Origin of the sequence: Enterococcus infantis (genome assembly GCF_049166715.1) — a bacterium.
Lineage (GTDB): Bacteria > Bacillota > Bacilli > Lactobacillales > Enterococcaceae > Enterococcus_C > Enterococcus_C leclercqii.
On sequence record NZ_JBMHFB010000003.1, the window covers coordinates 57,672 to 115,342 of the forward strand.

At 45.6% G+C, this 57,671-nt stretch carries 54 protein-coding genes (1 of these 54 only partly in view); 37 read left to right on the top strand and 17 right to left on the bottom strand.

Annotated elements, in window-relative coordinates:
• The 5 genes from ACOMA8_RS04325 to ACOMA8_RS04345 all read left to right on the top strand — a co-directional run.
• On the top strand, positions 1 to 479 hold the end of the coding sequence (locus ACOMA8_RS04325) for a DUF3810 domain-containing protein (protein ID WP_421368811.1). 658 nt of this gene lie to the left of the window's left edge; the window shows 479 of its 1,137 coding nt (coding positions 659-1,137); the start codon falls outside the window, past its left edge; it ends in the stop codon at positions 477 to 479.
• 173 nt (positions 480 to 652) lie between these two features.
• The gene (locus ACOMA8_RS04330; RefSeq protein WP_421368813.1) at positions 653 to 1,945 is read left to right on the top strand and encodes an adenylosuccinate synthase; all 1,293 of its coding nucleotides are present in this window, start codon (positions 653 to 655) and stop codon (positions 1,943 to 1,945) included.
• Between the two features lie 303 nt (positions 1,946 to 2,248).
• Complete coding sequence (locus ACOMA8_RS04335) at positions 2,249 to 3,934, top strand: PTS transporter subunit EIIC (RefSeq protein WP_161900377.1); 1,686 nt, start codon at positions 2,249 to 2,251, stop codon at positions 3,932 to 3,934.
• A gap of 5 nt (positions 3,935 to 3,939) precedes the next feature.
• A complete protein-coding gene (locus ACOMA8_RS04340) occupies positions 3,940 to 4,695 on the top strand; it encodes a Cof-type HAD-IIB family hydrolase (RefSeq protein WP_421368815.1) in 756 nt (251 codons plus the stop codon).
• Between the two features lie 13 nt (positions 4,696 to 4,708).
• Positions 4,709 to 5,167: a PTS sugar transporter subunit IIA gene (locus ACOMA8_RS04345; RefSeq protein WP_421368817.1), complete on the top strand. Its 459-nt coding sequence runs from the start codon at positions 4,709 to 4,711 to the stop codon at positions 5,165 to 5,167.
• Positions 5,168 to 5,240: 73 nt separating this feature from the next.
• On the opposite strand, the gene ACOMA8_RS04350 is transcribed toward ACOMA8_RS04345, so the two are convergent.
• Positions 5,241 to 6,014, bottom strand: coding sequence for a MurR/RpiR family transcriptional regulator (locus ACOMA8_RS04350; protein WP_161900374.1), 774 nt, complete (start codon positions 6,012 to 6,014; stop codon positions 5,241 to 5,243).
• A gap of 292 nt (positions 6,015 to 6,306) precedes the next feature.
• Here ACOMA8_RS04350 and queG point away from each other — a divergent pair, with 292 nt between their 5' ends.
• Positions 6,307 to 7,482 (top strand): tRNA epoxyqueuosine(34) reductase QueG, encoded by a 1,176-nt coding sequence (gene queG / locus ACOMA8_RS04355; protein WP_161900373.1) that lies wholly within the window; start codon positions 6,307 to 6,309, stop codon positions 7,480 to 7,482.
• Between the two features lie 54 nt (positions 7,483 to 7,536).
• Complete coding sequence (locus tag ACOMA8_RS04360; protein ID WP_421368820.1) at positions 7,537 to 8,406, top strand: DegV family protein; 870 nt, start codon at positions 7,537 to 7,539, stop codon at positions 8,404 to 8,406.
• 147 nt (positions 8,407 to 8,553) lie between these two features.
• Here the strand turns inward: ACOMA8_RS04360 and ACOMA8_RS04365 are convergent, their stop codons facing one another.
• Positions 8,554 to 9,717 (bottom strand): DUF2264 domain-containing protein, encoded by a 1,164-nt coding sequence (locus ACOMA8_RS04365; protein WP_421368822.1) that lies wholly within the window; start codon positions 9,715 to 9,717, stop codon positions 8,554 to 8,556.
• A 163-nt stretch (positions 9,718 to 9,880) separates the two neighbouring features.
• Entirely contained in the window at positions 9,881 to 11,503 is a 1,623-nt protein-coding gene (locus ACOMA8_RS04370) for an ABC-F family ATP-binding cassette domain-containing protein (RefSeq protein ID WP_161900370.1), read from the bottom strand.
• 548 nt (positions 11,504 to 12,051) lie between these two features.
• Between ACOMA8_RS04370 and ACOMA8_RS04375 the strand changes: the two genes are divergently transcribed.
• Positions 12,052 to 12,576, top strand: coding sequence for an HdeD family acid-resistance protein (locus tag ACOMA8_RS04375; protein WP_161900369.1), 525 nt, complete (start codon positions 12,052 to 12,054; stop codon positions 12,574 to 12,576).
• A gap of 382 nt (positions 12,577 to 12,958) precedes the next feature.
• A complete protein-coding gene (locus ACOMA8_RS04380; protein ID WP_161900367.1) occupies positions 12,959 to 13,774 on the top strand; it encodes a ZIP family metal transporter in 816 nt (271 codons plus the stop codon).
• A 71-nt stretch (positions 13,775 to 13,845) separates the two neighbouring features.
• Here ACOMA8_RS04380 and ACOMA8_RS04385 read toward each other — a convergent pair whose 3' ends face one another.
• Positions 13,846 to 14,031 (bottom strand): hypothetical protein, encoded by a 186-nt coding sequence (locus ACOMA8_RS04385; RefSeq protein WP_161900366.1) that lies wholly within the window; start codon positions 14,029 to 14,031, stop codon positions 13,846 to 13,848.
• A 300-nt stretch (positions 14,032 to 14,331) separates the two neighbouring features.
• On the opposite strand from ACOMA8_RS04385, the gene ACOMA8_RS04390 reads away from it, so the two are divergent.
• Positions 14,332 to 15,561 (top strand): MFS transporter, encoded by a 1,230-nt coding sequence (locus ACOMA8_RS04390; protein WP_421368825.1) that lies wholly within the window; start codon positions 14,332 to 14,334, stop codon positions 15,559 to 15,561.
• Between the two features lie 83 nt (positions 15,562 to 15,644).
• Entirely contained in the window at positions 15,645 to 16,190 is a 546-nt protein-coding gene (lepB, locus tag ACOMA8_RS04395; RefSeq protein WP_421368827.1) for a signal peptidase I, read from the top strand.
• Positions 16,191 to 16,467: 277 nt separating this feature from the next.
• Here the strand turns inward: lepB and ACOMA8_RS04400 are convergent, their stop codons facing one another.
• Positions 16,468 to 17,712, bottom strand: a complete 1,245-nt coding sequence (locus ACOMA8_RS04400; RefSeq protein ID WP_421368829.1) for a glutamate-5-semialdehyde dehydrogenase — start codon at positions 17,710 to 17,712, stop codon at positions 16,468 to 16,470.
• A 25-nt stretch (positions 17,713 to 17,737) separates the two neighbouring features.
• Complete coding sequence (gene proB / locus ACOMA8_RS04405; RefSeq protein WP_161900363.1) at positions 17,738 to 18,550, bottom strand: glutamate 5-kinase; 813 nt, start codon at positions 18,548 to 18,550, stop codon at positions 17,738 to 17,740.
• Between the two features lie 493 nt (positions 18,551 to 19,043).
• On the opposite strand from proB, the gene ACOMA8_RS04410 reads away from it, so the two are divergent.
• The 12 genes from ACOMA8_RS04410 (at position 19,044) to ACOMA8_RS04465 (ending at position 29,977) form a co-directional block, all read left to right on the top strand.
• Complete coding sequence (locus tag ACOMA8_RS04410) at positions 19,044 to 19,568, top strand: dCTP deaminase/dUTPase family protein (RefSeq protein WP_421368832.1); 525 nt, start codon at positions 19,044 to 19,046, stop codon at positions 19,566 to 19,568.
• A 61-nt stretch (positions 19,569 to 19,629) separates the two neighbouring features.
• Positions 19,630 to 21,000: a DNA repair protein RadA gene (gene radA / locus ACOMA8_RS04415; protein ID WP_421368834.1), complete on the top strand. Its 1,371-nt coding sequence runs from the start codon at positions 19,630 to 19,632 to the stop codon at positions 20,998 to 21,000.
• Between the two features lie 75 nt (positions 21,001 to 21,075).
• On the top strand, positions 21,076 to 22,254 hold the full coding sequence (locus ACOMA8_RS04420; RefSeq protein WP_161900360.1) for a PIN/TRAM domain-containing protein: 1,179 nt from the start codon (positions 21,076 to 21,078) through the stop codon (positions 22,252 to 22,254).
• Between the two features lie 285 nt (positions 22,255 to 22,539).
• On the top strand, positions 22,540 to 24,000 hold the full coding sequence (gene gltX, locus ACOMA8_RS04425) for a glutamate--tRNA ligase (RefSeq protein WP_421368837.1): 1,461 nt from the start codon (positions 22,540 to 22,542) through the stop codon (positions 23,998 to 24,000).
• 513 nt (positions 24,001 to 24,513) lie between these two features.
• Positions 24,514 to 25,047, top strand: a complete 534-nt coding sequence (gene epsC / locus ACOMA8_RS04430; protein WP_161900358.1) for a serine O-acetyltransferase EpsC — start codon at positions 24,514 to 24,516, stop codon at positions 25,045 to 25,047.
• Positions 25,040 to 26,452 carry a cysteine--tRNA ligase gene (cysS, locus tag ACOMA8_RS04435; RefSeq protein WP_421368840.1) on the top strand — a complete coding sequence of 471 codons (1,413 nt, stop codon included), beginning with the start codon at positions 25,040 to 25,042 and terminating at the stop codon, positions 26,450 to 26,452. Before epsC ends, cysS begins: the two co-directional genes overlap by 8 nt.
• Positions 26,449 to 26,850 carry a Mini-ribonuclease 3 gene (locus ACOMA8_RS04440; RefSeq protein WP_161900356.1) on the top strand — a complete coding sequence of 134 codons (402 nt, stop codon included), beginning with the start codon at positions 26,449 to 26,451 and terminating at the stop codon, positions 26,848 to 26,850. Before cysS ends, ACOMA8_RS04440 begins: the two co-directional genes overlap by 4 nt.
• Positions 26,837 to 27,778 carry a 23S rRNA (guanosine(2251)-2'-O)-methyltransferase RlmB gene (rlmB, locus tag ACOMA8_RS04445; RefSeq protein WP_421368842.1) on the top strand — a complete coding sequence of 314 codons (942 nt, stop codon included), beginning with the start codon at positions 26,837 to 26,839 and terminating at the stop codon, positions 27,776 to 27,778. The genes ACOMA8_RS04440 and rlmB overlap by 14 nt, the downstream gene beginning before the upstream one ends.
• Entirely contained in the window at positions 27,775 to 28,308 is a 534-nt protein-coding gene (locus ACOMA8_RS04450; protein WP_161900355.1) for an NYN domain-containing protein, read from the top strand. Before rlmB ends, ACOMA8_RS04450 begins: the two co-directional genes overlap by 4 nt.
• A gap of 74 nt (positions 28,309 to 28,382) precedes the next feature.
• A complete protein-coding gene (locus ACOMA8_RS04455; RefSeq protein ID WP_421368845.1) occupies positions 28,383 to 28,952 on the top strand; it encodes a sigma-70 family RNA polymerase sigma factor in 570 nt (189 codons plus the stop codon).
• 260 nt (positions 28,953 to 29,212) lie between these two features.
• Positions 29,213 to 29,452, top strand: a complete 240-nt coding sequence (locus ACOMA8_RS04460; protein WP_161900431.1) for a Veg family protein — start codon at positions 29,213 to 29,215, stop codon at positions 29,450 to 29,452.
• Between the two features lie 78 nt (positions 29,453 to 29,530).
• Positions 29,531 to 29,977 carry a GNAT family N-acetyltransferase gene (locus tag ACOMA8_RS04465; protein ID WP_161900353.1) on the top strand — a complete coding sequence of 149 codons (447 nt, stop codon included), beginning with the start codon at positions 29,531 to 29,533 and terminating at the stop codon, positions 29,975 to 29,977.
• Positions 29,978 to 30,119: 142 nt separating this feature from the next.
• On the opposite strand, the gene mscL is transcribed toward ACOMA8_RS04465, so the two are convergent.
• On the bottom strand, positions 30,120 to 30,593 hold the full coding sequence (gene mscL / locus ACOMA8_RS04470) for a large conductance mechanosensitive channel protein MscL (RefSeq protein ID WP_421368848.1): 474 nt from the start codon (positions 30,591 to 30,593) through the stop codon (positions 30,120 to 30,122).
• 360 nt (positions 30,594 to 30,953) lie between these two features.
• Between mscL and yfmF the strand changes: the two genes are divergently transcribed.
• The 9 genes from yfmF to ACOMA8_RS04515 all read left to right on the top strand — a co-directional run bounded on the left by yfmF (position 30,954) and on the right by ACOMA8_RS04515 (position 41,776).
• Positions 30,954 to 32,222, top strand: a complete 1,269-nt coding sequence (gene yfmF / locus ACOMA8_RS04475) for an EF-P 5-aminopentanol modification-associated protein YfmF (protein WP_161900351.1) — start codon at positions 30,954 to 30,956, stop codon at positions 32,220 to 32,222.
• Positions 32,215 to 33,528 carry an EF-P 5-aminopentanol modification-associated protein YfmH gene (gene yfmH / locus ACOMA8_RS04480; protein WP_161900350.1) on the top strand — a complete coding sequence of 438 codons (1,314 nt, stop codon included), beginning with the start codon at positions 32,215 to 32,217 and terminating at the stop codon, positions 33,526 to 33,528. The genes yfmF and yfmH overlap by 8 nt, the downstream gene beginning before the upstream one ends.
• Complete coding sequence (gene ymfI / locus ACOMA8_RS04485; RefSeq protein ID WP_161900349.1) at positions 33,525 to 34,250, top strand: elongation factor P 5-aminopentanone reductase; 726 nt, start codon at positions 33,525 to 33,527, stop codon at positions 34,248 to 34,250. The genes yfmH and ymfI overlap by 4 nt, the downstream gene beginning before the upstream one ends.
• Positions 34,251 to 34,272: 22 nt before the next feature.
• Positions 34,273 to 35,208 carry a helix-turn-helix domain-containing protein gene (locus ACOMA8_RS04490; protein WP_161900348.1) on the top strand — a complete coding sequence of 312 codons (936 nt, stop codon included), beginning with the start codon at positions 34,273 to 34,275 and terminating at the stop codon, positions 35,206 to 35,208.
• A gap of 73 nt (positions 35,209 to 35,281) precedes the next feature.
• A complete protein-coding gene (pgsA, locus tag ACOMA8_RS04495; RefSeq protein WP_161900347.1) occupies positions 35,282 to 35,860 on the top strand; it encodes a CDP-diacylglycerol--glycerol-3-phosphate 3-phosphatidyltransferase in 579 nt (192 codons plus the stop codon).
• Between the two features lie 209 nt (positions 35,861 to 36,069).
• Positions 36,070 to 37,317 carry a competence/damage-inducible protein A gene (locus ACOMA8_RS04500; RefSeq protein WP_421368852.1) on the top strand — a complete coding sequence of 416 codons (1,248 nt, stop codon included), beginning with the start codon at positions 36,070 to 36,072 and terminating at the stop codon, positions 37,315 to 37,317.
• A 186-nt stretch (positions 37,318 to 37,503) separates the two neighbouring features.
• On the top strand, positions 37,504 to 38,553 hold the full coding sequence (gene recA / locus ACOMA8_RS04505; RefSeq protein WP_161900345.1) for a recombinase RecA: 1,050 nt from the start codon (positions 37,504 to 37,506) through the stop codon (positions 38,551 to 38,553).
• 477 nt (positions 38,554 to 39,030) lie between these two features.
• Positions 39,031 to 40,599, top strand: coding sequence for a ribonuclease Y (rny, locus tag ACOMA8_RS04510; RefSeq protein ID WP_161900344.1), 1,569 nt, complete (start codon positions 39,031 to 39,033; stop codon positions 40,597 to 40,599).
• Between the two features lie 268 nt (positions 40,600 to 40,867).
• Entirely contained in the window at positions 40,868 to 41,776 is a 909-nt protein-coding gene (locus ACOMA8_RS04515) for a phosphotransferase (RefSeq protein ID WP_421368854.1), read from the top strand.
• Positions 41,777 to 41,973: 197 nt separating this feature from the next.
• On the opposite strand, the gene ACOMA8_RS04520 is transcribed toward ACOMA8_RS04515, so the two are convergent.
• Entirely contained in the window at positions 41,974 to 42,270 is a 297-nt protein-coding gene (locus tag ACOMA8_RS04520) for a DUF2316 family protein (RefSeq protein ID WP_421368856.1), read from the bottom strand.
• Positions 42,271 to 42,427: 157 nt separating this feature from the next.
• On the opposite strand from ACOMA8_RS04520, the gene ACOMA8_RS04525 reads away from it, so the two are divergent.
• Positions 42,428 to 42,613, top strand: coding sequence for a hypothetical protein (locus ACOMA8_RS04525; protein ID WP_421368858.1), 186 nt, complete (start codon positions 42,428 to 42,430; stop codon positions 42,611 to 42,613).
• A gap of 38 nt (positions 42,614 to 42,651) precedes the next feature.
• A complete protein-coding gene (gene mprF / locus ACOMA8_RS04530) occupies positions 42,652 to 45,231 on the top strand; it encodes a bifunctional lysylphosphatidylglycerol flippase/synthetase MprF (protein WP_421368860.1) in 2,580 nt (859 codons plus the stop codon).
• Between the two features lie 145 nt (positions 45,232 to 45,376).
• On the opposite strand, the gene ACOMA8_RS04535 is transcribed toward mprF, so the two are convergent.
• From ACOMA8_RS04535 to ACOMA8_RS04575, 9 genes are all read right to left on the bottom strand, one after another.
• Entirely contained in the window at positions 45,377 to 45,790 is a 414-nt protein-coding gene (locus tag ACOMA8_RS04535; RefSeq protein ID WP_161900339.1) for a pyridoxamine 5'-phosphate oxidase family protein, read from the bottom strand.
• Positions 45,791 to 46,093: 303 nt separating this feature from the next.
• On the bottom strand, positions 46,094 to 46,480 hold the full coding sequence (locus ACOMA8_RS04540) for a hypothetical protein (protein WP_421368862.1): 387 nt from the start codon (positions 46,478 to 46,480) through the stop codon (positions 46,094 to 46,096).
• Between the two features lie 83 nt (positions 46,481 to 46,563).
• Complete coding sequence (gene rpmF / locus ACOMA8_RS04545; RefSeq protein WP_161900337.1) at positions 46,564 to 46,734, bottom strand: 50S ribosomal protein L32; 171 nt, start codon at positions 46,732 to 46,734, stop codon at positions 46,564 to 46,566.
• A 116-nt stretch (positions 46,735 to 46,850) separates the two neighbouring features.
• The gene (locus ACOMA8_RS04550) at positions 46,851 to 46,994 is read right to left on the bottom strand and encodes a putative metal homeostasis protein (RefSeq protein ID WP_161900336.1); all 144 of its coding nucleotides are present in this window, start codon (positions 46,992 to 46,994) and stop codon (positions 46,851 to 46,853) included.
• Between the two features lie 53 nt (positions 46,995 to 47,047).
• Positions 47,048 to 47,317: a 30S ribosomal protein S14 gene (gene rpsN, locus ACOMA8_RS04555; RefSeq protein WP_421368865.1), complete on the bottom strand. Its 270-nt coding sequence runs from the start codon at positions 47,315 to 47,317 to the stop codon at positions 47,048 to 47,050.
• Positions 47,318 to 47,467: a 50S ribosomal protein L33 gene (gene rpmG, locus ACOMA8_RS04560; protein WP_161900334.1), complete on the bottom strand. Its 150-nt coding sequence runs from the start codon at positions 47,465 to 47,467 to the stop codon at positions 47,318 to 47,320.
• A gap of 225 nt (positions 47,468 to 47,692) precedes the next feature.
• On the bottom strand, positions 47,693 to 48,409 hold the full coding sequence (treR, locus tag ACOMA8_RS04565; RefSeq protein WP_161900333.1) for a trehalose operon repressor: 717 nt from the start codon (positions 48,407 to 48,409) through the stop codon (positions 47,693 to 47,695).
• Positions 48,410 to 49,001: 592 nt separating this feature from the next.
• The gene (gene pgmB / locus ACOMA8_RS04570) at positions 49,002 to 49,652 is read right to left on the bottom strand and encodes a beta-phosphoglucomutase (RefSeq protein WP_161900332.1); all 651 of its coding nucleotides are present in this window, start codon (positions 49,650 to 49,652) and stop codon (positions 49,002 to 49,004) included.
• 54 nt (positions 49,653 to 49,706) lie between these two features.
• Positions 49,707 to 52,358: a glycoside hydrolase family 65 protein gene (locus tag ACOMA8_RS04575; protein WP_421368868.1), complete on the bottom strand. Its 2,652-nt coding sequence runs from the start codon at positions 52,356 to 52,358 to the stop codon at positions 49,707 to 49,709.
• Between the two features lie 391 nt (positions 52,359 to 52,749).
• Between ACOMA8_RS04575 and treP the strand changes: the two genes are divergently transcribed.
• The 3 genes from treP (at position 52,750) to ACOMA8_RS04590 (ending at position 57,477) form a co-directional block, all read left to right on the top strand.
• Positions 52,750 to 54,762 carry a PTS system trehalose-specific EIIBC component gene (gene treP, locus ACOMA8_RS04580; protein ID WP_161900330.1) on the top strand — a complete coding sequence of 671 codons (2,013 nt, stop codon included), beginning with the start codon at positions 52,750 to 52,752 and terminating at the stop codon, positions 54,760 to 54,762.
• 235 nt (positions 54,763 to 54,997) lie between these two features.
• On the top strand, positions 54,998 to 55,720 hold the full coding sequence (locus ACOMA8_RS04585; RefSeq protein WP_421368870.1) for a metal ABC transporter ATP-binding protein: 723 nt from the start codon (positions 54,998 to 55,000) through the stop codon (positions 55,718 to 55,720).
• Positions 55,717 to 57,477, top strand: coding sequence for a metal ABC transporter permease subunit (locus ACOMA8_RS04590; RefSeq protein ID WP_421368873.1), 1,761 nt, complete (start codon positions 55,717 to 55,719; stop codon positions 57,475 to 57,477). The genes ACOMA8_RS04585 and ACOMA8_RS04590 overlap by 4 nt, the downstream gene beginning before the upstream one ends.
• The last annotated feature ends 194 nt before the right edge of the window (positions 57,478 to 57,671 follow it).

The following is a 57,671-nucleotide window of genomic DNA, read 5'->3' on the forward strand; positions in this document are numbered from 1 at the left end:
TGTCCTATCAACAGTTATCAGGAATTTATGTTCCTTTCACTGCTGAGGCCAATATCAACAGCGGTATGCCCACGTATGACCAGCCGTTTACAGCTTGTCATGAGCTGGCTCATTTTCAGGGATTTATGTCAGAAGATGAAGCCAATTTTATTGCTTTTCTGGCTTGTCGTGCGTCACCGTATGAGGAATTTGCTTACAGCGGAAATCTGACTGCGTGGCAATACGTCACAAATCGCCTGCGACGAGCAGATCCTGCGGCGTATCAAGCAGAGCAGGCCCGATTGAACAGACAGGCGAAGGTGGATATCAAAGCCGGGGTTGCATTTTGGCAACAGTATGAAGGCGTCATTTCCGATTGGAATCAAAAGGTCAATGATAGCTATCTAAAAGCTCAAGGACAAACTGCCGGAGTGGCTACTTATGGCGGGATAGTGGATCTGGTAGTGAACCATTATCTGCAGACAATCAAAGGCAAGTGAGGGGGCTAATTAGTAGCTGACTGACAGCAGTATTTGAGTCGAAAACAAATTAATGTTCGTGTTTTACTGATTTAAGCTTTCTTCAAATTTGAATTATTCGATAATTCGTTGAATAAATGGGGCTTGGCTGTTACAATAGTTCTGGATTTAATAAAATTAAATGAGGTGCTGATATGTCATCGGTAGTAGTTGTTGGAACACAATGGGGCGATGAAGGAAAAGGTAAAATCACGGATTTCTTGAGTGAAAATGCTGAAGTAATTGCCCGTTACCAAGGCGGAGACAATGCCGGCCACACCATCAAATTCGACGGCGTGACCTACAAACTGCATTTGATTCCATCCGGTATCTTTTATAAAGAAAAAATTAGCGTGATCGGAAACGGCGTGGTAGTCAATCCGAAATCACTGGTACAAGAATTGGCTTATTTGAAAGAGCACAACGTCAATACTGACAATTTACGGATTTCAGATCGGGCGCACGTCATTTTGCCGTATCATATCAAGTTGGACCAACTGCAAGAAGATGCAAAAGGCGACAACAAAATTGGGACGACCATCAAAGGTATCGGCCCTGCCTATATGGATAAAGCTGCTCGTGTGGGTATCCGGATTGCCGATTTATTGGATAAAGAGATCTTTGAAGAACGCTTGAAGATCAATTTGGAAGAAAAGAACCGTCAATTCGTGAAGATGTTCGATTCTGAAGCTATCGATTTTGATGATATTTTTGAAGAATACTACGCATACGGCCAACAGATTAAACAATATGTAACGGATACTTCTGTTATCTTGAATGACGCATTGGATGCCGGCAAACGGGTCTTATTTGAAGGGGCGCAAGGGGTCATGTTGGATATCGATCAAGGAACTTATCCATTTGTAACCTCTTCGAACCCTGTAGCTGGTGGTGTGACCATCGGATCTGGTGTCGGACCTTCCAAGATTAATAAAGTTGTGGGTGTCTGCAAAGCCTATACTTCTCGTGTAGGGGATGGTCCTTTTCCGACAGAATTGTTTGATGAAGTGGGCAATCAGATTCGTGAAGTCGGTCGGGAATACGGTACAACTACGGGCCGTCCTCGTCGTGTCGGTTGGTTTGATACGGTAGTAATGCGTCATTCCAAACGCGTTTCCGGGATCACCAATCTGTGTCTGAACTCCATCGACGTTTTGAGCGGATTGGAAACAGTCAAAATCTGTACCGCTTACGAATTGGACGGCGAATTGATTTATCATTACCCGGCTAGCTTGAAGGAATTAAACCGCTGCAAACCGGTGTATGAAGAGCTTCCAGGCTGGTCAGAAGATATCACCCAGTGCAAAACTTTGGCAGAATTGCCGGAAAATGCCCGTAACTATGTCCGTCGTGTCTCTGAATTGGTTGGCGTGCGCATTTCGACGTTTTCAGTAGGACCTGACCGTAACCAAACCAATATTTTGGAAAGTGTTTGGGCACAAATCTAAGAACCAATCACTAGGCAAATGAACGAACCGCTGGCAAGCTGCCAGCGGTTTTTTTTGACAATCGAAGAGCAAGCTATCGTTACATCAAGATTGAATTTAAGAAGTAAGCACGACTTAGACTTATTTTTTACTCTAAATAAAATAGGGAAAACAAGAGATTAGTGATTAATCAACATTTTAATCTAGTAGTTTTTTACTCAAAAGCTACTTTTTTTCGTTGTTCTTCATTTTAGCAACCTTTTTCTTTTTTCTTGTCAAAAGAAGCTATGATAAGAACGTAAACAAAAAGAGAGGATGATAAAAATGGAAAATGCGGTGAACAAAACCAGCCGAAAAGATAAATTCATTCGTGCCTTTGAAATGTTCGGTCGGTCTTTTTTGTTACCGGTTTCAGTGTTGCCGGCTGCCGGTATCTTAAAAGGAATCGGGTCAGCCTTTACTAACGCTAGCACGGTGGAGATGCATCCCTGGATGGGCAATGCAACATTGCAAATCGTGATGGGATTTTTGGAGATGCTGGGAAACGTTGCGTTTAACAACTTACCAGTAATCTTTGCTGTCGGAGTAGCCGTTGGTTTAGCCAAGCAAGAAAAAGGTTCTGCGGCGTTATCTGGTTTGTTGGGTTTTCTGGTGTTGCACAATACATTGAACTTTTTATTGAAAGTCAGTGGAACATTGGTTGATACCAGTGCTGAAAATGCCAGTGAAATGATGGCTCGTCATATGCAGACAACTGTATTAGGGATCCAAACGATGGACTTGAATGTCTTTGGGGGAATTATCACCGGTGTTATTGTCTATCTGGTGCATAAAAAAGCTATCAAGATTCAAGTACCGCAAGTTTTTGGCTTCTTTAGTGGGCCACGATTGGTACCTATTTTGATTATTCCTGTTATGGCGGTAGTTGGGATGGGCTTCTTTTTTATCTGGCCATTTGTCCAAGCTGCTATCACAGCATTATCTGTGGTCATTTTGAAATCTGGTTATGTAGGAACATTTGGTTATGGTGTTATTGAACGCCTGCTGTTACCTTTCGGATTGCATCACGGACTGAACTGGCCCGTTCGAACGACTGAGTTGGGCGGAATTTTCATGATCGACGGAAAAGAATATGCTGGAACAATTAATGCTTATATGGCAGCACTGTCTAGTAAGAGCCCAATTGATCCGATGATTACTCGTTTTTCATCAGGAAAATTTATCTACAATATGTTTGGACTGCCAGGAGCAGCGTTGGCAATGTATGTCACTGCTAAACCAAAAAACAAAAAAACAGTTGGGTCTTTGTTGCTAGCTGCGGCACTGACTTCATTTTTGACAGGGATTACTGAGCCTTTGGAATTTACCTTCCTATTTGTTGCACCCGCATTGTATGGGATTCATGCTGTTTTGGCAGGAACAACGATGTTGATTGCAAACGTCGCTGGGGCAGCTTTTCTGACTCCTACCGGTCATGGCTTGATCAATTTCTTGATTTACGGAGTCTTGCAAGGGGCTCGTACAAAATGGTGGTTGTTGCCGATTATTGGTGTCTTCTGTTTTGCAATGTATTTCCTAGTCTTCACGTATGTTATTAAAAAATTTGACTTCAAGACTCCTGGACGAGAAGATGATCCTTCTACTATCGCTCTGCACGGCAAGGATGAGACTCGTAAAAAAATGGGTGTTAAAACCCTCAAAGACCGAGACAAAGAAGGTCAAGGTGCGGCGGCTCCAGCTCCAAGTGGTGCGGCTATGACATTGCATGATCAAGCAGAAGCATTGATCAGTGCTCACGGTGGTCCGGAAAATATTGAAAATGTTGATGCATGTATTACGCGCCTACGAATTAACGTTAAAGATGATTCAATTGTTGACAGCAGTCATATTACCAGAGACTTGAATGCAATGGGCTTCAACAAGTCAGGTATGCAGATGCAATCTATTTATGGTGGTCGTGCAAATCAGCTAAAGGTAGAGATCAGAGAGATCTTGGGATTGGCGGATTGATGGATATGGAAAAGAATACGATATTCGTAACGGATTTGGATGGAACTTTTGTCAAAGATTCACGGAAAGTGACCCCGCAAGATCGCAAATCATTGTTAAAGTTGAAAGCAGAAATGCCGATTGCCATTGCTACTGGCCGCTCAGTTAAAGAAATTCGCTTTATTGAAAATCAGATTCAGCTGGCTTGTGACATCCGAATCGGCTTCAATGGTGGAATTATCGAAGTAAAAGGGGAAAGAATTTTTGAACAACCCATCGATAGTCAGACATTGCGTGCTGTGTTAGAGTGGATTCAACAACACCAGATTGTGTTCGATGCTTTGGATGGTGAACAGCGAATTGGTACCCATAAGAGCGATGATGCTGCCAAACTATGGAACATGGAGTTAGTTGAACCTCCACATTTATTTGATCTGTTGACAGAAAAAAAGATATTCAAGATTAATATTCGTCCAGACAGTGGCCAAGCAGATGAGCTACTGACTGAGTTACAAGGGCGCTTTCCACAATTAGCTATTTGTAAGAGTGGCGAAAAGCGGATTGAGATTACGCCTTTAAACATCACGAAAGGACACGCTTTGGAATTGTTGAAAAAAAAGTATGACCTTGAGTTTATTTCGGCTGGTGATTCAGAAAATGATGTCAGTATGTTTAAAGAGTCCAGCCAATCTTTTTGTATGGCTCACGCTGCCCAACCGGTAAAAGAAGAAGCTACAACGATCATCGAAAATTTTTACGAGGTTGCTGATTTGATTGCATGAGGAGCTGATTAAGATGTTTTTTGGAAAGAAAAAAGGAATTTTTGCACCTGTTACGGGAGAATTTGTACCGCTGGAGGAAGTTAGTGATCCGGTTTTTGCTCAAAAGATGATGGGAGACGGGGTAGCGATAATTCCCGAAGCAGATGAGATCTCAAGCCCTGTGACTGGTATTGTAACGACAGTTATCGAACAAAAACATGCGCTAGGGCTGAAGATGGCAGGCGGGCAGGAGATTCTAGTGCACATGGGAATTGATACCGTGGAACTGCAGGGAGAACCTTTTGAGATACTGGTGAACCAAGGAGACAGCGTAGAGGTCGGGACACCCTTAGCTCGGATGAACCGCCAAGAGATTGCAGTGAAAGGAAAAGACACTGTAATTCTGGTAATTGTTACCGGTCAAGAGTTGGCTTCTCACAAGTTCACTGTTCGAACCCATGTCCAAAAAGGAACCGAATTGGGTAAAGTCTAATTTTTGGAAATACTAAAAAGGTTGTGTAGGTCGAAATTTCGAAAGCCTACACAACCTTTTTTGCTTTTCTATTTTACCAACTAGGTTCATTCGATGCTTTTTTATTCAGCAGTAAGATGGTCTCAAAGATCACTTCAGAAGCAACAGTCAGCATTAGCCGCGATCGGAGTTTTTTACGGTTTTGAACGGATTGGTGCGTCATCAGTGAAATATCACTCAGAGAAACGATAGGGTTACTCGAAAAGCCGGTGACAGAGATAATCTGACACCCTTTCACTTTACATTCTGAAATGACTTGGACAATTTGGGATTCAGCACCACTCAGAGAAAAGACGATGACGCTGTCTTGGGATCTGGCAATATCTGGAATATCACGGATTGGAAAAACTTCGGTGTAATCATTGGACCAGAGACCGAGATTCTTTAATTTATGGTTGAAAGCATTAGCGACAGTTGCAGAAGAGCCAATGCCGACACAGAAAATCCTTCTGGCAGAAAGAATGGCAGCAGCAATCTCTTTGACCGTCGCTTCATTCATCATGGCAATGGTTTTATCAAAGTCTTCTCGCATCACAGTCAGGATGGATTGATAGTCGGCTTCTGCAGTCAATTGGGCCTGGCGCTGATTTTCATTCAATAGTGCATATTTGAACTCTGTAAATGATTTAAAATCTAGCTTTTTGACGGCTCGAATAATCGTGGGAGCAGAAATGTGCAACGCTTCTTGGATAACTTTCAATTTCAAGTCGTCTAGCTGTTTATATTTTAAAATAAAGTCGATCGCCAATTGCTCCGTACTAGAAAGTTGGTCATAGTTATTTTGAATATGTGCATAAACGGATTCCATAGGCGCCTCCTTATTTAGTCAATCATCTAATTATAACACAGATGTATTTTGATAACTCACTTAGAAAGCGGTTCACTACGAGTGTGAAAATAAGCTGACATATCATCTAGGCAACCGTCAGTTGATATTCAATTTTATCAATAGGAAAAATGAGCATTAAGGTATAATCGAAGATGAGAAAGAAAAAGAACTGGTTCTGTTATTAATTAACTGATAAAATGAGGCAGAAAAATCACCATTGCCAGATTTAGTGCAATGGATGGCAGGGGATAAAAACGCGGAGGATCTGGAAATGCCAAAGAAGTCATTAAAACAAAAAATCATTGCTGAGAGCCGTCGTTTAGGCATCGATAAGATCGGTTTTGCCTCAGCTGAACCCTTTTATGAGTTGGAAAAACCTTTGCAAAAACAGCGGGAAAAGGGGTACAATTCCGGATTTGAACATCAGAACATTCCAGAACGAATCTATCCGGAGCTGACTTTCGAGGGACCAAAGTCGATTATTGCCATTGCTTTGGCTTACCCTACCAAGATTCATGAAGGAGTTCCGAAAGATGAGAAGCGGGGGATGTTTGCCCGAGCATCCTGGGGAACAGATTATCACTTTATTTTGGAAGATCGAATGAATAAACTGATTGAATTTATCAAGAGTGAAGCAGCTCAGCTGGAGGAGGCTTCTGGTTGGCGTTTTGCACCGCAAGTAGATACCGGGGAACTGGTGGACGTAGCGGTTGCACAGCGAGCCGGACTGGGATTCATCGGGCGCAATGGTCTGTTGATTACCGAGGAATATGGTTCTTTTGTTTATTTAGGAGAAATTGTCACCAACATTGATTTTGAGGCGGATCAATCAGTTCCTTTTGGCTGTGGTGAGTGCACTCGTTGTATCAAGGCTTGCCCAACGACGGCACTTTTGGGAGACGGCAGCATGAATGCCAAACGCTGTCTTTCCTATCAGACGCAGACAAAAGGAATGATGCCGGAAGAATACCGCAAAAAAATTCGGAATGTGATCTATGGCTGTGATATCTGTCAGATGGTGTGTCCATACAATAAAGATAAGGATTTTCACTTTCATCCAGAAATGGAGCCAACAGTTGACGAGGTCTATCCAAAACTACAACCGCTGTTGACGATTACTAATAAAGAGTTTAAGGAAAGTTTCGGCCATTTAGCGGGATCTTGGCGTGGTAAAAAACCACTTCAACGTAATGGAATCATTGCGTTGGCTAATGGTGGTGCTAGAGAGGCCTTGCCCTTGTTGTGGCAGTTGGTGCAACAAGATCCTCGGCCAGAGATTCGAGGAACTGCTGTCTGGAGTATCAGCCGTCTAGGAAGCAAGCAACCGGATCTTTGGGTGACGCGCCTCAGAGAACACCAATCCCATGAAAGTGCGCCAGAAGTTTTGGAAGAACTGACGAAAGCCATTATAAAATTACAAGAAAAGGTAGATAAAAATCAGTTTTAATCGTTTGTCCGGGTGCTTTATGGTACACTTGAACCAGAAAAAGGAGGTTATGGGATGTTTCAGATCGTGACCGATTCGTGTTGTGATATACCTTATCAGCTTTTGGAGGCACACAAGATTGCTTTTATTCCCATGATCGTGGAGATTGACGGTCAGGAATACTATGATGATTTGGGTAAAACCTTCGACTATGAAAAGTTTTTGCAAAACCTCAGAGACAAGCAGCAGCCCAGTACGTCTCAGATTAACGTAGGGCGCTATATCGAATTTTTCAAACCATATTGTGAAAAAAAAGAACCAATCCTGTACTTGTGCTTCACTTCAGGGATGAGCGGCTCTTATAACAGTGCGTTACAGGCAGTCAGCATCTTGAAAGAAGATTATCCTGAAGCTGAAATAACAGTAGTGGATACCTTGAACGCTAGTATTGGCGAAGGTGTTTTAGTATTGGGAGCTGCTAAACAACAGGCGGCAGGCAGTGACTTAGCGCAGGTTCAGCAATGGGTGGAGGACCATAAGTTAAAGGTCCAATCTTGGGTAACTGTGGATGATCTCAGTCATTTGTATCGAGGGGGGCGCCTGTCCCGTTCTCAGGCAGCAATGGGGGGGCTTTTAAATATCAAACCCATCATCCATGTGGATCATAAAGGCACGTTGCAAAATGTTGGTAAAGTTCGTGGGCGTAACAAAGCGCTGCAAAAAATCGTTGATGAGTCATTAGCTAATTTGACATCTACGCAAGAACAACTGGTCTATGTGGCTTACTCAGAAGACCGGGAAGCTGCTGAAAAAGTTCTGGCGATGATGAAAGAAAAGATTGATGTGACAGAAAGTGCCATCTATCCATTAGGCCCTACAATCGCCAGCCATACAGGCTTGGGTTGTGTAGCTATCTTTACTTTTGGCAAAGAGCGCACCGACTGATTATTGCTTGGAAAAATCGAAACAGTCCCATCAGAGCGCCGAAAACAGGCATTCTGACAGGACTGTTTTTTTGATTGTTATTTTTACTAGATTCCTAATCTGTCTAATGAGGGGCGATACAGCTAAAACCGGTATCAATAAAAAGGATCAATTGGCGGCTTCGTGGTAAGAGGCATCTCGTTTTGTCGGTTGACCGCTCCAGATTTTTTTGGCACTCCAATCTGCGTCCGGATCAGACCAGAAGGCAGTGGTTTCAGACAAGCCCAGCGGCAGCATCACTTCCAGGCATAAATAACAACTGCCGACATTGATATAAGGCTCCCCCATCTCAGGCTGAGAACCGTAGACGCCAACTGTCAAAAAGCCATGTTGGTCAAAGGTATTTTCGGCACGCAGCACTCGTTTCATGACTGCCGTCAGCCCACAGCGAACCTGTGCAGGTGTGATATTTTGTGGTAAAAAGCCCTGCAAAGCAGCCTGTGCCAGATGTTGAAAACAACCGAAACGATAGCACATGGAACGGCCATAAACCGGATAAGTCCCGTCTGTATTAATCAATAGCTCTTGAAATTGAGCGAAGCGTTCTGCTCGAGCCATCACTAGATCCAAAAAGGCCAGGTCCTTTGGCTTGGCATTGGTAGCAATCACCGGATAACGTTTCGCCAGATCTACCAGCATCGGTTGAATCACAAAACTGTTGTAGTAGTCGTTGGCAAATTCTCTGCCGTCGCTGTACATCCCATCCCCCACATACCAACTGTTCATCAGTGTGTAGGCATAATCAATGCGCATCAAATCGAAGCTGGGATCACCCAATTGGTGCAAAGCGGCTTCTACCATAGCAGAAAATAAAATCCAATTGTTGTCATGATGAATGATATCTCGAGACTGAGAAAAGGCGGCGATCAGATTATTTTTGACTGACTCATCCAGTGGACGAAGCAGCTGCTTGGGCGCGCGAAGCAGAGCATGGGCGAGAAAAGCTGCGTCTACCAAGGGCTGATCACCAACGCCATTGATATTGCTGAAATAGAATCTTTGTGGATTTTGCGGATCTACGGCGTGCCGCAAGCCAGCCAAAGCCAATTCGCGAAATTCTTTTTGCAGGCGGCGTTCCTCGTCATTAAAAACTGCCTCCAATTCCAACCAGGGAGCAATTCCCGCCAGACTGCGACCAAAGGCTTCCAAAGCAGCGGCCGGTTTCGGCGAGTAGCGAAGCATTTCATCACGCAGGCGATTGTCGGCCGCGGCTTCTAAGATCGGTCGGGCGATTTTTTCCATATTTTGCAGCCAATAAGTACGGGTATTCATTCAGAGAATCTCCTTTGTTTAGTAAGCAACAATTCATAAGGACGTGAAAAGGCTTTCTTTCTTTGCTCTTTTTATAACATAGTTTTAGGAAAAATTCTATCTTATTTTTAGTAAAAAAACACCGCCGGTTTCTCAATAGAAACACGACGATGTTGTCGATCGCTTAAGCAAAAATTTCATTGACTCGTTTTTGAATGTCTTTGTTCTCCAAAAATTCGTCATAGGTGGTTTCAGCCCGATCCACGACGCCTTTGTCGGAAACGGCGATGATCCGGTTAGCCAGTGTTTGGATAAACTGATGGTCATGGCTGGCAAACAACAATGACCCGGTAAATGACATCAAACCATCGTTTAATGCGGTGATGGATTCCAAATCCAAGTGATTGGTAGGATCGTCGAGAACCAGAACATTGGCTTTTGACAGCATCATTTTTGAGAGCATGCAGCGAACTTTTTCGCCACCAGACAAGACGCGGACTGGCTTGAGAACTTCGTCACCAGAAAACAGCATCCGTCCTAAGAAGCTGCGCAAGAAGGTGTTGTCGTCTTCTTCTTTAGAAGCAAATTGCCGCAGCCAATCCAAAATTGTTAAGTCACTGTCGAAATCTTTGGTGGTATCTTTTGGCATGTACGATTGACTGGTAGTGACACCCCAACGAACAGTTCCGCTATCAGGTGTGATTTCACCCATGATGACTTTGAACAAAGTCGTGGTCACGATATCGTTGTTGGCGATAAAAGCGACTTTGTCATCTTTATTCAATGTGAAGCTGATCTTATCCAAGATTTTTTTGCCGTCGATAGTCACGCTAACATCCTCAACTTGCAGAAGGTCGTTACCGATTTCTCGTTCTGGTTTGAAACCGACAAAAGGATAGCGGCGGGAAGAAGGTTGGATATCATCCAATGTGATTTTGTCCAACATTTTTTTACGAGAAGTTGCTTGTTTGGACTTGGAAGCATTGGCTGAAAAGCGAGCGATAAAGTCTTGGAGTTCCTTGATCTGTTCTTCTTTTTTGGCATTTTGTTGAGATTGAAGTTTTTGGGCCAGTTGGGAAGATTCCAACCAGAAATCGTAGTTGCCGACATAGAGCTTGATTTTGCCGAAGTCCAAGTCGGCCATGTGCGTGCAGACTTTGTTTAGGAAATGTCGGTCATGGGATACGACGATAACTGTATTTTCAAACTCAATCAAAAATTCTTCCAACCAGTTAATCGACTGAATATCCAGTCCATTGGTTGGTTCATCCAAAAGAAGTACATCTGGTTTACCAAACAGAGCTTGCGCCAAGAGTACTTTGACTTTTTGACCAGCTGTTAATTCTTTCATAGGCAAAAAGTGAAGGTCTTCGGAAATATTTAGGCCTTGCAACATGACTGCGGCTTCTGGTTCAGCTTCCCAGCCATTCAGTTCGGCAAATTCCCCTTCCAATTCGGCGGCTTTGATCCCGTCTTCATCGGAGAAATCTTCTTTCATATAGATGGCGTCTTTTTCTTTCATGACATCATAAAGACGCTTGTGACCCATGATAACTGTTTCAATCACAGGGACCTCTTCGTAATCGAAGTGGTTCTGTTTCAAGACAGCCATCCGTTCGTCTGGCCCCAATGAAATGACGCCGGTGGAAGGTTGAATCTCTCCGGAAAGGACTTTAAGAAAAGTTGATTTGCCGGCACCGTTTGCCCCAATCAAGCCGTAACAGTTCCCTGGTGTGAATTTGATATTGACATCGTCAAAAAGCTTACGGTCGGAAAAATGCAAGCTGACATCGCTGACTGTGATCAATTGTTTTCCCTCGTTTCTGTGTATTTTCTAGGTGGGCAGCCAAGTTTTATCGAATGGTCTGGCGAAAAGCGCCGGAAAAAGCGATAAGACTGTCGCTGATAATGAGCTTTGCAACTAGGCCAAGACATATTTGTGTCCGCAACTAGTGAGAAGCCTAAAATCGTGGCAAGCAGCTGCCGCAGGTAAGATGCATTTTCTAAAAAAGGCCCCTCCGGTTTCCCGCCGGAAGAACCAATATTTGCAGTTTGCTCAACTCTTTGCATTATAGCCAGTTTGGCGGGGACTTGCAAGACAGTCCGGCGCTTTTAGTGAAATCTAAAAACTTTCACTTACTGTTTTCCGACTAATTCCGGTCAGAAATAGTGAACAATTTGTGAATCTGTGACTTATCTTTTGACGCTTTTTAGAGGGAGGCGTAAGGTTGATATATAAGGCATATAGCTTGTAACAAGTATCAAGCAGCTGTCAAAGGACGATGAATACAGCCGTTTTAGACAGAAGTCTTCGTTCATTTGCAGTAGCGGATGCCAAAAGAAAGGAGCATTTTTATGGAAACAAGAAGAGGTTTTGATTGGGGATCGTTGATTTTAGGTATTTTATTTGTGATCACAGCACTTTTTTCATTCAACGATCCAGTAGGTAATTTAGTCGCAATCGTTGTCGTTTTTGCGGTGTTCTCTATTTTAAAGGGGATTTACGAGCTGTTTTTACGGAATCGTCTGAAAGATCTTACCGGCTACAAAGCAACGATGCCAATTATTTTAGGGATCATCGATATTTTAATCGGGGTATTCTTGTTCTTCAATATGAATGCCGGCGTTTTGGCCTTGCCATACATCTTTGCCATTTGGTTCATCATTGACTCGATTTTTGGCTTGTTTGCTTTGGACCTGGCTCGGGCTCACAGTACCGGCTATTACTGGTTCTCATTGATCATTGATCTTCTGGGAATCATCGTAGGGATCGTTCTTTTGTTCAACCCAGTGTCTTCAGCATTGACACTGAGCTTTTTGGTAGGGTTCTATTTTATGATGTTTGGAATTAGCGCCATCGTCTACGCTTTTCGTAACTAAGGTGTGTCTGAAAACTCTGGGGGAATTTAGAGTTTTGCGGACTTTTTGCTGAAATTAAGGAGTAAAGCGCAGCTTACGTGGTGCATAAGTGAGCGTTTAAGAGGAAGCTTGTGGTGAAAAGAACCAATATATCTGCCACCAGGGGTTCTCAGATACGCCTTAATCAAACAAAACTGGCAGCTGGTTAAAATTAGTCTCTTCTTCATCAATGAGATGATGGAAGAGACTTTTTATTTTGGCAAGATTACTGTCTGAAATGGGGTTGGTAGGAGATTCTCTGGTGCCCCGAATTTTTTGATATGGTATAATCAAAACGATTACATGCCTTTAATAATGAGAGCTAAAATGAGTTAAAATAAGTAATGCAGAAGGAGAATGTGTGATGGGTTGGTTCACGGCATTAGCACCTTGGCAGCAGGCTTTGGTAGGGTGTGCATTTACGTATGGAATGACAGCGTTGGGGGCAGGGCTGGTCTTTTTCTTCAAAGAAATCAAAAAAGAAGTTCTGAATCTGATGTTAGGCTTTGCTTCGGGGGTCATGATTGCTGCGAGTTTCTGGTCACTTTTGGATCCGGCTATCGCTTGGGCGGAGCAAAACGGCGATATTCCTTGGCTAGTGGTAAGTATTGGTTTTGGTGCTGGCGGTTTGTTCCTATATATTGCGGATAAGACGATTCCTCATATGCACTTTGGACCGAACCACGAGCAAGAAGGAATGCCCAGCCACTTGAAGCGGACGATTTTGTTGGTTTTTTCGATTACACTGCACAATATTCCCGAGGGTTTGGCAGTTGGTGTGGCTTTTGGTGCTGCAGCTGAAGCCAGCGATCCCGTCACAGCCTCGATTGCTGCAATTTCCGTAGCACTGGGTATCGGCATCCAAAACTTTCCTGAAGGGGCCGCGGTTTCAATTCCGTTGCGCCAAGAAGGCTTGAGCCGAAGCAAAGCATTCTTATATGGCCAAGCTTCTGGAATTGTGGAGCCTATCGCGGGTGTCTTGGGAGCGCTGCTAGTCACAAAGGTTACCTCCTTGTTGCCCTATGCATTGGCTTTTGCCGCAGGTGCGATGATCTATGTGGTGGTGGAAGAACTGATTCCCGAAGCACAGCAGACAACCTCCAGCAAACGTCATTTTGCAGTATTCGGTACGATGCTGGGTTTCATGATTATGATGATTTTAGATGTAGCGTTGGGTTAAAAAAATACCGCCGGCTGCTGTCGTATCAAAACGGCGAGCAACCGGCGGTATTTTTCCTGTTTATTGAAAAATTAATAACGACGTCGAGGCTGGGAACGATTGGTCAACCAACGGACCAAAAATACGGCAATGAGGATCGGGATTCCAAAACGGAAGATTAGTCCGATCAAACCACCGACCATATTCAAAATAAACCCTGCTACGACTAAAAATCCTACAAAGGCCAGCACTTTGACCAAAGTCGATTGTTTTTCCATAAGCTTTTCCTCCTCGAATAACTGTCAGCTTCATTACAAATCCTACCGGCAGCTGCTGTGTCGGTTATTTGTTTTCTACGTAATCATCATATCAAGGACCCTTCGTGGAAACATCGGTCTTTGGGCGGATTTCCTGATAGGACTTGTTGAATGCGTAGAAAAAATAAGGGAAAAACCTTGTTTTTCTCACGATGATGGGGCAATTCTTAATAAAGAGCGAAAAAGGCGACTTCTGCGTGTCAAGCGTGGGTATATTTGCTAAAATTAAAACAGAAAAATGGAAAGAAAAAGGAAACCTCTGTGAATAAAGTGAACAATAATTACCAAGCGACGATTTATGCGTGCTTTACTGGTTATATCGTCCAAGCGGTCATCGTCAACTTTGCACCGCTGCTGTTTTTGACTTTTCAAGAGCAATATCAGATTCCGTTGAGTCAGATTACGCTTTTGGTCACCTTCAATTTTTTACTGCAGCTGTTAGTAGATTTTGCCGCAATCTTTTTTGTAGATAAAATTGGCTATCGAGTCAGTATTATCGCCGCTCACTTATTTTCCGCGGTGGGATTAGCAGGTTTAGCCTTGTTTCCGGGATTGTTTGGGGATCCTTTTTATGGGTTATTGCTGGCAGTATTGATCTATGCCATTGGCGGTGGGCTGTTGGAGGTTTTGGTAAGTCCAATCGTGGAAGCCTGCCCTACAGATAACAAAGAAAAAGCCATGAGTCTGCTCCACTCCTTTTATTGCTGGGGATATGTGGGGGTTGTTTTGGTTTCGACTCTGTTTTTTGCAGTCTTTGGGATTGGAAATTGGCCGATTTTGGCGCTGTTGTGGGCGGTGATTCCATTAGTGAATGCCTTCGTCTTTACCAAAGTTCCCATCAATTCATTGATTGCTGACGGAGAAGAGGGCCTGCCGATTCGCAAGCTTTTGTCATTGAAAAGTTTTTGGCTGTTTTTGGCTATGATGGTCTGTGCCGGCGCCAGTGAACAAAGCGTGGGACAATGGGCATCAACCTTTGCTGAAGAAGGTCTCGGCGTCGCCAAAGCGGTGGGGGATTTGACTGGTCCGATGTTTTTTGCTTTGATGATGGGCTTGGCTCGAGTCTTTTATGGAAAATATGGCGATCGCATCGATCTTCGACGCTTTATGATGGTGTCAGCCATACTGGCAGTGGGCTCTTATCTGTTGATTGGCTTAACGGGTGTGCCGGTATTGGGTTTACTCGGTTGTGGCTTGAGTGGTTTGGCGGTAGGCATCATGTGGCCCGGCACTTTCAGCTTGGCTACTGGTGTTATCAAAAATGGCGGTACGGCGATGTTTGCCTATATGGCTTTGGCAGGAGACTTAGGTTGTTCTCTAGGGCCGACGGTGGTAGGCTTTATGTCCGCTTGTTTTGACGACCAGCTGCGTCTGGGAATTTTGGGAGCAATCGGCTTTCCGCTGGGATTGGTACTGGGCATCAGATTGTTGAAGACGATGTTTTTACGTCGGCAGCAGGCACCTATTGTTAAGACTTCTGAAGAGCTTTGAAACTGACAGTCAGGTAAAATTGGAAGAGAGCCTGTCAAACAGGAAAAGAAATCGCTGGTGACAGCGTGAAACGAGGAATTTCTATGAAAAAAGATAAACATACCCAAGAGAAATCTGCTTGGTTCACTTGGAAAGACTTGATTTGGATTGCCGCCTTGATCTTGTTGGTTGTCGGCTTGCGCCAGTTTATTTTCACCCCTGTGGAAGTCCATGGTGCTTCAATGGATCCCAATTTGCAGGATTCTGAGCGCTTGATTGGCTTGAAGGTGGGAGAAACCAAACGCTTTGATGTGGTAAGTTTCCATGCACCCGATGCAGACAAAGAATACATCAAGCGAGTGATTGCATTCGGTGGTGAAACCGTAGAATACAAGAGCGACAAACTGTATATCGATGGCAAAGAATACCAAGAAGCTTACCTCGACCAGTACAAAGAACAACTGACAGAAGGAGAACTCTTCACTGCAGATTTCAGCTTCACTGTCCCTAAAGATCGGCTCTTTGTTCTGGGAGACAATCGCCCTGTTTCAAAAGATAGCCGTGTGTTTGGTGCAATCGAAAAAAGCAGCATCACCTCCAACGCTAAATTTATTTTCTGGCCGTTGAACAAATTTGGCACCGTCAATTGATAAAAATACAAGATTAGGAGATTGCTATAGGCGATCTTCTTTTTGTTTGGTTGGGGAGTTTATAATGTGTTGAAAAAGACGGTGGTCATTTTGGTGGCTGGGTGGGTAAGTCCTATTTTGTGAAGTGAACTTCATAGTTGATAAAAAAATGGCGAAATGTGAAGTGAACTTCACATTCCGTAAAATGCTAACAAAAACACAAAACAAACTTCATATTTCTTGTAATACACAAAAGCGCCCCTCAATTATTTGAGGAGGCGCTTTTTAGTTAGTGTAGTTATTCTCGAATCTGTCCGTCTCCGTAAATGATGTATTTCGAGGAGGTCAATTCTTCTAAGCCCATTGGTCCGCGGGCATGTAATTTTTGGGTAGAAATACCGATCTCTGCGCCAAAGCCAAAGACGAAGCCGTCGGTAAAACGGGTGGAGGCATTGACATAGACGGCAGCTGCATCGACTTCTGCCAAGAATTTCTGGGAGGCAAAGTAATTGTCGGTGATGATGGCTTCTGAGTGTTTGGTGTTGTAGCGGTTAATGTGGGCGATGGCTTCATCGATATCTGCGACCACTTTGACAGCCATGATGTAATCTAGAAACTCGGTAGACCAGTCTTCTTCGACAGCTGGAAGCGCTTCTTCTAAATAAGGCAGTGATTTTTCGTCTGCCCGTAATTGAACGTTGTGTTCAGCTAATTTTGCGGCAATTTTTGGTAAGAAGTCCGCGGCCACATCTTGGTGAATTAGCAGTGTTTCCGCCGCATTGCAGACGGAAGGACGCTGGGTTTTGGCATTGTCTACGATATTGACTGCCATCTCTAGTTGCGCCGCTTGATCGACATAAATATGATTATTGCCGGTTCCAGTTTCAATGACCGGGACAGTGGCAGTTTCTTTGACTCTGCGAATCAGGCCGGCGCCACCCCGGGGAATCAAGACATCCAGATACTCAGTGAGACGCATCATTTGATTGGCGACTTCGTGACTGGTATCTTCTACAAATTGGACGGCATGGGGTGTGAAGTCATTATCGGTCAATGCTTTTTGAAGGACCTCTACCAAAATTTTATTGGAATGGAAGGCTTCTTTTCCCCCTCGTAAAATCACAGCATTGCCGGTCTTGAAACAAAGACTAGCCGCATCGGTGGTGACATTGGGGCGAGACTCATAAATGATACCGATGACGCCCAGGGGTACTTTTTGACGGCCAATCATCAGGCCATCTGTGTTTTTCCACATTTTTTCAACTTCACCGATAGGATCTGGCAGCTGGACGACTTCCCGGATGCCATTGGCCATTTCGCTAATTCGCGGGCCAGTCAGCCGCAAACGGTCTTGCATGGTTTCAGAAATGCCGTTGTCTTGCGCTTTAGCCAAGTCTTTCTGATTGGCAGCCAAGATTGTTGCGGTAGCAGCTTCTAGTGCAGCCGCCATCTGTAGCAGCAGGTGGTTTTTTTTCTGAGTATCCGCCAATGCCAGTTGACGGGCGGCGGTTTGGGCTTGTTGCCCCAGTATGTTCAAATCCATTTATTTCACGCCTTTCTTAGGGATGTCAGTTACAAAACAGAGTACCAATTTCAGCACCAGCGAGGATGTCAAAAATTACTTGTGGCTTTTGCCCATTAGCTAAAACCATCGCGCTGTCGGCCTCCAGGATTCGCTGAGCAGCTTTCAATTTGCTGACCATGCCGCCGGTACCAAAGCGACTGCCTTTATCGCCAGCGCGCTCCATGGTTTCTTCAGAAATTTCGTGGATTGTTGAGTAGAGGATTGCTTCTTGATCGACAGCGGGATTGGCGGAATAAAATCCGTCGATATCCGAAAGCATAATCAACAAGTCAGCTTCTGTGATTTGGGCAACGATAGCCGACAACTGATCATTGTCGCCGAACTTGGTTTGATGGTCCAGTTCTTCCACTGCCACGGCATCATTTTCATTGATAATCGGAATAATCTTCATCGCTAGCAGCTGATTCAAAGTATTGATTACGTTTTTTCGACTTTCTGGAAATTCTACGATGTCCCGGGTTAAGAGGACTTGAGCTGTCTGTTGGCTGTAGGTGAGAAATCGTTGGTTGTAGATATTCATCAATTCTGCTTGACCGACAGCGGCCACGGCCTGTTGCTGCGGGATTGCGGTCGGGCGGGCGGCTAGCCCCAGTTTATTCATTCCCACTCCGATGGCACCGGATGAAACTAGGATGATTTCTTTGCCTTGATTGGCCAGATCAGTCAGTACGAAAGCCAGCTGATCGATTCCCGACAAATTGATATTGCCGTTGGGATAGATGAGTGAGCTGGTTCCGATTTTGATAACGATCCGTTTGGCATTTTGCAATGATTCCCGCACAACGATCTCCTCCATTTGTTTATTTCCTACCATTGTACAAGGTTTCGACAGGGATTTCATCCGTAAAATAATAATTGTCAGATAATTTTAAGCAGATTTTCCTGAAAATGACGGATGTTTCATGTGAAACATCGAGAAACATTCATTGTGCAGTGCAAGATTTCCTGAAGCAAAAAGGAAATCCGCCAGTTCAAGAGGTGGAAAAAGGTGTGCGGTGCTATAATCGCAAAAAATGAATTTTTTTAATGACTGCAACCTTTTAAACAGCTACTGACTCTAATAGATGTGTGATACTAGTGAGGACGAAAAACTAAGAGTGAAGATGGTGAACTTTTCAGAGAGAGTCATTTTACATATCAAAAAGCACTGTTCAAAAACAAGGGGAGTGAAGGAACAGCGGAACAGACTAAGTTGTGAATTTTTCCTGATTTCTTCATGAAATGCGCCGTTTGTCCTGTGACAATATGCTAAAATAGGCTGATAATGCACGAAAGAAGGGAACAAATTCATGAAAAAGCGCGGATTTGAAGTCGTTTCGGCTTATCAAGGAAGCAATATCAACTTACCAGTACGGGCAACACAGCAAGCAGCAGGCTACGATTTCGAGGCGGCGGTGGATGTAGTCGTACCGAGTATTTGGAAATCGGGCATTTTAGATGCGGTTAAAGCATTGATGAGTGAAGATGCTGTAGCGAAGGTCCAAAAGAAGATGAAACCGGTCTTGGTTCCGACTGGCGTCAAAGCCTACATGGGCGAGGATGAATTTTTGCAGCTGGCCAATCGTTCCAGCAATTCTCATAAGCGCTTCCTGATTTTGGCAAATGGCGTGGGGGTCATCGACAGCGATTATTACGGTAATCCTGACAATGAAGGCCACATCATGTTTCAATTCATCAATTTCGGCCCTTTTGACGTATCTATCAAAAAAGGGGAACGAATCGGGCAAGGTATCTTCCTGCCGTTTTTGAAGGCAGACCAAGATGTCGCATCAGGGGAACGTACTGGCGGCTTCGGATCTACCGGGCAGCAGTGAGGTTATTAAAAAAGGCCCCTTCTATGGTAAAATGAAGCATAACGGAGGTGCCTGAAGAATCATGGCAAAAAAAGCCAAAGTACAATTTGAATGTCAGCATTGCGGTTATATCGCACCGAAATATTTTGGGAAATGTCCGAACTGTGGCAGCTGGAATTCGATGGTGGAAGTGACGATCCAAGATACAAATGATCGCCGCGTTCGTGCATCGCTGACCGGAGAAAAGACCCGGCCAACGAAGATTGCTGAAGTTGTGCCCAAAAAAGAACCTCGTGTGGCAACAAAACTTGCCGAGCTGAATCGAGTTTTGGGAGGCGGAGTTGTTCCGGGCTCATTAGTGCTAATTGGTGGGGACCCTGGTATCGGGAAGTCCACGCTGCTTTTGCAGGTGTCGCAACAACTGGCAGACGTCGGCGGCAAGGTGCTTTATGTCTCCGGAGAAGAAAGCGCCGAGCAAATCAAGATGCGGGCGGAACGTCTAGGCAGCATCGAGACGGAATTTTATCTCTACGCTGAGACGGACATGCATGAAGTGGCACGAGCAATCGAGGACCTGGAACCTGATTATGTCATCATTGATTCCATCCAAACCATGACTCAGCCGGATGTAACCAGTGTGGCAGGCTCTGTCAGTCAAGTGCGGGAAACGACCGCTGAACTGCTGAAAATCGCTAAAACCAACGGCATTGCTATTTTTATTGTTGGTCATGTGACGAAAGAAGGGGCAATCGCCGGTCCCCGAATGTTGGAGCATATGGTAGACACGGTGTTGTATTTCGAAGGGGAAAAGCATCACAGCTTCCGCATTCTGCGAGCTGTAAAAAATCGCTTTGGTTCCACTAATGAAATTGGAATCTTCGAAATGCAGGCAGATGGTCTTCATGAAGTGGCGAATCCTTCGCAAGTTTTCTTGGAGGAACGCTTAGCTGGTGCTACCGGTTCAGCAATCGTGGTGGCGATGGAGGGCAGTCGGCCGATTCTCGTGGAGATTCAAGCGTTGGTAACACCCACGATGTTCGGCAATGCCAAGCGGACCACCACCGGTTTAGACTTCAATCGCGTGTCATTGATCATGGCGGTTTTGGAAAAACGGGCGGGCCTGCTGTTGCAAAATCAAGATGCCTACTTGAAGGCTGCCGGCGGGGTCAAGCTGAACGAGCCGGCCATCGACTTAGCAGTGGCGGTGGCGATTGCTTCCAGTTATAAGGAAAAAGGCACGGAACCTACCGAATGCTTCATTGGTGAAATCGGTCTAACGGGCGAGATTCGCCGGGTCAGCAGCATCGAGCAACGCGTCAAAGAGGTCCAAAAATTAGGCTTTACCAAGGTGTATCTGCCGAAAAATAATCTCGGCGGTTGGGAGCCACCTGAAGGAATTGCCATCGTACCTGTCTCTACTATTGCTGAGACGCTGAAAAAAGTTTTCGGCTAATTAACAAAGGCGGGCTACTTTTTAATACGAAGGGCTCGCCGCCAAATAAACGATACACAAATGGGAGGAAAACACATGCAAAAACGCGTCATCACCATCTTACTTGTGGTGGCGGGGGCAAGCCTGGGGGTATCCTTTATGCCGGTCGCTTGGGATGCGATCCAACAAGGGAACAACCAATGGCTCAATAATATGTTCACCAATTTAATCATCGGAGCACTTATTTTCTATTTATTGTCATTATTCCTGGTGAAATATATTTCTGCTGCCCTCAACTACATTGAGAAAAAACTCAGTGAGCTCAGCCTCACCTACTTGCTATTTGGAGCAATCGGCACCATCATCGGTCTTTTGATCGGGGTCATCATTTCACTGCCTTTTTACAATTGGGATATTCCTTTTGCAAAAGGCGTCGCACCTTTTTTGATCATGATCTTGCTGGGGTATCTGGGTTTTCAGATTTCTACTACACGGATTGATGAATGGAAGAAAATCTTTACCTCCAACAAGAAAAAAGCAGAAGAAGCAGCGGAATCTCAGCAGGAAATGTTGGATCGCAAAGCAGACGATCATTTCCGCAAATACAAGATTCTAGATACCAGCGTCATCATTGATGGCCGCATTTACGACATTGCTAAGACTGGCTTTATCGAAGGCACAATCCTGATTCCTAACTTTGTTCTTTATGAGTTGCAGTATATCGCTGATTCCGGTGACAGTTTGAAACGAGTGCGGGGACGGCGAGGACTGGATATTCTGAATGCTTTGCAAAAAGAGGATGGGATTTCAGTTGAGATGTATGATGGTGATTTCGAGGACATCCAAGAAGTTGACAGCAAACTGCTGAAACTGGCAAAACTGTTGGACGGCACGGTAGTCACCAATGATTACAATCTGAATAAAGTAGCCGAATTTCAAAATGTTCCCGTGCTGAACATCAATCAGTTGGCCAACGCGGTCAAACCGGTAGTGATTCCTGGAGAAGACATGGATGTGCTGGTGGTGAAAGCCGGTACCGAGCGTCAACAAGGGGTAGCTTACTTGGATGATGGTACGATGGTAGTCGTAGAAGACGGGCAGCACTACATGAACGAGCGCATCACTGTTGTCGTCACCAGCGCACTGCAAACCGCTGCTGGACGGATGATCTTTGCCAAGCCAGCTCATTCTGGGCGTGGCATCGACAATAAATCCGACAGCACTTCCGGCAATCACAACAAAGGTGGCAATAAGACCAATCGTAACAGTCGTTGAGGCGATTGCTTTAAAAAAATACCGCAATACCTGTTGGTTTCAGGTGTTGCGGTATTTTTACGGCTGTTTTTTTGTGAGTTAAAAATTAGGCCTCACAAAGCTTATCCACGGGTGTCAGTTTTGCTGCAAGAAAAATTTTCTCATAAATTAAAAATGAACCTTCACGGAATTCAGAATACTGCCAGCAGGGATTAATTGGCTGTCACACTTTACTAATGAGGACTTTGATTGTAGAATTACAAGGAATAGGCTTACCAAAATTCCAACCAAAAGGGAAGAGATAAAATGAGTAAAATCCGTGTACGTTACGCACCGAGCCCTACCGGCCATTTGCACATCGGCAATGCCCGGACGGCGTTGTTCAACTATTTATTTGCCCGCCACAATGATGGCGAGTTTATCATCCGCATCGAAGACACCGACCAAAAGCGCAACATCGCTGACGGTGAAAAATCACAATTGGAAAATCTGGCTTGGCTGGGAATTGATTGGGACGAATCCCCGGAAAAACCTGGTGCATACGGTCCTTATCGTCAATCAGAACGCGGCGAAATCTACCAACCTTTGATTGACCAACTGCTGGTTTCCAATCGGGCGTACAAGTGTTACTGTACCGAAGAAGAATTGGAAGCTGAGCGAGAAGCCCAACGTGCCCGTGGGGAAATGCCTCATTACGGCGGCAAATGTGCCCATCTGACACCAAAAGAGCAAGCTGAAAAAGAAGCACAGGGCTTGGAACCGGTGATTCGTTTCCGGGTACCAAAAAATACCGAATATGCGTTTAAAGATATGGTTAAAGGTGACATTCACTTTGAATCAGACAATGTCGGCGGCGACTTTGTTATCCAAAAACGTGACGGCATGCCGACTTATAACTTTGCAGTAGTTGTGGATGACCACATGATGAAAATCACCCACGTACTGCGGGGGGACGATCACATTGCCAATACACCGAAACAAATGATGATCTATGAAGCATTTGGTTGGACCCCACCACAATTTGGGCACATGACGTTGATCATCAACACTGAAACCGGCAAAAAATTGTCTAAACGGGATGAATCCATTCTGCAGTTTATCGAGCAGTACCGTGAATTGGGTTATCTGCCAGAAGCGATGTTCAACTTTATCGCGCTGTTGGGCTGGTCACCAGTGGGAGAAGACGAGCTCTTCTCACAATCCGAATTGGTAGAAATGTTCGATCCAAAACGTTTGAGCAAATCTCCGGCAGCCTTTGATGCTAAGAAATTGGCGTGGGTCAACAACCACTACATCAAAGAAATGAACCTGGATGAATTGACCGACATGTGTCTGCCTTTTCTAGTGAAAGCCGGTCGTGTTGAAGAAAATCCAGCTGCTGACAAGAAAGCCTGGGTTAAAAAAGTTGTGGCTCTTTATCAACCACAAATGAGTTTTGCAGCTGAAATCGTGGAACTTTCTGGTCTGTTTTTCGGTGAACATCCGGAATTAGAAGAAGAAGGCAAAACAATTATGGCACAAGAAACGACACCAGTAGTCTTGCAAGCTTTCAAAGGACAATTGGAAAGTTTGACTGATTTCACACCGGAAAACATCTTGGCTTCTATCAAAGCAGTCCAAAAAGAAACCGGCATTAAAGGCAAAAATTTGTTTATGCCAATCCGAATCGCTACTTCTGGTCAAATGCACGGCCCAGATCTGCCGAATACTATCGAAATCATGGGTCAAGAAGCAACTATTGCTAACTTAGACAAAGCATTAGCATAAACGTAGCTGACAAAGTTGCAATCGCTAGTTTTTGCTGCGGAAAATCATCATTTATCAACAAACACGAAGAACAGACGAAGTACCGTCAGCGCCTTTTTACAGAGAGACTGCTATGTTGCTGAAAGGCAGTCAAAAAGCCGGCGGGAAATGCATCTGGGAGTGGAGCTGGCCAAGACCGGCTACGTAGGATGGACGTTACCCATTTTGAGGCAGAAAGGTGCAAGGCAGCTTCTCTAATCAGTGAGCCGAGAAGAGGATTGTTGCAATCGTTTCTGTAAACAAAAGTGGGACCACGCGGGGGCGTCTTTTGACGTAAGGAAACTTACGGCAAATACGCCTCCGTGTGTTTTTTTTCAGCTTACAATGAGAGAAAAGCCAGACTTCAATTCTGATTGGACACATGACGGATGCTGGCTAAGGCAGGTGCTTTCAGGACAGCTTTTGATGACTATTTGTTAAGGGGAAGTCGCAGGTTTTGCGGCTAAAGGAAGTTGCAGTAAAGGGGGAAATAGTATGGGGTGGTTCAAACGAGCAATCGCAACCACAAAAGCCAATGATCCAGCGGCCCGTAGTACGCTAGAAGTCGTTTTGACTTATCCGGGGTTTCACGCGCTGTTTTGGCATCGCTGGTCGCATTTTTTATACCGGCATCGCTTGTTTTTATTGGCAAAAATAAATGCCCAATTTTGGCGCTTTTTAACGGGAATCGAGATTCATCCAGGTGCGCAGATTGCAGCTGGCGTTTTCATTGATCACGGCATGGGGGTCGTGATCGGCGAGACGGCAGTGGTGGAGGAAAATGTGGTGTTGTTCCACGGCGTAACGCTGGGTGGCACCGGCAAAGACAAAGGCAAACGCCATCCGACGGTTTTAACCGGTGCAATGATTGCAGCCCATTCCCAGATTTTAGGGCCCATTACTATCGGAAAAAACGCCAAAATCGGTGCTGGCTCTGTTGTTTTACATGATATACCCGATAATGCGACGGCGGTGGGAGCTCCTGCCCGTGTCGTTAGACTGAATGGAGTGAGAGTTAAAAATGATTAAAATTCATAACACGTTGACCCGTGAAAAAGAAGAATTCAAACCATTGGAAGCAGGCCGTGTCAAAATGTACGTCTGCGGACCAACTGTTTATAATTACATCCATATCGGTAATGCCAGAAGCGCGATCGCCTTTGATACGATTCGCCGCTATTTTGAATACCGCGGCTATCAGGTGGACTATGTTTCCAATTTTACCGATGTAGACGATAAAATCATTCGGGCGGCCCAAGAACTTCAAGTAACTGCACCGGAAGTCGCTGATCGCTTTATTGCTGCTTTCAAAGAAGATGCCGGCGCACTGAATATCGAAGCGGCAACGTTGAATCCCCGCGTGATGGATCATATCCCAGATATCATTGAATTTATCCAAGTGCTGATTGATAAAGGCTATGCCTATGCTGTCAATGGCGATGTCTATTACCGGACGCGTAAATTCGCTGATTACGGCAAACTTTCGGATCAATCCATTGATGAACTGGAAGTAGGGGCTAGTCAGCGGACTGGCGGTGAACAAGACATCAAGGAAGACCCATTGGATTTTGCTTTGTGGAAGTCTGCCAAGCCGGGAGAGATTTTTTGGAGTGCTCCTTGGGGTCAAGGACGCCCAGGCTGGCACATCGAATGCTCGGTGATGGCTACCAAACATTTAGGAGAAACCATCGATATTCATGGCGGTGGCCAAGACTTGGAATTTCCTCATCACGAAAATGAAATTGCCCAAAGTGAAGCCAAAACTGGGAAGAAGTTTGCTAATTACTGGATGCACAACGGCTATGTCACCATCGGGGATGACGATGAGAAGATGAGCAAGTCCTTGGGAAATTTTGTGACCGTTCATGACATTGTAAAAGTCGTGGACCCGCAAGTGCTGCGCTTTTTCATGGCAACAACACAATACCGCCGGCCGATTCGTTACAGCGAGAAAACACTGCAAGACGCAGCGAACAACTTGCAGCGACTAAAAACCGCCAAAGAAAATGCCGAATTCCGGTTGGCTCAAGCGGCAGCCGGTTTATCTGATGATGAAAAGCGGCAGGAACAGCTGCAAGAATTAGAAGCGCGATTTGTAGCTGAGATGGATGACGATTTTAACGCAGCTAACGGCATCACAGTGGTTTATGAATTAGCCAAATGGCTGAATAATTACAGCGAACAGCCGGCAGTTTCGGCGGCTGTTTTGGAGTCAGCACTGGTGCAATTTGCCAGTTGGCTCCAAGTCTTCGGGATAAAATTTGCTCAAGAAGACCTGTTGGATGAACAGATTGACGGTTTGATTGCTGAACGCAACCAGGCCCGCAAAGACAAAAATTTTGCCCGCAGTGACGAAATCCGAGACGCATTGAAGGCGCAAGGGATCATCTTGGAGGACACACCTCAAGGAACCCGGTGGAGAAGAGACGCATGAGAGATCACAAACAATTGAACGGCTTGGCATTGGCTTATGTCGGAGACGCCGTCTATGAAGTGTATATCCGAGATTTTCTGGTGGAAAGTGGCCAGACCCGACCAAACACACTGCATAAAATGGCGACGCATTATGTTTCAGCCAAAGCCCAAGCCATGCTGATGGAAAAAATGCTGGCAGAAGGCATTCTAAATGAAGAAGAGGAATTGTTTTATCGGCGCGGGCGTAATTCTAAGAGCCACACCAGCGCTAAAAATGCCGATATCACCACGTATCGGGTCGCTACAGGCTTTGAATCACTGATGGGCTATCTCCACCTCACGGACCAAAAAGAACGTCTAGATGAGCTGGTAGCATGGTGTATCGAGAAGGTAGGTGAAGAAAATGAAGGAAAATAAGCGACGTCCAGTAAAAGCCGGGGAACGCTCCCGCCAAAATGAGCGGAGCAACGGCAACGGCGGCAATAAGAGAAATAATCAGAAGGGTCGCCGTTTTGATGACAAGCGAAAAGTTGACGGCAACAAAGGACCAAAACGAGAGCAGCGACCGGCAGCGACAGAGGGCAATGGAACTTTTGATCAGACTTCTCCGGAAAATGAGAATTTCGTGTTTGGTCATCACGCGGTGGCTGAAGCTTTGAAACAAGGGCGAGGCAACAAGCTTTTCATGCTGGAAGATGCCCGCGGGGGAAAAGTTGAGGAATTGAAGCAGCTGGCCCAAGAACACAGTGTTCCAGTCAAGTGGGTACCGAAACAAAAACTAGATACCATGAGTGACGATGGTGTCCATCAGGGCATGGTCTTGGCAATCACCCCTTATGAATACTTGTCATTGCCAGAACTATTGGAGAAAACGGAAAAGCCCGAGCCTTTCTTTTTGATCTTGGATAATTTGGAAGATCCCCACAATTTTGGCTCAATTCTGCGGACAGCAGATGCTGCCGGCGTGGACGGGATTATTATTCCAAAACATCGGGCGGTGGGAATCACACCAGTCGTGGTTAAAACCTCTACCGGCGCTGTTGAACACGTACCAGTGGCGCGGGTTACCAATTTGAGTCAGGGCATCAAGCAACTGAAAGAAGCCGGCTTTTGGGTATTTGGCACGGCGATGTCCGGCACCGCTTATACCGACTGGAATGCTTCTGGTAAGATTGCCTTAATCATCGGCAATGAAGGTCGGGGAATGAGTGCCGGTTTAGCGAAAGAAGTCGATGAACTGTTGACGATTCCGATGGTGGGTCACGTCCAAAGTCTAAATGCCAGTGTGGCGGCAGGTCTGCTGATCTATGAAGCATTTCGGAAGCGTAGTGGTGGCGGCTCATGAAAAAGCAGCTTTTGATCGTGGATGGCTACAACATGATCGGGGCTTGGCCGGAGTTGGTGTTACTGAAAAAGCAAGACAAGATGGAAGATGCCCGTGATGCACTTTTGAACCGCTTGTCCAATTACGCCAAATTTGAAGGAATCGAGATTATCGTCGTTTTTGATGCCCAATTTGTACCTGGGATCACGACTCGTTTCACAAAATATCTGTTAGAAGTCGTTTTTACCGAAGAGGGGGAGACCGCCGACAGCTATATCGAGCGGGTTGCTGGTGAATTGAATAATCGCCTGACCCAGGTGACAGTGGCAACCAGCGATTTGGCAGAGCAATGGGTAATCTTCTCTCAAGGCGCCCTGAGAACTTCTGCCAGAGAGTTATACAAGACGATTGAGAAGACGGAAAAACAGATTGCCGGCCATCAGGAAGACTTGAAGTTTACGGATTTCCGACGCAACTCACCCTGGAGCCCCCAGCAGTTGACGGAGTTGTCGGAAAAACTGCAGGAACTTTCTGACAAGAAAAAAAGGTAGCTTAAATGAGAAGTTTCTAAAAAGTGTCATGATACCCTTTCCTCAGAAAGCAGTTTTTGGGGGAGGGGTTTTGTATGTCTTTGATTCGTCAAGCACAAGCAGGGTGCGAAGATTCTTTTGTAGAGTTGTTTGAACGATATCGACCAATCATCTATCGCTTGCAGGGAATTTACTATTTGCGGGATTTTGATGCCGATGACTGGCTACAAGAAGGACGCATCGTTTTTTACGAAACCCTACAACGCTATGATCCGGCTATGGGGGTAACGATTGGTGCTTTTTTTAAGAAGAATTTTGAAAACGCCATCAAATCCCACCTTCGCAAACAAGCCGCTTACAAACGCCGCTGTCTGGTGGGGGCCGTTTCGCTGGAAGCAAAGATTGCCGAAGAGGGGCCAGATTTTCAAAGCAATGTGGGACAGTGGGCACCACCGGCTGATCAACAGCTGTTGGTAGAGGAGGCACTAAGCACGTTTCGGGGGGATTTGTCGAAGCTTGAACAAGAGGTTTTCGGCGAGTATTTGAAAGGGGCGGAGTTAGAGACTATCGCAGCCAAACGCTCCCAACCCACCCGGCAGATTCGCTATGCGTATGAACGTTCTCGACGTAAATTGTATCAAAATTTACGATTTATTCAGAAGTGATTGAAAACATAAGTAAGGGGTTGCTTGCAGAATGTCACGTCAGCAAATTGCTGAGAAAGTCATATTTTGTTATGCAACCTCTTACATTTTGGAGAAGTTTGATTTTTTAGTGAGTGGTAAAAGCCAGAGATGGTCAGTTTTACGCAAAAAAATGTCGCTTCTTCAAAAATATTGAAATTATGGATTGTCAGGAGCTTTTTGTTATGATAAACTTGTAATTTTCCTTAAGATGTGGTAAAATGGCATTCGAGGTGAACGCGATGCCAACAACTTTAGCGTCAATCAAAAAAGATTTGGAATGTCGTATCGGTAGCGAGATCATGTTAGTTGCACAAACAGGCCGCAAGCGTCAGACAGAACGCAAAGGCGTGTTGACAGAGACCTACCCATCTGTTTTTGTGGTAGATCTGGATCCCGAAGAAAATTCTTTCGAACGGGTTTCATACAGTTATTCTGACGTGTTGACCCGTACTGTCGAGATCGAATTTCTGGGGCAATGAGTACGAAGAAGCGAGAGTTTGGCCGAGTGTGCCGAGCTCTTTTTCTTTTGGCAAAAAACGTAGATAAAGGAGTAGCCGATGGAAGTAAAGAATAAACATTTCAATCAGTTGACGACAACAGAGTTTCTGGAAATTGCCAAGCTGCGGGTGGCCGTTTTCGTTGTGGAACAAAATTGCCCGTATCAAGAAATTGATGAGATTGACCAACAGGCATGGCATGTTTGGCTGACAGATGAAGCAGGCCAGATTGCCGCATACGGTCGGGTCTACGGAAATGAGGAAGTCAGTCATTTAGGCCGGGTTTTGGTACGACAGGAGCAACGAGCACATCATCTGGGAGAGCGACTGCTTCAAGAATTGTTGCAGGTGGCAATGGCCAAATTTCCTCAGCGGCCGATAGAGATTGGTGCTCAAGCGCACTTGCAGAAATTTTACGGGAAAGCTGGCTTTCACACTGTTTCTGAGGTATATCTGGAAGATGATATTCCTCATGTGAAGATGCTGCGAGAAGCCGTCCCACTTTAAAAACCCAAAAACCCAAAAACCCAAAAACCCAAAAACCCCTGCACAGTCTTGGAACGACCAGTAGATGTCGGTCTTTCCAAGCTAGGCAGGGGTTTTATTATTTCCAGGCAATTATTGTCAGAAAGAATCAAAGGGCGGATTCTCAGTAAGTGCTGTTGTTGTCCAAGTCATCTTTGTCTGAATTGGTGGTTGCTGGTTTTGTAGCAGCTGCTTGTGTTTCCAGCAAATCGCGGATGTCTTTTAAGAGGCTTTCAGTAGTATCTGCAGGTACTTCTTCCGGCTCGTCTTCTTTGCGGGCAGTCAAATTTTTGGCATGGTTTGCTGCTTTAACCACCAGGAAAAGCACAAAAGCAGTGATTAGAAAAGTAATGATCGCACTGATTACATCACCGAATTTGAATGTTACACCTGATCCAGTTTTCCAATCCAACACTCCGAGTGCTTCATCAAGTTTTTTACCTTTTGTAAACAGAGAAACAACTACTCCGATTAACGGTGTAATCAATCCATCCACCACTTTTGTGACAATAGCGGTAAAGGCAGACCCGATTACGACACCGACGGCTAGATCAAGGACGCTGCCTCGCATAATAAACTCTTTAAATTCTTTAATCATGAAATGATTCCTCCTTTTTGAATAGTAAGTTTTAGCTGCAAACCAGTTCTTCAAAGAAAAGGGGTTTACAAGCAGTTATAATTTCTCTTACAAGTATAGCGGAGAGAAAGCAAAAACTGAAATAATATGACAGCTGCTAAAGGTCTTGGAAAATCAAGAAAAGTTCGGAATATGCTATAATTTAGTGAAAATGCTTTGAAAATTTGGCCTCGTTTTTTTTCAGTGACAAGTGATTTTTACTTGTTTGTGGTAGAAAAGCGACTGCTGCAAAATAAAAGCAGGAAATCGGTGCTTTTTGAAGAGACAGGCGGCTTTTTGCCAGTGTTTCAAAACGACCTTTTTCAAGAGAGGGGACACAACATGACTAAACAGATCCAACCGGGGATCTTTCTACATACGATCCCGACGGAAAAATTCAAAACGGTGCGGCTATTTATCCGTTTTTCTGCCCGTCATCAAAAACAGACGGCAGCAGCCCGCACATTGTTAACTTCTTTATTGGAGACAAACAGCAAGCGTTATGCTACTCAAACAGCATTGAGCAGCCGTTTGGCAGAATTGTATGGTGCAAGCTTTGGCGTCAGTATGGCTAAAAAGGGTGCCTTGCATCAAATTAATGTGGCTATGACACTAGTCAATGGCAAATACGTGGCAGACGATGAATTGTTGGCACAAGGGCTGGATTTTCTAAAGGAAATTCTCTTTGCACCAAATATCAAGGAAGGGGTCTTTGATCTAGAGACCTTTGCTGTAGAAAAGGAAAATCTGCGGGCTTACATCAAAAGCATCGACGAGGACAAGCAGTCCTATGCTTCGTTGCAGCTGCAGCAGCTTTTCTTCAAGGAAGATGCCGATCAGCAGGTGCCAAGCTTTGGTACTTTGGCGACCTTGGCCGATCTCGAGGCAGCAGACTTGGTGACTACCTATACAGAAATGTTGGCAAACGATCAAGTGGACATTTTTCTCGTAGGCGACTTGAGTGAGAAAGAGGCTGAGGAGCTGGTTTCCGTGTTGCCTTTCCCACAAACTGAGCGAGTTCATCCAGAAATCTATTTTGAAGCGGCTGCTGATAATATAATCACGGAAAAACAAGAACAAGAGCCATTGACCCAATCCAAACTGAATATCGGCTATTGGACCGACATTGCTTATGAAGATTTGCGTCGATTCCCATTGATGGTTTTCAATGGATTGTTTGGCGGGTTCCCACATTCTCGTTTGTTTATGAATGTCCGGGAAAAGGAAAGTATGGCTTACTATGCTTCCTCCAGCTACGACAGCTTCCGGGGCTTTGTCAATGTTCAGACAGGGATTGATGCAGCTAACCGGGACAAGGTACTGCATTTGGTAGCACAACAGTTGGAAAATCTGCAGCAAGGAGCAATTACTGATGAAGAATTGGCTCAGACAAAAGCGATGTTAAAAAATTCCTACCTGCTGTCGTTGGATAATCCACAGGCACTGATTGAAGGGGCGTATTTGGACAATTGGCTGCCCCAAGCGGCTTTGACAGATGACGCTTTTCTGCGGATGATCGACGAAGTCACAGTGGCGCAAGTCCAAGCAGTCGCCCGCTCAATCAAATTAAAAGCTGTCTATTTCCTGGAAGGAGTCGGAGCCAATGCGTAAGATTCAATATGAACAAATCAATGAAACTCTTTATACCGAAGTTCTCCCCAATGGCTTGACGGTCTTTTTGCTACCTAAAGCGGGGTTCCATAAAACATACGGCCTGTTTTCCACCAATTATGGCAGTATCGACAATACCTTTGTGCCACTGGGGGAAACCGAAGCTGTCCAAGTCCCCGATGGTATCGCCCACTTTTTGGAGCACAAAATGTTCGAAAAAGAGGCCGGTGACATCTTTCAAACGTTTGGTAAGCAAGGAGCTAGTGCCAATGCCTTTACCAGCTTTACGAAGACGAGTTATCTCTTTTCTGCGACGGATAATATCCGCTTGAATCTGGAAACACTGCTGGATTTCGTTCAGGAACCATATTTTACAGAAGACAGCGTCAATAAAGAAAAAGGAATCATCGGACAAGAGATTGGTATGTACCAAGACGATCCGTATTTCGTCCAATTTTCCGGTCTCTTGGAAAGTTTGTACCCGGAGCATCCTTTGGCAGTGGATATTTTGGGAACGGTAGCGACAATTGATCAGATTACCGCTGACGATTTGTATTTGTGTTACAACACCTTCTATCATCCTAGCAACATGAAGCTCTTGGTGGTAGGTAATATCGATCCAAAAGAGACCATGGCTTGGATCAAAGAAAACCAATCCGGCAAAGAGTTCCCAGCTGTTGAAGCCGGCGAGATTCAACGGGTATTTCCTGCTGAGTCCTTGGAGCAGATTCGCAAGACTGCTAGCCGGCAATTGCCTTTGACTCGTGGAAAAGGAGCGTTGGGGATTCGGGGGCTAATGGCAGAATTGCCGGAAGATCCTGCCGAGCTGTTGCGTTTTCGCTATGCTATGAATCTGTTATTGGCACTCTTATTGGGAAATACCAGCAGCAATTACTTGCGGCTATACAACGAAGGAATCATCGACGATTCTTTTGGCTTTGAATACAATCTGGATCGCGGCTTCCACTTTGCCGGTCTGTATGGTGACAGTGACCAGCCAGAGGTGATGATTGATGCGGTGCAACAGATTCTTTTGGGCTACGCAGAGGACCCGGAAGTCAACGAAGCCAATCTGGAGCTGTTGAAGAAAAAGCTGTTGGGCAAGTATTTCCAATCCTTAAATTCGTTGGAATATATCGCCAATCAGTTCACACAAAGCCAATTCGGTGAGTTGACGATCTTTGATGTGCCGGAGCTGATCCGCACGATTCGTTTGAAAGATGTGTTGGCAGCTGCCGAAATATTGATCAAAGAAGAAGCCTTTTGTCGGTACTTTTTGTATCCGGAAGAAGGAACAGAGGCATGAAAACGGCACTGGTGATGGGAGCCTCCGGGGATATTGGGGAGGCTGTCTGCCGGCGTCTAGCACAAGCTGGCTGGTCCTTGTATTGTCATTGTTACAGTAATGAAAGAAAAGTCTTAAAATTTGTTAGTGAACTGTCTGAAAGCTATCCTCACCAAGATTTTTTTATGGTATGCTTAGATATGTTGAACTATCGTGAAATACCGGCGTTTCTGGCAGATTTATTCCAAGTAGACGGCGTAGTTTTTGCCGCCGGATTTACCAAGTATGGCTTATTGTCTGAACACAGCCGCACCGATATGGAAAACTTGTGGAAGATTCACATGGAAACTCCGTTATTGTTATTGTCTGAATTACAGCCTAAACTGCGACAAAGCGGACAAGGGCGCGTGGTGTTTATCGGCTCGGTTTACGGCTTGTCCGGTAGTGCCATGGAGACGGTTTACAGCGGTGTCAAAGGGGCACAGCAGAGTTTTGCCAAAGCCTATGCCAAAGAAGTTGCTTCATTGGGAATCACCGTTAATTGTGTGGCTCCGGGGGCAGTGGATACCAAGATGAACCATACGTTCACAGATAGCGAACTTGAAACCTTGACTGATGAGATTCCGCTGGGAAGACTGGCGGCTACTAACGAAATAGCAGCAGCTGTCGCTTACCTTTTCTCAGAGGAGGCCCAGTATACGACAGGTGTCACGATACCAGTGACCGGCGGCTGGCTGTCATGATAAGACTGGAGAAGATGACTACGTGGAAAACGTTGCAACGACTGTCGGCCAGCGACTGCGGCAGGCCCGTTTGAATAAAAACATGTCTCTAGATGAGCTGCAACAGATCACTAAGATCCAACGCCGCTACCTAGAAGCAATTGAAAATGATGATTTTGACTCATTGCCCGGTACATTTTATGTGCGGGCATTTGTGCGCCAATATGCCCAGGCTGTCGGCGAAGATGGCGATCGGCTGGTTGATGTCTTGGACGGCAAAGAAAGTTTGACACCGCCGCCACCAAAACGTCCGCAGCCGGAAACGGTGCAAGGCTCGCGCAAAGCCCTCCATGTCGAGGAGAAAACCGGAAGTCCGGTGGTGCGTCTGTTGCCGGTGATTTTTTTCAGCTTGGTGGCAATTACGATCATTGGGGTCGTGGCCTGGCAGACGATTCAAGACCGTAATTCTGATCCGATTTTGACGGATCCGGGGTCTTCGGTAGTGGTGGATAAACCAAAAGAATCCTCCACAACAGAATCAAAAGCTGCGGAAGCGAGTTCTTCTAAGCCTGCTCCACAGGAAAGTACCACTGAATCTTCTAGCGCACCGGCTGAAAAAGTCATGAGCATGGAGATGATCAGCAATACCCAAGAAGTGGCGAATGTCCAGATCAACGATGCAAAAGCACCTTTAAAATTGGATTTTCAAGGTCAGGCAACGGGCCCTTGCTGGGTAGGGGTGATTGTCAATGGCGGGTACGTTTATCAGTACACCTTGCAAGCCAACGAGGCACAATCCACCACCTTACCAGAAGGGACCACCGAAGCCAGCATTATTTTGGGGGCTAGCGCCAATATTGCAATCAAAGTCAACGACCATGACCTGCTCTTTACGGAAGCAGGCATGCAAGCCTTGCGAAAAACCATCAATTTGACGGTGGCGTACCAAGAAGCTGCTGGAAGCAACACCCAACAGTAGGTCTTTTTGAAAAATCAGTAACTCATTTTTTCTGCACCATAGATACAATAAAAAAGAGAAGAGGTATTTCCCATTGAATCTTCCAAATAAACTGACTGTGATCCGCATCTGTATGATTCCAGTCTTTATCCTAATCCTGGCGCTGCCGCTGGATTGGGGCACATTAACTGTCGGCGACACGAGTCTGGCAGTCACACATCTGGTGGCAGCTGTCATCTTTGCTGTGGCTAGTATCACTGATTGGCTAGACGGAAAAATTGCCCGTTCCCGCGGCCTGGTGACCAATTTCGGTAAGTTTGCCGATCCTTTGGCAGACAAAATGTTGGTGATGACGGCATTTATCATGCTGGTTGAACTTGGCAAAGCACCGGCTTGGGTCGTAGCAATTATCGTCTGCCGTGAGTTGGCAGTAACCGGCCTGCGCTTGTTACTTGTCGAACACGGGGAAGTGATGGCAGCTGCTTGGCCGGGAAAAGTCAAAACAGCAACTCAGATGGTAGCAATCATCTTATTGTTCATCAACAATATTCCTTTTGGTTTGATGGGCCTGCCACTGGATCAGATTATGCTGTACGCTTGCTTGATCTTTACGATTTACTCAGGGGTCGATTATTTCGCCAAAAATACCGCCGTTTTCAAAGGCTCTATGTAAGAGAAGCGGTAGTCACTTTATCAAATCAAGCGCTGCTCAATTATTATGAGCAGCGCTTTTGCTGTTTTTAGAGCTGTGAATTTTTTGAAAGAAAAGCGTCTGCAGCGAAGGACCTTCTGCGGGAAAAAAGCGCAGCTATGCTATACTTTAGCTGCGATGTTCTGCTGAGTGTGACAGGCAGAACAGATAAAAAAAGGAGCTGTAGACAAGTGAAAGCAGAAATCATTGCGGTAGGAACCGAGATCTTATTGGGGCAGATTACCAATACCAATGCGACATTTTTATCTGAGGAATTGGCTGGAATGGGTTTTGAAGTGTACCATCACAGTGTGGTGGGGGACAATCGGGAACGGTTAATGCAGCTTTTACAAACTGCCGAGTCGCGCAGTGATCTGGTTGTGTTGTGTGGCGGGTTAGGCCCAACGACGGATGATTTGACCAAAGATGTCACCGCGGAATTTGTCGGCGAAGACTTGGTACAAGATGCGGCGGGTTTGGCCAATTTGGAAGCCTTTTTTGCAAAAGCGCTGCGACCGATGACGCCTAATAATTTGCGGCAGGTACTGGTTTTTGAACACGGCGAAGCATTGCCGAATGAAACCGGCTTAGCTGTGGGAATTTTTTACCAAAAGCCGCAACAAACGGCGTATCTTCTTTTACCGGGACCTCCCAGTGAATTGAAGCCGATGTTTTTACACCATGCCAAGCCGCTTTTAGCCCGTCAATTGCCACAGCATGAACACTTGTTGTCGCGCGTGTTGCGCTTTTACGGTATCGGAGAATCCAAGTTAGTGACCGAGCTGGCTGAATTGATTGACAACCAGTCAAACCCCACTATTGCTCCTTATGCCAAGCCAAATGAAGTGACGGTACGATTGACAGTCAAAACCAACGATGAGGCAGCAGGCGAACGTCTGCTGGCAGAAACCGAAGCACAAATTATGAACAAAGTCGGGGCTTATTTTTACGGTTACGGGGAGGAAAACAGTCTGGAGAAGGTGGTGGTGGCGTTACTGAAAGAGAAGCACAAAACAGTGACCGCAGCCGAAAGCCTGACTTGTGGGCTGTTTCAGGCAACATTGGGCAATGTGCCGGGGGTGTCTGAAGTCTTTGCCGGTGGCTTTGTGACCTATGGCGCGGACACGAAGGAACGCTTTTTAGGAATCTCGCCGGAGCTCGTGGCAAAATATGGTACTGTCAGCCGCGAATGTGCGGAGGCGATGGCTTTGGCAGCCTGTGAAAAAGCTGGCGCTGATTTTGGCGTGAGTTTTACCGGAGTTGCCGGACCGGAGGAATTGGAAGGACAATCAGCGGGAACCGTGTGGCTGGCATTGGCGCAAGCCGGCGAGGTGGAAAGTCGGTTGTATCACTTCACCCGGGATCGGGCCTATGTCCGTCACAGTGCAGTCATGGCGGGATTGGATCTGTTACGTCGGGCATTGTTGTCTGAAGGCTGAGAATTATCAGCAAAAAAGTAATTTAAAGAAATGCGAAAATATGTTCGCTTTTTCTTGCAATTTTAGATGGGAAAAGCTATCATAAGAGTACATTAAACGTAATGGTAGACAGAAAACGAAGGCGGCCAGGCGCAGTTTGAGACCGACTTTCGCTTTGAGGATAGACACTTTAAGGAGGATCATCATTTGGCAGACGATCGTAAAGCAGCCTTAGATGCTGCATTGAAAAAAATCGAAAAGAGTTACGGTAAAGGTGCCGTCATGAAACTGGGAGAAAAGGTTGATCAGCGAGTTTCAACCATTCCAAGTGGTTCATTGGCTTTGGACGTAGCTTTAGGTGTTGGCGGCTATCCCCGTGGCCGGATTGTTGAAGTTTACGGCCCGGAAAGCTCTGGTAAGACGACAGTCGCGCTGCATGCGATTGCTTCGGTCCAACAAGAAGGCGGGACGGCAGCTTTTATCGATGCCGAGCATGCGTTGGATCCTTTGTACGCCCAAAAATTGGGTGTGAATATTGACGAATTGCTGTTGTCACAGCCAGACACCGGTGAACAAGGCTTGGAAATCGCTGATGCCTTGGTATCCAGTGGTGCAGTGGACATCGTCGTCATCGACTCAGTAGCCGCCTTGGTTCCACGGGCGGAAATTGATGGTGAGATGGGGGATGCCCACGTAGGGTTGCAGGCACGTCTGATGTCTCAGGCATTGCGCAAGTTGTCCGGTTCCATCAATAAAACCAAAACAATTGCTGTTTTCATCAACCAGATTCGTGAAAAAGTCGGGATCATGTTTGGTAATCCGGAAACGACTCCTGGGGGGCGTGCGTTGAAATTCTACGCAACGATTCGTTTGGAAGTGCGCCGTGCGGAACAACTGAAATCTGGTACCGATATTATCGGGAACCGAACCAAGATCAAAGTTGTAAAAAATAAGGTTGCACCGCCTTTCAAAATTGCTGAAGTCGACATCATGTACGGCTTGGGAATTTCTCAAGAAGGTGAGCTCTTGGATATGGCAGTGGAAAAAGATATCGTGGACAAGAGTGGTGCTTGGTATGCCTACAAAGGCGATCGGATTGGTCAAGGCCGCGACAACGCGAAGAACTACATCAAAGACCATCCTGAGCTCAAAGAAGAACTCAACCAATTGGTTCGAGCAGCCTACGGAATCGGAGAAGCCGCAATCGTTGCCGAAGATCCTGAAGGACAAGAAGAACTGCTATTGGACGAAGAATAATCATAATTTAGCCTCTATTGACACCGGCCAGCTTATTGTTGGTGGGTGTTTTTTTAATCTCGTGATTGGAGAGAAAAAGGACTGTCAGGAATCATACAATCTGTCAGTAATAGCAAAAATGACAAGGGCTATCTTTTTATAGAATTAAAAAAACGAACTTTTTTAGTTGGATGAAGCGAGGGATTGCACCTTTAAATTTGTCTCTTTAATTCTTTTTTTAAGAATGAAATCGTGCTGCAATAAGGGTTGTAAACAGGGGTGTTTCTTTTCAGTAAAATATCTGAAATAACAAGGTTTTCCGTGGGTTCAGCCGGCGCCTTTTCCCCTTTAAAAAGTTGACAGTCCCCTTTACAAACATTAGAATAAAGTTGTGCACTTTGCACGCATGCGAATGTAGGCATGTTGATAATGTCATTTAAAAAAGTTTATCAAAAAACTACAAGAATAACTAAATACGATAGTACGGAGGTGGATTTAATGGGACTTTATATTCTCCTCGCTATCATCGGTTTAATTGTTGGTCTTTTAGCAGGATTTGTCGTTGCCAAGAACAAGCATGAAAAAGAACATGCTGAAGAACTGGCCGGCGCGCAAAACTCAGCGCAAGGTATTCTCCAGACTGCGCAAAGAGATGCGGAAACTCTGAAAAAAGAAGCATTGTTGGAAGCTAAGGAAGAAAACCAGAAGTATCGTGCAGAAATCGAAAGTGAGTTGAAGGAAAGCAAGCTCGAAATCAAATCACAAGAGAATCGCTTACTGCAGCGGGAGCAGATGTTGGATCGTAAAGACGATTCCATCGAAAAGCGCGAGCACTCCTTGGAAGATCGTGAGCGAACACTTAGTTCTAAACAGCAATTAATTGACGAGCGAGAAAAAGAAGTCGAAAAACTGATCGGGGATCAACAGCAAGAATTGGAACGTGTCGCTGGATTATCCCGCGATGATGCAAAAGAGATTATCATGAAATCGACGGAAGAGGAGCTGAACCATGAGCTGACGCTGATGGTGAAAGAATCCGAGCAACGGGCGAAGGAAGAAGCTGACCGCAAGGCGAAAAACCTGCTGTCACTGGCAATCCAGCGCTGTGCTGCTGATTCGGTCTCTGAAAATACGGTATCTGTAGTCTCCTTGCCAAATGATGAAATGAAAGGTCGGATTATCGGTCGTGAAGGCCGCAACATCCGTACTTTGGAAACTTTGACCGGTATCGATTTGATCATCGATGATACCCCGGAAGCAGTCGTCTTGTCAGGCTTTGACCCGATTCGTCGGGAAATTGCTCGTATGACTTTGGAGAAATTGATTCAAGACGGTCGGATTCATCCGGCCCGTATTGAAGAGATGGTGGAAAAATCTCGCAAGGAAATGGATGAACGCATTCGGGAGTATGGCGAACAAGCGGCCTTTGAAGTGGGCGCCCACACGCTGCATCCGGATTTGATCAAGATTTTGGGACGCTTGCGTTTCAGAACCAGTTACGGTCAAAATGTATTGAACCACTCCATCGAAGTTGCAAAATTGACTGGTGTCTTGGCTGCTGAACTGGGTGAAGATATTCAGTTGGCTAAACGAGCAGGTCTTTTGCACGACATCGGGAAAGCATTGGATCATGAGATCGAAGGCTCCCACGTGGAAATCGGCGCCGAATTGGCTGCCAAGTACAAAGAAAATCCGGTGGTAATCAATGCCATCGCTTCTCACCATGGTGACGTAGAAGCAACTTCTGTCATCAGCGTATTGGTGGCAGCTGCAGATGCACTGTCGGCAGCTCGTCCGGGCGCCCGCAGCGAATCTTTGGAAAATTATATCCGTCGTCTGGAAAACTTGGAAAATATTTCCAACAGTTTTGCTGGCGTCGAATCCAGTTTCGCCGTCCAAGCCGGCCGCGAAGTTCGGGTCATGGTCAAACCGGAAGAAATTTCCGATTTGGACGCTGCCCGTCTGGTTCGGGATATCCGCAAAAAGATCGAAGACGATTTGGATTATCCAGGCCACATCAAGGTCACTGTTATCCGGGAAACCCGCGCAGTCGACTACGCCAAATAAAGCAAAGAAAACCACTGACAGCTCCGGTTGTCAGTGGCTTTTTGTTGTAGAAGAGAAATTGGTGACAGCTGCTGTAAAAAGGGCTTTGGTTTATGAGGATTTTTGCTAGCAGTGCATAGTATAATGGCCAGTAAGAACGACTGATGAGAATGTATCGCAAAAATTCAGATAATCTGAAGACAGCACTGTTTTGATGAAGGAGAGCGTGGCAGGATTTTCTAATCGCAGGGGAATAAACAGACGTCCATTCATGGAGGAGAGAGGCAAGATGGGGAGTACCGGAACACAGGATTTTTCGAAGATTCGTAAGCTAGGCGGATTCAGTAATGAAGCGAGAATCCAACAGTTCTCTGATAATATTTTAGACAAAACCTATCAGGTATTTTTGATTGATGAAGCGGGTCACCGGCAAATTTTTAAGCGAGCTGAAGCAAATGAGATTGCCGCTTATCAACAGTTGCAAAAGATGACGCACTTCACAGATCAACAACATTTGGCAGTCCCTGTATTGCAAAGGGTGGTGGCAGATGCGACTGATGAGAAGTGGCTGCTGCTCAGCTTTTTTGAAGGCGAGGACATGCGCAGTGCCTCGGGGCGGATATTTGAGGTCTTTGGTGAAGCTTTGGCCACTATAGTGAATGCGGGAGTTGCAATGAACGAACCTCCTGCAGATCCGATTTCATCAGTTTTTGAACGTTTAGAGCAGAAGCTGCTACCACATTCAATCGCTGCCCGTGGATTGGCTGCATACAAAAAGCGTCGGTGCCAAATGCCACTGACATTCACCAATGATGACTTGTTGCCAATCAATGTTCTGTGGCGAAAAGATGAGGTCTGTTTGATTGATTGGGGCTATGGTCGAAGGGGGACTTATGTAGCTGATCTTGCTCGATTTTTGGCATTTACGGGCTTTTCAAAAGAGGTGACAGGCGGATATCCGATTTCTGAGATAGACGGCAGGCGGGCAATAGCGGCATTCTATCAAGGCTTATCTTCAACGATTAAGTCCCAGCGTCGTTCTGGTGAGTTTTGGATGGATCTGAAAGCGGAATGGCTATTTCAGTATTTGCTGGCATTGTGGCATTTGCCTCAAATCATTGATGATGAGTTGCAGACCCCATTAGAGCAGCAGTGCTACAGAAGACTTTGTAAGTTGGTAGCGGAGTTGGAAGCCTAAGAACCGCAGCAGTCCTTTCTTATCCCATTGGGTGAATGACGCTACTAGCTTTGATGAAATCAAGAGTAGTCAGCATTTGAAATTTTAATGATGAAAAAACAAGTCACTTCCACGGATTTTTAATGGAAGTGACTTGTCTTTTGCTTTGACGGACAGATCTTGCCGAACAAAGCGGCAGGATTGTTTTTCTTAGTTTATCATAAATGACCCCGGGCAATCCGCTGTGAATCCAAAAACCAATAGTCACGATAGTCTCCGATTAAGGCAGTAAATGGTTGATGCGGGATGTTTGCGATGTGTAGTTGGTCCAATAAATAGTTGCGCAAGATCCAGGGGTCCTCGATGTGGCGAGCGTTTAGCTGAGCGACAGCTGCGATTGTTTCCGGGGTGGTATGAAGTGCTACAGCAATAGTGGTCAATGGTTGCCCCAAGCGGCGTATGTTTTCGTTAAATTCAGCGATGGTGTCTGTTTGTTGCTGTTTGGTCAATGACATAACGGCTTCCTCCAATCAGATAGTTGTGGCAATGTTCGTTCGAAAAAGCGTTCAAAAAAATTTCTTAATCTTCGGTTGCACAAGTGCACCTACGCCTTACTTCTAAATTACACTGAGTCTGGACTTGAAGATAAACTCAGCGGCGAGGTGGCTACCTTTGCGACAAAAAGATACTGACGATGCCAAGTGTTTGCCAACAATCAGCAGCCAAAAACCAGTTGAATTGCTCACAGTTTCAATTGCTACATGGTACACCTTGCCTGCCAAAAAGGCAAAATTTCCGTTTCTTTCCGGTTCAGGGGATTTTAGTTTGGCAAATGCTATAATATCAAGTAACATTTAAATCATAGATACGTACATAATAGTTTCGGAGGGGTCTCCATGAAAACAATGCTTCATACATTCTCAGATTGGATAAAAAAACATAGCCTGCTGTTGAGGTTGTTGTTTTTCGGTTCAATCTTGATCTTTGTCGCTAACCAAGTGATCAATATCGCTCACGGCATGAGTTGGCAGGAAGTCAAGGAAACAATGGATCAACAAGCAAAACCTACCTTGCTGCTAATGGCGATTTTGGGGCTTGTTGGGGTACTGCCAATGCTGGGCTACGACTGGGTAACCGTAAGAACATTGGAGAAAAAGGGCAAGCCTAAAATGCGCTGGAGTGATTTTTTTGTTTCGGCTTGGACCACCAATACCATCAACAATCTAGCCGGGTTTGGTGGAATCGTAGGAGCTAGTTTACGGGCAAATTTTTACGGCAAAGATATCGATCGTAAGCAAGTTTTGGCGACAGTCTCAAAAGTGGCGCTGTTTATGGTGAGCGGCCTCTCAGTTTGGTCATTGATTTTAGCGGTGCAAGTCTATGGTTTCGGGTGGCATCCGGAGTTTCGCAGTTACTGGCTCTGGCTGACGATTGGAAGTGTTTTGGCGCCAGGTCTGTTGGTATTGGCTTATCTACGGCGCAGGCGGTTGTTTGCCGATTTGTTTCCTAAAGGCGTCTTGCAGCTGGTGGCAACTTCTTTTTGTCAATGGAGTGGTGCGCTGGCAGTCTTTTTGGCAATTGGTCGTCTGATGGAGCTGCAGTTTGCTGTAACGGATGTTTATCCGATGTTTTTGATTGCGACTTTGATTGGGATGCTGACGATGGTACCCGGTGGGATGGGTACCTTTGATGTCATGATGATTTTAGGAATGAGCAATCTGGGCTTTTCCCAAAACCAGACAGTGGTTTGGCTATTGTATTACCGTCTGTTTTATTATCTAGTGCCTTTTGTTTCTGGGCTGGTACTCTTTTTGACCCGCAGCAGTGTGAGGTTGAACCGCTTTTTTGACAATCTGCCTCGTATCATGCTGCAAAAGGCGGCTCATTTTATTGTCATTTTGGCGGTTTACTTTGGTGGAATTATGATGGTGCTGTTGTCGACGGTGCGTAATTTGTCGGCAGTCAGTCAGATTTTCAAGGTGCTATTGCCATTTTCTTTTGATTTTCTGGATCAGACATTGAACTTACTGGTGGGCTTTTTACTGCTGGGTTTGGCACGGGCCCTCTACGCGAAGGTCAAAAGAGCGTATCTGCCCACTATCGCTGTACTGGTATTTGGAATCATGAATACCATCACCAGAACCCGGTCGGCGCGACTATTTGTCGTGTACTGCCTGATTTTATTGGCAGTCTGGTTGGCTCGTAAAGAGTTCTATCGCGAGAAGTTTGTCTACTCTTGGGGAGCCTTGATTTTTGATGGCTGCTTGTTTGGCACCTTGTTGATCGTGTATGCCGTGGCGGGATTTCATCGCGGACAATGGTGGAACAATGAAATGCTGGGCAATTTCATCTTGTTTCCGTCTGAAGATGTCTGGTTCGCCGGCTTGATTGGCTTGGCCCTCTCATTACTGGTGCTTTTCGGGCTGCAACAATATCTTTCACAAACAGATCTGCGGGTGGGTGAAGAGTTTGAGACGCAGCGTTTCAATGAGCTTCTTAACCGCTATGGTGGCACCCGCTCTAGCCATAAGCTGCGGCTGGCAGGCTATCAGATGTATTATTATCAGGAAGATGGCGAGGACAAAGTAGCATTTGGCTTCCAATTCAAAGGCAATCGCTGTTTTGTACTGGGAGATCCCATTGGTGACACAGCCTATTTTCGGCAGGCGACACGAGCCTTTTTGAAGGATGCGGATTTGTTGGGGTACCAGCTGGCCTTTTATCGGATCAGTGAAGCCTACGTGGTATTGCTTCATGATTTGGGCTTTGAATTTACCAAAATCGGGGAGTCGGGAACTGTCGATTTCACGGGGCCGTTGCCAGATTTCTTGCGGGCAGATAGCTACCGCAAAGCATCGACGCAAGGCTATCACTTCACCTATTATCGGCAGCTGCCAGTCGAGCTGTTGCAGGAATTGGAGCGAGTGAGTGACGAATGGCTGGCAGGGCAACGTGAGAAATTCTTTGCCAGTGGTCGCTTTGATGTGGATTATATTTTGGCTACACCAGTCGGGCTCGTACGCAATCAGCAGAACAAAATCGTGGCCTTTGCTACCCAACAGCCGATTTGTAACGAATGGGTTTCCTATGACTTATTGCGTTTGGGAGAAGATATGGATCAGGATGTGGCCAACTATCTGGTACTAAATATGATGCTTCAATGGGAAAAGGACGGCTATCACTATTGCGATATTGGGATGGCGCCATTGGCTCATGTGGGGGACGCGCCGTCATCTTTCTTCCAAGAACGGGTGATGAATGTCATCTACAATTACGGCAACGCGTTTTATGAGTTTCAGGAAAATTTTCGTGGCAAAAAGCCCTTTGCCAGCTATTGGGAAGGATGCTACTTTGCATACGGAAAGGGGTCCAATTTCTACTTAGCTGCCGGACAGCTGTTAGCATTAATAGGACGTGGTCGCAGCAAAGGGCCAACTCTGGTGGAAGAGGCCTTGGAAGAACGCAGCAGCTTGTGAACACGTCATTCATTCGATCCTGAATCTGCTGATTTTTTAGCAAATGAAAAACAAAAACGTCAGGCATCACCGCAGCAAAACTGCGGCAGATCCTGACGTTTTTTTCAAATTAGAGGAAGGTATTTATTTTGTCCTTAACTGGTGATTAATAGGCAGTTCCTTCCAAAAGGTCACCGGCATTAGGACCAGCATCCAATTTGTAGATGCGTTCTAAGTCAATCACGACAGCAGCCACGGGTTTTGGTACGTGATGGCCGGCTGCAAAGGTCACAGCTTCCTCATAAATGGCATCTGCTTGATGAACTTCAGCAAGACCTTCGAAGCGATAGCCTTTGAAAGCAGCGTGATCAACGGTAGCGACAACGACTTTATGGTTGGCTTCAACATTGTGCCAAGCTTGTTTGCCTGTGTGTTCGTTATAAATCAGATGAGTATCATCTAAGACCCGCAGCGTTCCTTTGGGGCCAATCTGAGGATGCCCAGCTTCGTCCACTGTTGCGATAAAGCTCAGTTGGGCAGCAATCATATTTTTCATATCTTCGGTGAGTGTGACAGTCATTGTTACCATTTCCTTTCCATATCCGGCGATTGGCGCTGTACTCCAGTGGAATCGCAAACTAACTTTTCGTAAGTATTATAATCCTATTGCAGAAAAAAGGGTAATGGTTTGTTTCCTTGTGGGAAGATTCGCTTCCCTGTGTTCAAGGAAGGTCGGCATTTGAAATGTTTAGTCAATAAAAGCCGGTCCGCTTCCAATCTTTTTTAATGGAGGCCGGCCAGCTTTTGCTTGATCTTATTTGGTTTGTTTCCTTTGTAGACAGTCTGAAAACAGGCCTATTACTAGGGAGCAGGGAGCTTCCTATCAATCTGCCAGCAGCCGGTCTTCCAAAAAGGCGGCCAATTGCAGCTCTTCATCAGCAGTCAGGTAATTTGCATCCAGCTCCTGTTGTAAGGTCTTTAATAGGTCGCGATCGATTTCCCAGAAGCCGTCCAACTGAGTAAAATGTTCAACCGGATACCGTTGAAATACAGGATACACTGCTAAAAATTCAGCAAAGGTCATCTGAGGCACCTCGGTAAAGTCAGCCACGTAACCGGCGGATAATGCAGCTGCGGTGGGATCACCATTTTCTTTCAAAATCCCTTTAGCCACCAACTCCAAAAAGACTTCCTGTTTGGTGGTCACAATTCCTTGTTGTCGACAGTAGCGATAGCCTTCTTCTACTAGCGGGGGAAAGATAATCTGCATGGGGTGGACCTCCTCTTCTTTTCGGGAGTGGTGACTGGTCAGGGTGGATGTGCCACTACTTAGAGCAATGGCCAAGACCCTGTTTATTTGTCAATGACTTGCCGGCCTTTGTAGTAGCCTTTCAGTGATACCCGATGACTGCGATGGTAATCACCGGTGGTTTCGTCAAAAGTGATGGCTGCTGCCGAAAGAGCATGGTGTCCTCGGCGCAGGCGTTTTTTAGCTTTAGATGTTTTTCGTGCGGGTACTGCCATGAAGTTGACCTCCTCTCTTACCTCTGATCCTAGTAACGAGACAACTGATTGCGGGTTTTAAGCTGGTGAAACAAGGAAGTAGCTGAAAAAATGTTGCTCTTTTCTTTCGCCGCCGCTTAGTTGCCGATAGTTAATTGAGTATAATAAGTTTTTTTACGAGCCCGTTTGTAGTCATGGATGATCTTCAATGCACGTTTGCGTGTTTTGATATTCGGGCTTTTGAGTCGGCGGTAAGCGCTACTCAAGTCTTGCTTTTCCATAGGGATAGGGGCACTCCTTTCTTTGTTTACCGGAGAGCTCCGGTGTCAGTTGGTTACCAACTGGCTTTTTTTACGCCGGGGATTTGCCCTTTGTGGGCCAATTGCCGGAAGTTGATCCGGGACATGCCGAATTTACGCATGTAGCCACGGGGGCGTCCATCAATCAGGTCCCGCTTTTTCAAACGGTTGGGGTTGCTGTCGACGGGCAGTTTTGCCAGACCTTCATAGTCTTTGGCAGCTTTTAATTCCTGCCGCAGCTCCGCATAGTGAGCAATCAGTGCTTCTTGTTTGCGGGCTTTAGCGATTTTAGATTTTTTAGCCATTTATTTCGTCTCCTTAAAAATTACATGTTTGCGAAGCTTGGGCGAATATTTTTTCAGCTCAAGCCGTTCAGGGGTATTGCGTTTATTTTTAGTGGTAAGGTACAGGCGCTCACCAGTAGGGGCGTGTTCCAATGTGATCGTTTGTCTCATAGCTGTTCGCTCCTTTTTTGCAGATAGCAACAATCGTCAGTGTGTCAAAAGTCGCAAGTAGTCGAAATGATTTCGATTTACAAGGCGTAAAACGAAACCTTTACGATTTGAACTGAGAAAGTATAACAGGAGCTTGCAGAGACGTCAAGGATTTTTGCTCAAAAAAAATACCAGCCTCAAACTAGCTGATATATCTAGCTAGTTCAAAGCTGGTTAAAATCAGGCTCAGACCCGTCGTCGCCGAGCGAAATCTACAAAGCGGAATTTGTCCAGGCGATGGATGGATTCGCTGTATTGGAAACAACGAGTATCTTCCAAATAGACCAAGCTGCGGACAATCACCACATGCTGGTCTTCCGGCGTCAAGGTCATCAAATCACGGATTTCTTTATTGACTGGTTCGACGGTGATCTCCTTTTGAGCATAGGAAATCTCTAAGCCCAACTCATTTTCAAAATACTGAAAAAGGGAGTCCTGGGCTTTTTTCTCGGGCAATAAGGGAATGATACCGGCATTCAAATAATCTCGATCTAAGATGACTACTTCCCCATCAATCTTTCTTTGGCGGATCAGCTTCCAAGCCTCAGAAGCTACTGGCCAATCGGTGATTTGATGCAGCTTGGGGGAGACGGCAATCTTTTTCAGCTCAGCGACGTGGGTCTCATTGGGAATATGCTGAGCGTTTTGGAGTTCTTTGAAACTCGTCAATCCGCTGATAGGGAAATCAAAACGATTCATATCCAACACGATGGAACCTTTCCCCTGTTTTTTCTGAATATAGCCGGCATTTTTCAGTAGATTCAATGCTTTACGAATTGTTTCACGGGAAACACCGTACATCTGAATCAGCTGATTTTCGCTAGGCAGCAGGCTTTGCGGCGGATATTCTTTATTGATGATCTTTTGTTCCAAATCTAAAAAGATCTCACGAAATTTATTCATGAACACAACTCCTTAGGTAATCATGCATCATCAAGCTGCAAAGGACGGGCAGAGGCAAATATGGCGCTGCGAGCTTGGACCAACAGCCAAAAGACAATTTGACTACTGGGCATGTATAAATAGCGGGGACAACTTGTCTAGTCAACTTCCCCCAGTTGTCTTCATTATAGGGATTTTTACTTATAAAAACAATCACGATCCGGCATTTCCAGGGTTTCTTATAAAAAAATGTAAAGGCTTTCTGCTTTTGAAGGAAGTGGAAGGCTGAGAAGTGGGGCGCTGATACGCATCTGGTCATTGTTCTATAAAAGAATAGTAATAAAGGTAGCTGTAGGAAAAAGTGACAAAACGAATAGGAAAAAGGAAATGACGCCAATGCAGCTGGCTAAAAGCAAAATTTCTCAGTGTTTGAAAGGTTTAACGATGAAAAGACAAGCAACCGCCACTAGTTTTTAATGGAAGTTACTTGTCTTTTGTGTGTCTGAGATTTGGTTAGGTTCATTTCAGCGAAGGGTGATAGCGCAGTTGTCACAGCCTCGTTTGTTTTTCTGACTTAAAGACAGCTGCTCTTATTCCACCGTGGCGTGTTAGATCATTTTTGGAGTAGTTGATCCAGATCCAATTCCGTCAATTCGTGGACGGTCTGATCGGCTCCATGCAGTGGTTCCCCGGAGAGGACTCCGACTGCGTACATTCCGCTGGCTTTGATGCCATCCAGTCCAGCTTGTGCATCTTCGAACCCGACGCATTCCTCTGGTGTAAAGCCTAACATTTCCGCAGCTTTGATGAAAATTTCAGGATCCGGTTTGCCTTTGTGGAGTGTCGCCGGGTCTACGATAGCAGCAAACATCGTGATAACGCCCAGTTTTTCCAAAATGAAAGGTGCATTTTTGGAGGCGGAAGCGATGGCACAAGGAACTTTTTTTGCTTGGGCCTCCTCTAAGAAGGTTTTGACTCCAGGCAGCAAGTCTGCCGGTGTCAGATCCTGCAGCAATTCAACATAGTGGGTATTTTTTTTAGCGGCTAAAGCTTCTTTTTCAGCTTGGGTGAAATCGTTTTGACGCCCACCATGAACTAAGATGCGCTCCAACGAATCCATGCGACTGATTCCTTTCAATTGCTCGTTGAACTTAAGATCAACATCGATGCCAATCTCTTTGCCTAAATCCCGCCAAGCGAGAAAGTGGAATTTTGCAGTATCGGTGATTACACCGTCCAGATCGAATACTAACCCTTTTTTCATGAAATGATTGCTCCTTTTTATAATTTGGCTTACAGGTTTTGCTTTACTGTCCAGTTACGCGTAGGCAATGACTGTCTGTTCGTTGGCTTTTAAGGTGATGGTTTCTCCATTGATGATAACACGAGTCGGCTGACTAGCAGTCAAGATAACCTCGTCAGTCGTGACTTTCACGGAATAGTCGATAGTTTTCACGGTAATGTGATAGGCCACTGACTTCCAAGCTTGTGGCAGATGCGGATCAAAGTGCAGGAGGTCTTCGCGGACATCCATCCCGGCAAAAGTGGTGAGGGGGATGTACAAGGTTGCTGCCATGACACCGGCGTGGATTCCTTCGGCAGTGGTCCCGCCTTGAATATCCCGATAATCAGAATACAGGGCTTCCTGATACAGCTGCCAAGCCAGATCGTTCTCACCCACCATTGCCGCCAGCTGGGCATGGACGACGCGAGACAAAGTAGATCCGTGGGACGTACGAGCCAGGTAATAATGGAGATTGGCGGAGACATAGTCTTGCGGCAGTTGCTTTTTATAGCCCAGGTCATGCAAAATCTCGTCTACTTGGCCTTTAGAAAAGTTGTAATAAATCATCAGGCTGTCTGCTTGCTTGGCCACTTTATAGTCGTCAGCAGACTGGCCCTCAGCATTTAAGATACGGTCCAATCGGTAAATGTTGCCATACTTTTTCCGATACGCCTCCCAGTCTAGATCTTTAAGTTGGAAGTAGCCGTCAAATTGGGCGATGATACCAGCCTCGTCAATCACTAACCGCAGCTGGTGGCGAATAGTTTCCATAGTTGCAACCACCGCGTCTGTGACTCCGGTCTTTTCTTGGACGGCTGCAAAAGTTTCACTGCCTAATTCAGCTTTTAAAGCGGCAACTTCTTCAAAGAGCCAGACCACCATCATATTGGTGTAGGCATTGTCTTTTAAGCCACCTTCTGCTGCTCCCGGATAGGCTTCGTGGAATTCATCCGGGCCCATAACACCGGCGATGGAGTAGCGTTTCTTTGCTTCATCAAACTGGGCGATGCTCTGCCAAAAATGAGCAATCTCCAAGATCAGTTCGAGACCGTAATTTTCCATGAATTCTCGATCACCGGTGTTGTGCCAATATTGCCAAACATTGTAGGCGATAGCTAAGGAAACGTGGCGCTGACGTCGGCTGTGGTCTTCTTTCCATTCGCCGCTAATCGGATTCAGGTGGAGCTCTTGGGATTGCTCGGTACCTTCAAGCCCTGATTGCCAAGGGAACATCGCCCCTTGATAACCGGCATTGGCGGCATCAATTTTAGCAGCCGGTAAGCGCAAGTAGCGATACAGCAAGAGCTGACGTGCAGTTTCAGGAAAACGCAGGATGTAAAAAGGCAAGATGAAAAGCTCATCCCAGAAGATATGTCCACGATAAGCCTCCCCATGAAGTCCACGGGCAGTGACAGACGCATCCAGCTCTTGATTTCCGTTGGGAGAAGCTGAAGCTAGCAAGTGAAAGGTATGGATATTTAAAAGTTTCTGACTCATGAGATCGCCTTCGACAGTTACCGCCGCTTTTTGCCATAGCTGCTGCCAAGCCGCCGCCGAAGCTTGGGCTAGTTCGGAAAACTTAGGAAATGCCGTTGCAGCTAACTCTAATGGCAGCTGGGGTTCTTCTTTACGAGCTTGAGCTACTCGAACAGTCTTTTCAATTTCATACCAGTGATTCGCCTGGGCTGCAAAGGTTACCGTTTGGAAAACTTTTTCTGCGGTAGCCTCAGTAGTGAGAGTGGCATTTTGCAAAAGCGATCCGGCTAGATAAGACTGTTGCAAAAGAGTAATTTGCGAGTTTTTGGTGCGGGCTGCCAGCATTGCCCGCGGGCCATCGACGGCAGTTTTCAAGAGTTCCAGATGGCGGTTTTCCAAGCTGCGGTAACGAGCCACGTTATAATTGTAGACTGTGCCGTCTGCTTCTGTGACTAATTGGATTTCACCAGAAAAACCGATGGGTGACACCCGATAACGCAGACTGTAAAACTCTCGCTGAGCCATGCTGACGATCTTTTCGGTCTCTATTGCAAGTTTACGGCCGTCTGCCAATTGGAGGATTCCTCTAGACGTCATGATTCCTGTGCGCAGATCCAGTGAACGATGCAACGAGGAAACATTTTCTGCTGTGACTGTGATTTTTTCACCATCAATCACGGGATAAATTTTCTGCAAATTAGGGGCATTAACGAAATCCTCATTGGCAATGGTCCGGTCTGCTACTTGGGAATAGGCGGTGTTGTAAAGACTAGCTAGATAGGTCGCGGGATAGGTCGCTTCGCTGATTTCCATCTCCGGAGTCGTTCCCCGCAAGCCCATAAAACCATTACCAACGGTTAAAAGGGATTCAACTGAGTATTCGTCTTTGCCCGGACGCAACCCGTAATAATCCAAGCGCCAGGAAAGCTGTTGGGCAGCGGTGGCAAAGTCTGCTTCTGTGGTATTAGCAACGTAGGGTTGGTTTAGATTTTCTGTCAGCCACTGGGACAATTCCAAGAGTCCTTCAGGAAAATCAATTAAAACCGGTTGGGGGCTGTTTAGGATACCACCGTCAGCGGGATGTCGTTGCAGCCAATTTTTTAGTTCGATTGCGGCTTCTGAAGGGAGTCCAGTGAAGCTGCGCTGTTGACCATCTGGTGTTTCGGCCTGCCAATTGTGGTCATGGATGGTTATCTTGTTTAGTTTCATATTCGGTAGCGGAAGATGATCGCCATCTTCCTGCGCTCCTTTCTATTTGAGAGCCTGCTTCTGCCAACTTGTCTATACATGCAATTTTATTATAACGAACTTTGTCAGCGATTTCAAATGTTATCCGTTAGATATTAATAATTTCGCAATTAATGGTATGCAATAATTATGCAACAAACAGAAACATTAATAGTAGGGCTTTTTTGTTGACATGGTAGCAGAAAGTCCAACAAGGAAAATATTCAACAAAACTAAGTAAAACGCTTGCATTATTTTGCCGTTCCCGTTATGATTGTTTTGTAGTTGAACTTATATATACAAGTGTTGTTTTTGCTGCCTGATTGGCTAAGGTCAAAGGAGGCAGTCGTGTGAAAGAAAGGAGCCTAATCTTATGGGCAAGTATCAAGAAGATGCTGAAAAGCTGTTGCAGGAGATCGGCGGCAAAGAAAATATCTCCGCTGTGACTCACTGTGCCACGCGCATGCGCTTTGTTCTGAATGATCAAAGCAAAGCCAATGAAAAAGCGATTGAGGATATTCCTAGCGTAAAAGGAATGTTCACCAATGCCGGGCAGTTCCAAGTGATCATCGGCAATGATGTCCCCACTTTTTACAATGATTTCAGTGCTGTATCGGGAATTGAAGGCGTATCCAAAGAGCAGAGCAAAGCTGCTGCTAAACAAAATCAGAACCTGATTCAACGAGCAATCGGAACGCTGGCAGAAATCTTTACGCCATTGTTGCCGGCAATCATCATCGGGGGGTTAATTCTCGGGTTCCGCAATTTTTTGGAAGGGGTACCACTGGGGATTTTAAATGACCAGACTATCACAGAAGCCTCGACCTTCTGGAACGGCGTCAACGGGTTCTTGTGGCTGCCAGCCGAAGCAATCTTCCACTTCTTACCAGTAGGGATCACTTGGTCCATTACCCGTAAGATGGGGACGACTCAAATTCTGGGGATTGTCTTGGGGATCACGTTGGTGTCACCACAACTCTTGAATGCTTATGCCGTCAATGGAACTAGCGCCGCTGACATTGCAGCCAACTGGACTTGGGATTTCGGTTACTTCACTATCGAAAAAATCGGTTATCAAGCGCAAGTTATTCCGGCGATGCTGGCAGGCTTTTTGTTAGTCTATCTGGAACGCTTCTTCCGTAAACGGATTCCTGAAGCCGTGTCTATGATTTTTGTTCCACTGTTTTCACTGTTGCCAACAATCATCGCGGCTCATGTTATTTTAGGCCCAATCGGTTGGCAGATTGGTTCAGGTATTTCCTTTGTTGTTAATGCGGGTCTGTCTTCTTCATTGAACTGGTTGTTCAGCTTGGTATTTGGCGGGCTATATGCACCGTTAGTAATTACCGGGCTGCACCATACGACATTGGCAATCGACCAACAGTTAGTATCAGATTTTGGTACCACCAACTTATGGCCGATGATTATGCTGTCAAATATTGCACAAGGGACTGCCGTTTTAGCTATTTATTTCCAACATAAAGGCAATAAAAAAGAAGAACAAGTCTCAGTACCATCGACAATTTCTGCTTACTTGGGAGTTACAGAACCGGCGATGTTTGGGATCAACTTGAAATATGTTTATCCTTTTGTAGCTGCTATGATCGGTTCTGCTGTAGGGGCAGTTTTGATTACGGTGACGGGTTCACGAGCGTTGGGAATTGGTGTCGGCGGTCTGCCTGGGTTCTTATCTTTCCCAATCAAGAGTTATCCATGGGTATTTGCTTCGATGCTGTTGACGATGGCAGTTACCTTTGTTATGACCTATGTGCTGCGTAATGTTAAAGCCTTGAATAAAGTAGAACCCGTGCTGGATGAGGGTGGTTTAGCCTTAGCAGGTGCCGGCGCAGCGGGTAGTGGACCGGCTGTGACAGTAGCGGATATGGCAAAAGATGAAGTTGCCGGAGCGACACCTGATACGGTAACAGAAGAAATCATCTATGCACCAGTGGAAGGTCAGATTATCGCCATCGGTCAAGTCAACGATCCAGTCTTTTCACAAAAAATGATGGGGGATGGATTTGCCGTGCGACCAAAAGCGCAGGAAATCTATGCGCCGGTTTACGGGCAAGTAATCAGTGTTTTTGAAACCAAACATGCCATCGGAATCAAGACCGCTGGTGGAGCTGAAGTCTTGGTGCACATGGGGTTGGATACTGTCGAATTGAAGGGGGCGCCTTTTGATGTCAAAGTCAAAGAAGGCGACCGGGTCACACCAGAAACCCTGTTGGCAGAAATGGATCTAGAGGCAGTAAAAGCTGCTGGTAAAGAAACAGATGTGCTGGTAGTCTTTACCAATGGCGAAAAAATTGCCAGTTTGACACTGGATAATTCCGGTGAAGTCGTTGAACAAAGCCGCATCGGGCATGTGGACGTTATCGGCTAAACTTTATTCAAAAAATCGAAGCCGTTGGAATACGCCGAGAAGGGTATTCCAACGGCTTTTTATGCTGCAAAAAAACGTTGGCTTTTAAAAGGCAGCTGATCTGATGAGTGGCGGCTGCCCAACATGAAAACCAGCAACGTGATTTTTAGGCTTGCCGAAAAATAATTGATAGGGTATACTAAGCGCAACATCAATATTTTTCGGTTAACCGAAAATAATTAACGAGGTGAAGCAGATGATTCGTTTTGAAAATATTACGGCGGCCTATTCGCCACAGCAGGTTGTCGTAAACCAGGTGAGTTTTACCGTAACTGGGCCGCAAATCGTCGGTCTGATTGGACCAAATGGTGCGGGTAAATCGACGTTTATCAAAGCCGCATTGGGACTAATTCCGGCAAAAGGCAGTGTAACCGTCGACGGACAGCCATTAAAGAGTGTTCAGCGGGATATTGCTTATGTAGAGCAAAAAAGTGCCATAGACTATAGTTTTCCCATTACCGTGGCTGAAGTTGTTTCGCTAGGGCTATATCCTAACCTGAGGCCTTGGCAATCGTTGCGAAAAGAGTGGCCCAAAGTCATGGCCGCACTGGCAGCTGTTGAAATGGAAGCATTCGCCAAACGCCAGATTGGTGAGCTGTCTGGTGGGCAGTTTCAACGAGTGCTGCTGGCACGAACGCTAGTGCAAGATGCTCAGCTGATCTTTTTAGATGAGCCGTTTGTGGGAATTGATGCTGCCAGTGAGCAGATTATCATGGCATTGTTGCGACAGTTGCGAGGGGCTGGACGCCAAATTTTTATCGTGCATCACGATTTAGGGAAAGTCCGTGACTATTTTGATTCTGTTTTGATTTTAAATAAAGAGTTGATTGCATTTGGTAAGATGGCTGACGTTTTTACGCCAAATAATTTGAAAAAAGCTTATGGGGATGCCATTTTGATTGGAGGGGATCTGACATGATTGCACATTTTATTGAAGGTCTGCTGGCGTATCACTTTTTGCAAAATGCCTTGATCACTTCGCTGGTCATTGGGATTGTCGCCGGTGCAATTGGTTGTTTTATCATTTTACGAGGGATGTCGTTGATGGGAGATGCCATCTCCCACGCAGTACTGCCGGGAGTTGCATTGTCTTTTATTCTGGGAATCAATTTTTTTGTAGGTGCTGTTGTTTTTGGAATTTTGGCCAGTGTCTTGATTACCTATATCTCAAACAATAGCACGGTTAAGAGCGATACAGCTATCGGGATTACCTTTAGTTCCTTTTTGGCGCTGGGGGTAATCTTGATCGGAGTAGCCAACAGCTCCACTGATTTGTTCCATATTTTATTTGGGAATGTCTTGGCAGTTCAAGACAGTGACAAATGGATTACGATTGCAATCGCCGTTTTGGTGCTCGCGCTATTAGTGATTTTTTATCGCCCCCTGCTCTTGACGTCTTTTGATCCGATGATGGCCAAGGCTTTCGGGATGAAGGTCAATCGCTATCACTACCTGCTGATGTTGATGTTGACGTTGGTTTCAGTGACAGCAATGCAAAGTGTCGGAACAATCTTGGTGGTAGCTATGCTGATTACACCAGCTGCGACTGCGTATCTTTTCACCAAACAGCTGAAACACATGATCCTCTTGTCTTCTGCAATCGGTGGTATTTCTTCCATCATCGGGCTTTTCATTGGCTACAGCTTCAATCTGGCGGCGGGATCCAGTATCGTATTGACCGCCGCCGCAATCTTTTTGGTAGGTTTTCTTTTGTCTCCAAAGCGAAACGAGCAGACACGTACAAGACAATGGAAGCTGGCAGCAATTGCAGTGGCAGCTGTCGGACTGGGAATTTTCGGCTATCAACGCTTTTTGGCACCGGCAGCAGCGGAAGAAAAATTACAAGTAGTTGCTACAAACTCGATTGTGGCGGATCTGGTAAAAGAGATTGCCGGCGATCAGGTCCAGCTCCACAGCATCGTACCGGTGGGAAAAAATCCCCATGAATATGAACCCTTAGCTGAAGATGTGCGCAAAACAGTAGAGTCCGACGTAATTTTTTACAATGGCTTAAATTTAGAAACAGGGGGCAATGGTTGGTTCACTAAGCTGATGGATAACGCGGGTAAAAAACCGGAACAGGACTATTTTGCCGTCAGTGATGGTGTCGATGTGATCTATCTAGAAGGCGCGGCGGAGGCTGGCAAGGAAGATCCCCATGCGTGGTTGAATATCGAAAATGGTATCTTGTACGCTGAGAATATTTACCAGACGCTAAAAGAAAAGGACCCAGACAATCAAGCAGTCTATCAGGAACGATTTACGGCATATCGAGACAAATTACAAAAATTAGATGCGACTGCCAAAAAACAATTTGCAGCCATTCCGGAAAAAGAGAAGCTGATTGTGACCAGTGAAGGCTGCTTCAAATACTTCTCTAAAGCCTATCAAATACCTTCAGCGTATATTTGGGAAATCAATACGGAAGAAGAAGGAACACCCGCACAGATTACAAGTTTGGTGGACCAACTGAAGGTCTCCGATGTCAAAGCTCTCTTTGTGGAAAGTTCCGTCAACAAAAAACCGATGCAAAGCGTTTCAAAGGATAGCGGCATCCCTATTTACGCAGAGATTTTTACAGATTCCATCGCTGAACCCGGGAACCCTGGTGACAGCTATTACAATATGATGAAGTGGAATCTGGAAAAAATTTATGCTGGATTAGCGGGAGAATAAGTAACAAAATTTCCCTTGAATTGGAATTAAAAAGTACAGGGCGGTGACAAGCGTTTAGTCACTGTCCTCCGAAGCAAAAAATACGCAAGGAGAACCCCAAAAGACACGTCACTTCCATTAAAAACAGTGAAGTGACGTGTCTTTTCATTAGAAAGCAGATTGGAGAAATCAGTCAGTCAAACAAACGACATAGC

Bases quoted from the DNA above. Each gene is read 5' to 3' on its own strand.
- ACOMA8_RS04590 (WP_421368873.1), top strand. From the start codon at position 55,717: ATGATTGCACATTTTATTGAAGGTCTGCTGGCGTATCACTTTTTGCAA.
- ACOMA8_RS04460 (WP_161900431.1), top strand. From the start codon at position 29,213: ATGCCAACAACTTTAGCGTCAATCAAAAAAGATTTGGAATGTCGTATC.
- ACOMA8_RS04520 (WP_421368856.1), bottom strand. From the start codon at position 42,270: ATGTCATTGACCAAACAGCAACAAACAGACACCATCGCTGAATTTAAC.
- ACOMA8_RS04380 (WP_161900367.1), top strand. From the start codon at position 12,959: ATGGGTTGGTTCACGGCATTAGCACCTTGGCAGCAGGCTTTGGTAGGG.
- ACOMA8_RS04360 (WP_421368820.1), top strand. From the start codon at position 7,537: ATGTTTCAGATCGTGACCGATTCGTGTTGTGATATACCTTATCAGCTT.
- treP (WP_161900330.1), top strand. From the start codon at position 52,750: ATGGGCAAGTATCAAGAAGATGCTGAAAAGCTGTTGCAGGAGATCGGC.
- ACOMA8_RS04465 (WP_161900353.1), top strand. From the start codon at position 29,531: ATGGAAGTAAAGAATAAACATTTCAATCAGTTGACGACAACAGAGTTT.
- ACOMA8_RS04400 (WP_421368829.1), bottom strand. From the start codon at position 17,712: ATGGATTTGAACATACTGGGGCAACAAGCCCAAACCGCCGCCCGTCAA.
- treR (WP_161900333.1), bottom strand. From the start codon at position 48,409: ATGAATAAATTTCGTGAGATCTTTTTAGATTTGGAACAAAAGATCATC.
- mscL (WP_421368848.1), bottom strand. From the start codon at position 30,593: ATGATTAAAGAATTTAAAGAGTTTATTATGCGAGGCAGCGTCCTTGAT.
- rny (WP_161900344.1), top strand. From the start codon at position 39,031: ATGGGACTTTATATTCTCCTCGCTATCATCGGTTTAATTGTTGGTCTT.
- ACOMA8_RS04410 (WP_421368832.1), top strand. From the start codon at position 19,044: ATGAAAAAGCGCGGATTTGAAGTCGTTTCGGCTTATCAAGGAAGCAAT.
- ACOMA8_RS04540 (WP_421368862.1), bottom strand. From the start codon at position 46,480: ATGCAGATTATCTTTCCCCCGCTAGTAGAAGAAGGCTATCGCTACTGT.
- ACOMA8_RS04375 (WP_161900369.1), top strand. From the start codon at position 12,052: ATGGAAACAAGAAGAGGTTTTGATTGGGGATCGTTGATTTTAGGTATT.
- proB (WP_161900363.1), bottom strand. From the start codon at position 18,550: ATGGAGGAGATCGTTGTGCGGGAATCATTGCAAAATGCCAAACGGATC.
- cysS (WP_421368840.1), top strand. From the start codon at position 25,040: ATGATTAAAATTCATAACACGTTGACCCGTGAAAAAGAAGAATTCAAA.
- mprF (WP_421368860.1), top strand. From the start codon at position 42,652: ATGAAAACAATGCTTCATACATTCTCAGATTGGATAAAAAAACATAGC.
- ACOMA8_RS04535 (WP_161900339.1), bottom strand. From the start codon at position 45,790: ATGACTGTCACACTCACCGAAGATATGAAAAATATGATTGCTGCCCAA.
- yfmH (WP_161900350.1), top strand. From the start codon at position 32,215: ATGCGTAAGATTCAATATGAACAAATCAATGAAACTCTTTATACCGAA.
- ACOMA8_RS04330 (WP_421368813.1), top strand. From the start codon at position 653: ATGTCATCGGTAGTAGTTGTTGGAACACAATGGGGCGATGAAGGAAAA.
- ACOMA8_RS04455 (WP_421368845.1), top strand. From the start codon at position 28,383: ATGTCTTTGATTCGTCAAGCACAAGCAGGGTGCGAAGATTCTTTTGTA.
- gltX (WP_421368837.1), top strand. From the start codon at position 22,540: ATGAGTAAAATCCGTGTACGTTACGCACCGAGCCCTACCGGCCATTTG.
- ACOMA8_RS04450 (WP_161900355.1), top strand. From the start codon at position 27,775: ATGAAAAAGCAGCTTTTGATCGTGGATGGCTACAACATGATCGGGGCT.
- rpsN (WP_421368865.1), bottom strand. From the start codon at position 47,317: ATGGCTAAAAAATCTAAAATCGCTAAAGCCCGCAAACAAGAAGCACTG.
- ACOMA8_RS04585 (WP_421368870.1), top strand. From the start codon at position 54,998: ATGATTCGTTTTGAAAATATTACGGCGGCCTATTCGCCACAGCAGGTT.
- rlmB (WP_421368842.1), top strand. From the start codon at position 26,837: ATGAAGGAAAATAAGCGACGTCCAGTAAAAGCCGGGGAACGCTCCCGC.
- ACOMA8_RS04550 (WP_161900336.1), bottom strand. From the start codon at position 46,994: ATGGAAAAGCAAGACTTGAGTAGCGCTTACCGCCGACTCAAAAGCCCG.
- rpmG (WP_161900334.1), bottom strand. From the start codon at position 47,467: ATGAGACAAACGATCACATTGGAACACGCCCCTACTGGTGAGCGCCTG.
- lepB (WP_421368827.1), top strand. From the start codon at position 15,645: ATGAAAAAAGATAAACATACCCAAGAGAAATCTGCTTGGTTCACTTGG.
- ACOMA8_RS04335 (WP_161900377.1), top strand. From the start codon at position 2,249: ATGGAAAATGCGGTGAACAAAACCAGCCGAAAAGATAAATTCATTCGT.
- yfmF (WP_161900351.1), top strand. From the start codon at position 30,954: ATGACTAAACAGATCCAACCGGGGATCTTTCTACATACGATCCCGACG.
- queG (WP_161900373.1), top strand. From the start codon at position 6,307: ATGCCAAAGAAGTCATTAAAACAAAAAATCATTGCTGAGAGCCGTCGT.
- radA (WP_421368834.1), top strand. From the start codon at position 19,630: ATGGCAAAAAAAGCCAAAGTACAATTTGAATGTCAGCATTGCGGTTAT.
- ACOMA8_RS04420 (WP_161900360.1), top strand. From the start codon at position 21,076: ATGCAAAAACGCGTCATCACCATCTTACTTGTGGTGGCGGGGGCAAGC.
- ACOMA8_RS04365 (WP_421368822.1), bottom strand. From the start codon at position 9,717: ATGAATACCCGTACTTATTGGCTGCAAAATATGGAAAAAATCGCCCGA.
- ACOMA8_RS04515 (WP_421368854.1), top strand. From the start codon at position 40,868: ATGGGGAGTACCGGAACACAGGATTTTTCGAAGATTCGTAAGCTAGGC.
- rpmF (WP_161900337.1), bottom strand. From the start codon at position 46,734: ATGGCAGTACCCGCACGAAAAACATCTAAAGCTAAAAAACGCCTGCGC.
- epsC (WP_161900358.1), top strand. From the start codon at position 24,514: ATGGGGTGGTTCAAACGAGCAATCGCAACCACAAAAGCCAATGATCCA.
- pgmB (WP_161900332.1), bottom strand. From the start codon at position 49,652: ATGAAAAAAGGGTTAGTATTCGATCTGGACGGTGTAATCACCGATACT.
- ACOMA8_RS04385 (WP_161900366.1), bottom strand. From the start codon at position 14,031: ATGGAAAAACAATCGACTTTGGTCAAAGTGCTGGCCTTTGTAGGATTT.
- ACOMA8_RS04345 (WP_421368817.1), top strand. From the start codon at position 4,709: ATGTTTTTTGGAAAGAAAAAAGGAATTTTTGCACCTGTTACGGGAGAA.
- ACOMA8_RS04440 (WP_161900356.1), top strand. From the start codon at position 26,449: ATGAGAGATCACAAACAATTGAACGGCTTGGCATTGGCTTATGTCGGA.
- ACOMA8_RS04575 (WP_421368868.1), bottom strand. From the start codon at position 52,358: ATGAAACTAAACAAGATAACCATCCATGACCACAATTGGCAGGCCGAA.
- ACOMA8_RS04340 (WP_421368815.1), top strand. From the start codon at position 3,940: ATGGAAAAGAATACGATATTCGTAACGGATTTGGATGGAACTTTTGTC.
- ymfI (WP_161900349.1), top strand. From the start codon at position 33,525: ATGAAAACGGCACTGGTGATGGGAGCCTCCGGGGATATTGGGGAGGCT.
- ACOMA8_RS04350 (WP_161900374.1), bottom strand. From the start codon at position 6,014: ATGGAATCCGTTTATGCACATATTCAAAATAACTATGACCAACTTTCT.